At 72.7% G+C, this 56,119-nt stretch carries 52 protein-coding genes (2 of these 52 cut by a window edge); 30 read left to right on the forward strand and 22 right to left on the reverse strand.

The window, feature by feature from the left end:
• The 3 genes in view from NK718_RS11750 to mutL are tightly spaced (at most 40 nt apart) and all read left to right on the forward strand, a layout consistent with a single transcriptional unit that may run on beyond the window.
• Positions 1-943 carry the 3' portion of a M16 family metallopeptidase gene (locus NK718_RS11750; RefSeq protein ID WP_254742209.1) on the forward strand. The gene continues 404 nt to the left of window position 1, outside the view, so the window shows 943 of its 1,347 coding nt (coding positions 405-1,347); the start codon falls outside the window, past its left edge; its stop codon occupies positions 941-943.
• Positions 944-983: 40 nt separating this feature from the next.
• Positions 984-2,258, forward strand: a complete 1,275-nt coding sequence (locus NK718_RS11755) for a M16 family metallopeptidase (protein ID WP_254742212.1) — start codon at positions 984-986, stop codon at positions 2,256-2,258.
• Between the two features lie 22 nt (positions 2,259-2,280).
• Positions 2,281-4,104, forward strand: a complete 1,824-nt coding sequence (mutL, locus tag NK718_RS11760; RefSeq protein ID WP_254742215.1) for a DNA mismatch repair endonuclease MutL — start codon at positions 2,281-2,283, stop codon at positions 4,102-4,104.
• Between the two features lie 63 nt (positions 4,105-4,167).
• Here the strand turns inward: mutL and rsmD are convergent, their stop codons facing one another.
• Positions 4,168-4,728: a 16S rRNA (guanine(966)-N(2))-methyltransferase RsmD gene (rsmD, locus tag NK718_RS11765; protein ID WP_254742218.1), complete on the reverse strand. Its 561-nt coding sequence runs from the start codon at positions 4,726-4,728 to the stop codon at positions 4,168-4,170.
• 9 nt (positions 4,729-4,737) lie between these two features.
• Positions 4,738-7,251, reverse strand: coding sequence for a pseudouridine synthase (locus NK718_RS11770; RefSeq protein WP_254742221.1), 2,514 nt, complete (start codon positions 7,249-7,251; stop codon positions 4,738-4,740).
• 54 nt (positions 7,252-7,305) lie between these two features.
• Here NK718_RS11770 and NK718_RS11775 point away from each other — a divergent pair, with 54 nt between their 5' ends.
• Positions 7,306-7,734, forward strand: coding sequence for a nucleoside deaminase (locus NK718_RS11775; RefSeq protein ID WP_371877274.1), 429 nt, complete (start codon positions 7,306-7,308; stop codon positions 7,732-7,734).
• Here the strand turns inward: NK718_RS11775 and NK718_RS11780 are convergent.
• Positions 7,706-8,602 carry a patatin-like phospholipase family protein gene (locus NK718_RS11780; protein WP_254742227.1) on the reverse strand — a complete coding sequence of 299 codons (897 nt, stop codon included), beginning with the start codon at positions 8,600-8,602 and terminating at the stop codon, positions 7,706-7,708. The two genes, NK718_RS11775 and NK718_RS11780, sit on opposite strands and share 29 nt — an antisense overlap.
• A 156-nt stretch (positions 8,603-8,758) precedes the next feature.
• Between NK718_RS11780 and NK718_RS11785 the strand changes: the two genes are divergently transcribed.
• The 12 genes from NK718_RS11785 to NK718_RS11840 all read left to right on the forward strand — a co-directional run bounded on the left by NK718_RS11785 (position 8,759) and on the right by NK718_RS11840 (position 25,847).
• Positions 8,759-10,639 (forward strand): monovalent cation:proton antiporter-2 (CPA2) family protein, encoded by a 1,881-nt coding sequence (locus NK718_RS11785; RefSeq protein WP_254742230.1) that lies wholly within the window; start codon positions 8,759-8,761, stop codon positions 10,637-10,639.
• Complete coding sequence (locus NK718_RS11790) at positions 10,636-12,024, forward strand: MATE family efflux transporter (RefSeq protein ID WP_254742233.1); 1,389 nt, start codon at positions 10,636-10,638, stop codon at positions 12,022-12,024. The genes NK718_RS11785 and NK718_RS11790 overlap by 4 nt, the downstream gene beginning before the upstream one ends.
• Positions 12,025-12,080: 56 nt before the next feature.
• Positions 12,081-12,914 carry a DUF937 domain-containing protein gene (locus NK718_RS11795; RefSeq protein ID WP_254742237.1) on the forward strand — a complete coding sequence of 278 codons (834 nt, stop codon included), beginning with the start codon at positions 12,081-12,083 and terminating at the stop codon, positions 12,912-12,914.
• Positions 12,915-12,990: 76 nt separating this feature from the next.
• On the forward strand, positions 12,991-13,779 hold the full coding sequence (locus tag NK718_RS11800) for an FkbM family methyltransferase (RefSeq protein ID WP_254742240.1): 789 nt from the start codon (positions 12,991-12,993) through the stop codon (positions 13,777-13,779).
• A gap of 216 nt (positions 13,780-13,995) precedes the next feature.
• Positions 13,996-15,279, forward strand: coding sequence for a glycosyltransferase family protein (locus NK718_RS11805; protein WP_254742243.1), 1,284 nt, complete (start codon positions 13,996-13,998; stop codon positions 15,277-15,279).
• Positions 15,276-16,592, forward strand: a complete 1,317-nt coding sequence (locus tag NK718_RS11810) for a glycosyltransferase family 4 protein (RefSeq protein ID WP_254742246.1) — start codon at positions 15,276-15,278, stop codon at positions 16,590-16,592. The genes NK718_RS11805 and NK718_RS11810 overlap by 4 nt, the downstream gene beginning before the upstream one ends.
• A complete protein-coding gene (locus NK718_RS11815; protein WP_254742249.1) occupies positions 16,589-17,740 on the forward strand; it encodes a glycosyltransferase family 4 protein in 1,152 nt (383 codons plus the stop codon). Before NK718_RS11810 ends, NK718_RS11815 begins: the two co-directional genes overlap by 4 nt.
• Positions 17,737-19,695 carry a glycosyltransferase gene (locus NK718_RS11820; protein WP_254742252.1) on the forward strand — a complete coding sequence of 653 codons (1,959 nt, stop codon included), beginning with the start codon at positions 17,737-17,739 and terminating at the stop codon, positions 19,693-19,695. The genes NK718_RS11815 and NK718_RS11820 overlap by 4 nt, the downstream gene beginning before the upstream one ends.
• A 123-nt stretch (positions 19,696-19,818) precedes the next feature.
• On the forward strand, positions 19,819-21,702 hold the full coding sequence (locus NK718_RS11825; protein ID WP_254742255.1) for an ABC transporter ATP-binding protein: 1,884 nt from the start codon (positions 19,819-19,821) through the stop codon (positions 21,700-21,702).
• The gene (locus tag NK718_RS11830; protein WP_254742258.1) at positions 21,699-23,642 is read left to right on the forward strand and encodes an ABC transporter substrate-binding protein; all 1,944 of its coding nucleotides are present in this window, start codon (positions 21,699-21,701) and stop codon (positions 23,640-23,642) included. Before NK718_RS11825 ends, NK718_RS11830 begins: the two co-directional genes overlap by 4 nt.
• A complete protein-coding gene (locus NK718_RS11835; protein ID WP_254742261.1) occupies positions 23,639-24,658 on the forward strand; it encodes an ABC transporter permease in 1,020 nt (339 codons plus the stop codon). Before NK718_RS11830 ends, NK718_RS11835 begins: the two co-directional genes overlap by 4 nt.
• A 97-nt stretch (positions 24,659-24,755) precedes the next feature.
• Complete coding sequence (locus NK718_RS11840; RefSeq protein WP_254742512.1) at positions 24,756-25,847, forward strand: ABC transporter permease; 1,092 nt, start codon at positions 24,756-24,758, stop codon at positions 25,845-25,847.
• A 42-nt stretch (positions 25,848-25,889) separates the two neighbouring features.
• Here the strand turns inward: NK718_RS11840 and NK718_RS11845 are convergent, their stop codons facing one another.
• Both NK718_RS11845 and NK718_RS11850 read right to left on the reverse strand, forming a co-directional pair.
• Positions 25,890-27,260, reverse strand: coding sequence for a glutamate--cysteine ligase (locus tag NK718_RS11845; protein ID WP_254742264.1), 1,371 nt, complete (start codon positions 27,258-27,260; stop codon positions 25,890-25,892).
• Positions 27,261-27,378: 118 nt separating this feature from the next.
• A complete protein-coding gene (locus NK718_RS11850) occupies positions 27,379-28,128 on the reverse strand; it encodes a 16S rRNA (uracil(1498)-N(3))-methyltransferase (RefSeq protein ID WP_254742267.1) in 750 nt (249 codons plus the stop codon).
• Positions 28,129-28,296: 168 nt separating this feature from the next.
• On the opposite strand from NK718_RS11850, the gene NK718_RS11855 reads away from it, so the two are divergent.
• Both NK718_RS11855 and ubiA read left to right on the forward strand, forming a co-directional pair.
• Positions 28,297-28,776: a hypothetical protein gene (locus NK718_RS11855; RefSeq protein ID WP_254742270.1), complete on the forward strand. Its 480-nt coding sequence runs from the start codon at positions 28,297-28,299 to the stop codon at positions 28,774-28,776.
• A complete protein-coding gene (ubiA, locus tag NK718_RS11860; RefSeq protein WP_254742273.1) occupies positions 28,773-29,726 on the forward strand; it encodes a 4-hydroxybenzoate octaprenyltransferase in 954 nt (317 codons plus the stop codon). The genes NK718_RS11855 and ubiA overlap by 4 nt, the downstream gene beginning before the upstream one ends.
• A 3-nt stretch (positions 29,727-29,729) precedes the next feature.
• Here ubiA and NK718_RS11865 read toward each other — a convergent pair whose 3' ends face one another.
• Positions 29,730-30,242, reverse strand: a complete 513-nt coding sequence (locus tag NK718_RS11865; RefSeq protein WP_254742276.1) for a DUF6101 family protein — start codon at positions 30,240-30,242, stop codon at positions 29,730-29,732.
• A gap of 291 nt (positions 30,243-30,533) precedes the next feature.
• On the opposite strand from NK718_RS11865, the gene NK718_RS11870 reads away from it, so the two are divergent.
• Genes NK718_RS11870 through lpxK form a run of 5 tightly spaced genes read left to right on the forward strand, consistent with a single transcriptional unit; the run spans position 30,534 to position 34,668 of the window.
• The gene (locus tag NK718_RS11870; RefSeq protein WP_254742279.1) at positions 30,534-31,355 is read left to right on the forward strand and encodes a 3'(2'),5'-bisphosphate nucleotidase CysQ; all 822 of its coding nucleotides are present in this window, start codon (positions 30,534-30,536) and stop codon (positions 31,353-31,355) included.
• A 44-nt stretch (positions 31,356-31,399) separates the two neighbouring features.
• Positions 31,400-31,660, forward strand: a complete 261-nt coding sequence (locus tag NK718_RS11875; RefSeq protein WP_254742282.1) for a DUF4170 domain-containing protein — start codon at positions 31,400-31,402, stop codon at positions 31,658-31,660.
• Between the two features lie 25 nt (positions 31,661-31,685).
• Positions 31,686-32,390 carry a lysophospholipid acyltransferase family protein gene (locus NK718_RS11880; RefSeq protein ID WP_254742285.1) on the forward strand — a complete coding sequence of 235 codons (705 nt, stop codon included), beginning with the start codon at positions 31,686-31,688 and terminating at the stop codon, positions 32,388-32,390.
• The gene (locus tag NK718_RS11885; RefSeq protein WP_254742288.1) at positions 32,387-33,679 is read left to right on the forward strand and encodes a 3-deoxy-D-manno-octulosonic acid transferase; all 1,293 of its coding nucleotides are present in this window, start codon (positions 32,387-32,389) and stop codon (positions 33,677-33,679) included. Before NK718_RS11880 ends, NK718_RS11885 begins: the two co-directional genes overlap by 4 nt.
• Positions 33,679-34,668, forward strand: a complete 990-nt coding sequence (gene lpxK / locus NK718_RS11890; RefSeq protein WP_254742291.1) for a tetraacyldisaccharide 4'-kinase — start codon at positions 33,679-33,681, stop codon at positions 34,666-34,668. Before NK718_RS11885 ends, lpxK begins: the two co-directional genes overlap by 1 nt.
• On the opposite strand, the gene NK718_RS11895 is transcribed toward lpxK, so the two are convergent.
• Together NK718_RS11895 and xseA are read right to left on the reverse strand one after the other, a co-directional pair.
• The gene (locus NK718_RS11895; protein WP_254742514.1) at positions 34,652-34,873 is read right to left on the reverse strand and encodes a DUF2093 domain-containing protein; all 222 of its coding nucleotides are present in this window, start codon (positions 34,871-34,873) and stop codon (positions 34,652-34,654) included. The two genes, lpxK and NK718_RS11895, sit on opposite strands and share 17 nt — an antisense overlap.
• Before the next feature lie 92 nt (positions 34,874-34,965).
• A complete protein-coding gene (gene xseA, locus NK718_RS11900) occupies positions 34,966-36,474 on the reverse strand; it encodes an exodeoxyribonuclease VII large subunit (protein ID WP_254742294.1) in 1,509 nt (502 codons plus the stop codon).
• A 112-nt stretch (positions 36,475-36,586) separates the two neighbouring features.
• Here xseA and purD point away from each other — a divergent pair, with 112 nt between their 5' ends.
• From purD to rnhA, 6 genes are all read left to right on the forward strand, one after another.
• Complete coding sequence (purD, locus tag NK718_RS11905) at positions 36,587-37,861, forward strand: phosphoribosylamine--glycine ligase (protein ID WP_254742297.1); 1,275 nt, start codon at positions 36,587-36,589, stop codon at positions 37,859-37,861.
• A gap of 66 nt (positions 37,862-37,927) precedes the next feature.
• Complete coding sequence (locus NK718_RS11910) at positions 37,928-38,833, forward strand: alpha/beta hydrolase (RefSeq protein ID WP_254742300.1); 906 nt, start codon at positions 37,928-37,930, stop codon at positions 38,831-38,833.
• A 20-nt stretch (positions 38,834-38,853) separates the two neighbouring features.
• Positions 38,854-40,017: a benzoate/H(+) symporter BenE family transporter gene (locus tag NK718_RS11915; protein WP_254742303.1), complete on the forward strand. Its 1,164-nt coding sequence runs from the start codon at positions 38,854-38,856 to the stop codon at positions 40,015-40,017.
• A gap of 91 nt (positions 40,018-40,108) precedes the next feature.
• A complete protein-coding gene (gene ispH, locus NK718_RS11920; RefSeq protein WP_254742306.1) occupies positions 40,109-41,089 on the forward strand; it encodes a 4-hydroxy-3-methylbut-2-enyl diphosphate reductase in 981 nt (326 codons plus the stop codon).
• Positions 41,090-41,092: 3 nt separating this feature from the next.
• Complete coding sequence (locus NK718_RS11925) at positions 41,093-42,058, forward strand: homoserine kinase (RefSeq protein WP_254742309.1); 966 nt, start codon at positions 41,093-41,095, stop codon at positions 42,056-42,058.
• A complete protein-coding gene (rnhA, locus tag NK718_RS11930) occupies positions 42,055-42,525 on the forward strand; it encodes a ribonuclease HI (protein ID WP_254742312.1) in 471 nt (156 codons plus the stop codon). Before NK718_RS11925 ends, rnhA begins: the two co-directional genes overlap by 4 nt.
• Before the next feature lie 6 nt (positions 42,526-42,531).
• Here rnhA and NK718_RS11935 read toward each other — a convergent pair whose 3' ends face one another.
• Both NK718_RS11935 and NK718_RS11940 read right to left on the reverse strand, forming a co-directional pair.
• Positions 42,532-43,038, reverse strand: a complete 507-nt coding sequence (locus NK718_RS11935) for a peroxiredoxin (RefSeq protein ID WP_254742315.1) — start codon at positions 43,036-43,038, stop codon at positions 42,532-42,534.
• A gap of 108 nt (positions 43,039-43,146) precedes the next feature.
• Positions 43,147-44,034: a protein-disulfide reductase DsbD domain-containing protein gene (locus NK718_RS11940; protein ID WP_254742318.1), complete on the reverse strand. Its 888-nt coding sequence runs from the start codon at positions 44,032-44,034 to the stop codon at positions 43,147-43,149.
• A gap of 200 nt (positions 44,035-44,234) precedes the next feature.
• Between NK718_RS11940 and NK718_RS11945 the strand changes: the two genes are divergently transcribed.
• Positions 44,235-44,852: a YqgE/AlgH family protein gene (locus NK718_RS11945; RefSeq protein ID WP_254742321.1), complete on the forward strand. Its 618-nt coding sequence runs from the start codon at positions 44,235-44,237 to the stop codon at positions 44,850-44,852.
• Between the two features lie 3 nt (positions 44,853-44,855).
• Here the strand turns inward: NK718_RS11945 and NK718_RS11950 are convergent, their stop codons facing one another.
• The 12 genes from NK718_RS11950 to ctaD form a co-directional block, all read right to left on the reverse strand.
• Positions 44,856-45,350, reverse strand: coding sequence for a class I SAM-dependent methyltransferase (locus NK718_RS11950; protein ID WP_254742324.1), 495 nt, complete (start codon positions 45,348-45,350; stop codon positions 44,856-44,858).
• On the reverse strand, positions 45,347-48,232 hold the full coding sequence (locus tag NK718_RS11955) for an EAL domain-containing protein (protein WP_254742326.1): 2,886 nt from the start codon (positions 48,230-48,232) through the stop codon (positions 45,347-45,349). Before NK718_RS11955 ends, NK718_RS11950 begins: the two co-directional genes overlap by 4 nt.
• A 139-nt stretch (positions 48,233-48,371) precedes the next feature.
• Positions 48,372-48,974: a GNAT family N-acetyltransferase gene (locus NK718_RS11960; protein WP_254742328.1), complete on the reverse strand. Its 603-nt coding sequence runs from the start codon at positions 48,972-48,974 to the stop codon at positions 48,372-48,374.
• A gap of 7 nt (positions 48,975-48,981) precedes the next feature.
• On the reverse strand, positions 48,982-50,331 hold the full coding sequence (locus NK718_RS11965; protein ID WP_254742330.1) for a M16 family metallopeptidase: 1,350 nt from the start codon (positions 50,329-50,331) through the stop codon (positions 48,982-48,984).
• Entirely contained in the window at positions 50,328-51,743 is a 1,416-nt protein-coding gene (gene thrC / locus NK718_RS11970) for a threonine synthase (protein WP_254742332.1), read from the reverse strand. The genes NK718_RS11965 and thrC overlap by 4 nt, the downstream gene beginning before the upstream one ends.
• Before the next feature lie 88 nt (positions 51,744-51,831).
• Positions 51,832-52,623, reverse strand: a complete 792-nt coding sequence (locus tag NK718_RS11975; RefSeq protein ID WP_254742334.1) for an SURF1 family protein — start codon at positions 52,621-52,623, stop codon at positions 51,832-51,834.
• Positions 52,624-52,625: 2 nt separating this feature from the next.
• A complete protein-coding gene (locus tag NK718_RS11980) occupies positions 52,626-53,009 on the reverse strand; it encodes a DUF983 domain-containing protein (RefSeq protein ID WP_254742336.1) in 384 nt (127 codons plus the stop codon).
• A 60-nt stretch (positions 53,010-53,069) separates the two neighbouring features.
• Entirely contained in the window at positions 53,070-53,945 is an 876-nt protein-coding gene (locus NK718_RS11985) for a cytochrome c oxidase subunit 3 (protein WP_254742339.1), read from the reverse strand.
• A gap of 50 nt (positions 53,946-53,995) precedes the next feature.
• Positions 53,996-54,604 (reverse strand): cytochrome c oxidase assembly protein, encoded by a 609-nt coding sequence (locus tag NK718_RS11990; protein ID WP_254742340.1) that lies wholly within the window; start codon positions 54,602-54,604, stop codon positions 53,996-53,998.
• Between the two features lie 5 nt (positions 54,605-54,609).
• Positions 54,610-54,786: a cytochrome c oxidase system small membrane protein gene (locus NK718_RS11995; protein WP_254742342.1), complete on the reverse strand. Its 177-nt coding sequence runs from the start codon at positions 54,784-54,786 to the stop codon at positions 54,610-54,612.
• Positions 54,786-55,757 (reverse strand): heme o synthase, encoded by a 972-nt coding sequence (locus tag NK718_RS12000; RefSeq protein WP_254742345.1) that lies wholly within the window; start codon positions 55,755-55,757, stop codon positions 54,786-54,788. Before NK718_RS12000 ends, NK718_RS11995 begins: the two co-directional genes overlap by 1 nt.
• A 128-nt stretch (positions 55,758-55,885) precedes the next feature.
• Positions 55,886-56,119, reverse strand: partial view of a cytochrome c oxidase subunit I gene (gene ctaD / locus NK718_RS12005; RefSeq protein WP_254742347.1) — the end only. Its footprint extends 1,380 nt past the window's final position; 234 of the gene's 1,614 nt are visible here — the last part of the coding sequence; its start codon lies off the right edge, out of view; the stop codon is at positions 55,886-55,888.

Below are 56,119 nucleotides of genomic sequence, written 5' to 3' on the forward strand. Positions count from 1 at the left end.
CTCGGACGAGGTGGTCGGGCCGGAGCGCGACGTGGTGATCGAGGAGCGCCGGATGCGCACCGACACCGACCCTGGCTCGCAGCTCGGCGAGGCCGTGGCCGCGACGCTGTTCACGCACCACCCCTACGGCAAGCCGATCATCGGCTGGATGCACGAGATCGAGGGCCTGAACCGCGAGGACGCGCTCGCCTACTATCGCCGCTTCTACACGCCGGCCAACGCCATCCTGGTCGTCGCCGGCGACGTCACGCCCGACGAGGTGCGCGCGCTGGCCGAGAAGACCTACGGGCAGGTCGCGGCCGCCGCGGAGCCGCCCCGGCGCAACCGTCCGCAGGAGCCGGACCCGCGCGCGGCCCGCCGCGTCAGCCTGGCCGACCCCAAGGTCGAGCAGCCGTCGCTGCAGCGCGCCTGGCTGGCGCCGTCCTACACGACGGGCGCGCCGGGCGAGGCCGAGGCGCTCGAAGTGCTCGTACAGGTGCTCGGCGCGCAATCCACGGGCCGCCTGCATCGCCGGCTCGTCATGGAGAAGCGCGTCGCAGTCGCGGCCGGCGGCTGGTACCAGGGCACCGCCGTCGACCGCACGCGGCTGATGCTCTACGCCGTGCCCCGCCCGGGCGTGACGCTCGAGGATCTCGAAAAGGACCTCGAGGCGGTGATCGCCGAGCTCGTCGAGAAGGGCGTGGAGCCGAGCGAACTCGCGCGCGCCAAGACGCGGCTGATCGCCGACACGGTCTACGCGCAGGACAGCCAGGCCACGCTGGCGCGCATCTACGGCTCGACGCTCGCGACCGGCGGCGCCGTCGCAGACGTCGCGCGCTGGCCGCGCGACATCGAGGCGGTGACGGCGCAGGACGTGCAGAACGCCGCGGCCCGCTGGCTCGACCGTCGCCATTGCGTGACGGGCTATCTGCTCAAGGACGAGGACGGGGCGCGGGCCGCCTGAGCGGCCCGCCCCGCGACACCGCCAAACGAAAGACGATCCTATGAACGCTCCCACCCGGCCCCAGGCCCATGCCTCGCGCATCCAGCGCGTCGTGACGCCCGGCGGCGTCGAAGCCTGGCTGGTCGAGGACTACACCGTGCCGCTGGTGGCGCTGGAGTTCTCGATCCGCGGCGGCTCGTCGCAGGATCCCGAAGGAAAGCCGGGCACGGCCTATTTCCTCTCCGCCGTCCTCGACGAGGGCGCGGGGCCTTACAGCGCCGACGCCTTCCACGAGCGTCTCGACGAGTTCGCCATCGAGATGCGCTTCAACGCCGACCGCGACGGCCTTTCCGGCCATATGCGCACGCTGGTGAAGCACCGCGCCGAGGCGTTCGACATGCTGCGCCTCGCCCTGCGCGAGCCGCGCTTCGACGCGGAGGCGCTCGAACGGGTGCGCGCGCAGATCGAAGCGGGCATCCGCCACGAGATGAACGACCCGGATTCGATGGTCGGGCGGGCCTTCTTCGAGGTCGCCTACCCCGGCCATCCCTACGGACGCCCGGGCCACGGCACGCTGGAGAGCCTGCCGACCATCGGTCGCGACGATCTTGACGCCATGCGGCGGCGGCTGATCGCGCGCGACACGCTGAAGATCGGCGTGGTCGGCGCCATCGACGCCGCCGCGCTGGCGGCCGAGCTGGACAGCGTCTTCGCCGGACTGCCGGCCAAGGCCGAGCTGACGCCGGTCCCGAACGTCGCGCCGCTCGGCGCGGGCACGCGCAAGGTCGTCGACCTCGCCATCCCGCAGTCCTCGGTCCGCTACGGCGCGGCCGGGATCAGCCGGCGCGACCCGGACTGGATTCCCGCCATCGTGGTCAACCACGTGCTCGGTGGCGGCGTCTTCTCCTCGCGCCTGTTCCGCGAGGTGCGCGAGAAGCGGGGCCTCGCCTATTCGGTGTGGTCGCAGCTCGCGCCGTTCGACCACTCCGCCCTGCATTTCGGCGGCACCTCGACCAAGAACGAGCGCGTCGCCGAGTCGATGGCCATCATCGAGGAGCAGATCCGCTCGCTGGCCGAGGACGGCCCCACCGAGGAGGAGCTGGACAAGGCGCGCAAGTACCTGATCGGCTCCTACGCTCTCAACTTCGATACCTCGACCAAGATCGCCAGCCAGCTCGTCAGAATCCAGGTCGACGACCTGGGAATCGACTATATGGATCGGAGGAACGGCCTCGTGGCCGCCGTCACGCTGGAGGACGCCAGGCGCGCCGCGCGGCGGGTCTACGGCGACGGCAAGGTGCTGGTGGCCGTGGTGGGACGGCCCGCCGGGCTGTAGACCGGCGTACAGAGGGGGCGGAATGGCGGTTCGCAGGCTCGACCCTGTCCTGGTGGACCGCATCGCCGCCGGCGAGGTCGTCGAGCGGCCGGCCTCCGCCGTCAAGGAGCTTGTCGAGAACGCCCTGGACGCGGGCGCGCAGCGCATCGAGATCGTGCTCGAGGGCGGCGGGCGGCGGCTGATCCGGGTCGTCGACGACGGCGCCGGGATGAGCCCGGACGACCTCGGCCTCGCGGTGGAGCGCCACGCCACGTCCAAGCTGCCCGACGGCGACCTGTTCAACATCGCCACGCTCGGCTTTCGCGGCGAGGCGCTGCCCTCGATCGGCGCGGTGGCCCGGCTCTCCATTGCCACGCGCGGCGAGGGCGCTCCGCACGGCTCCGCCATCCTCGTCGACGCTGGGCTGAAGCATCCCGTGAAGCCCTGCGCGCTCGACCGGGGCACCCGCGTCGAGGTGGCCGACCTGTTCTTCGCCACCCCGGCGCGGCTGAAATTCCTGCGTTCGGACCGCGCCGAGGCGCAGGCCGTGGCGGATGTGGTGAAGCGTCTGGCCATGGCGCACCCGCAGGTGCGCTTCGCGCTCGCAGGCGAAGGCGCGCCGTCGCTCGACTACCCGACGCCGCCCGGCGAGGGCGGCCCGCGCCTCGCGGCCCGGCTCGGCCAGGTGCTCGGGCGCGACTTCGTGGCCAATTGCATCGCCATCGACGCCGAGCGCGAGGAGGTCGGCATCGCGGGCTTCGCCGGCCTGCCGACCTTCCACCAGGCGACCGCGGGGTCGGTGCATCTCTTCGTCAACGGCCGGCCGGTGCGCGACAAGCTGCTGATCGGCGCGGTGAAGGCGGCCTATGCCGACGTCGTGCCGCATGGGCGACACCCTGCGGTGGCGCTGTTCGTTTCCTGCCCGGGGCGGGCGGTCGACGTCAACGTGCATCCGGGCAAGAGCGAGGTCCGCTTCCGCGAGCCCGGACTGGTGCGGGGGCTGGTGGTCGGCGCGCTCAAGCAGGCGCTGGCCGAGGCCGGGCATCGCGCCTCCAACACGGTGTCGGCGCGCACGCTGGACGCGCTGCGGCCGGGCGGTTCGGGGCGCTCCTTCCCGGCCTTCCAGGCGGCGCGGCCGCTGGCGTGGGACTGGCGCGCCTCGCCGAACGCGCCGGACTCGCCGCCCGGCCCGGGACTGGCCGAGATCGCCCAATCGGCCTTCGCGGCGCTGGCCGCCCCCTCCGCCGACGCCCGGGCCGACGCCGCGCCGGAACCCGACTCCGTCGCCGCCCCGCTCGGGGCCGCGCGGGCGCAACTCCATGAAACCTATATCGTTTCCCAGACGCGCGACGGCATCGTCATCGTCGACCAGCACGCCGCGCACGAGCGGCTCGTCTACGAGCGGCTGAAACGCGAGCGGGCGGCTTCGGGGGTGGCGCGGCAGATCCTGCTGATCCCGGTGGTGGTGGACCTCGACCCCGTCGAGGCCGACCGGCTGGTCGACAGGGCCGGGCTGCTGGCCGGGCTGGGGCTCGTCGTCGAGCCGTTCGGGCCGGGGGCGGTGGCGGTCTCCGAGGTGCCGGCGGCGCTGGCGGGCGGAGACGTCGCCGGGCTGGTGCGCGACCTGGCGGAGAGCTTCGCCGAGTGGGGCGGGGCGCTGTCGCTGGAAGACCGGCTGGACCATGTGCTGGCGACTTTCGCCTGCCACCATAGCGTGCGGGCGGGGCGGCGGCTCAAGCCGGAGGAGATGAACGCCCTGCTGCGCGAGATGGAGGCGACGCCGTTCTCCGGCCAGTGCAATCACGGCCGACCGACCTATGTTGAATTGAAACTCGCGGACATCGAGCGGCTTTTCGGTCGAAAATAGCGCCTTCATTGCGCCTCGATCGAAACTTCGGATGCGGCCAAGCCCGAAAAGCGAAACTTCGGCTCAGTTCCGGTCGAACTCCGCGAAGACGACCCTGGTGTCGCCCTGCGCGCGGCTCTCGATCTCGCGGAAGCCGTCGGGCAGCGTCAGCTCCGCGTCCGCCGCCTCCTCCACCACCACCAGCGCGCCGGGCGCCAGCCACCCGCCCTCGCGCGCCGAGGCGAGCGCCGCCGGGGCGAGGTCCTTGCCGTAGGGCGGGTCGCAAAAGACCAGCGAGAAGGGCTGGCTGGGATGGACCGGGCCGAGCCTCGTGGCGTCGCGGCGAAACACCTTGGTGATGCCGGCGACGCCGAGCGCGTCGATGTTGGCGCGCAGCAGCGCCCGGCCCTCGGCGGAGTCGTCGACGAACTGGGCGAAGGCCGCCCCGCGCGACAGCGCCTCCAGGCCCAGCGCGCCCGTGCCGGCGAAGAGGTCGAGCACGCGGGCGTCGCGGGCCGGGTCCCCGTAGGCATGGGCGAGGACGTTGAAGATCGTCTCGCGCAGCCGGTCGGAGGTCGGACGCACGGCCTGGCTTGTCGGGCCGGTCAGCGCCCGGCCCTTGAATCGCCCCCCGACGATCCGCATCGGCCGTCCTCAGCGCGCCCGGGGCGGGCGCGGACGCGCGCCGCCGCCGCCGCCGGGACGCGGCCCGCCGGGCCCGCGCGGCTTGCCGCCGGCCCCCTGCGGCCGGCTGCCCGGCTTGCCGTTGCGCGACGGACGGTCACCGCCCGGCCTGTCGCCGCCTTGTCGCTCACCGCCGGGGCGGTCGCCACGCGGCTTGAAGCCGCCGGGGCGATCTCCGAAGGAGCGGCCGCCGGCCGGCCGCTCGCCCCTGGGGCGCTCGCCTCTTGGGCGCTCGCTTCCTGGGCGCTCACCGCCGGGTCGCTCGCCGCGCGGCCTGGACGGGCGATCGTCGGGCCGCTCGGCGCGGGCGCGCGGGGCGGCGTCTTCGGTCCACAGATTGCGGCGGGGCGCGGCGGTTGTCTCGGCCGGCGCATCGGCGCGCGGCCGGGCGGGACGGCGCGCCGGCTCGCGGATCTCCGAGGCCGGGTCGCGCGGCACGCGCTCCACCTGCACGGCGCGGCCCCTTCGGTCGGTGACGTCGGGCCCGCGCTTGCGCGGCTTGTCGGCCCCCTCGGCGCGGGCCAGCTTCGGGTCGGCGCCGCGGCGGGGAATCTTGCCCTTGGGCGCCATCGCCTCGGTGTCCTCGGCGCGCCACACGCTGCGCAGCGGTTCGGTCGGGTGCCGGCGCGGCGGACGCGGCCGCTCCTCGGCGTGCTCGCGGCCGGCGTCGCGGCCGCGCTCGGGCCGCTCGCGGAAGCCCTCGCGCGGGGCGCGCGCCGGGCGCTCGCGCCGCTCGTCTCCGCGATCCCGGCCGCGGTCCTCGTGACGGCTCTCGCGACGCTCCTCGCGGGGCGCGGCTTGGCGGGGCGCGGCTTGGCGCGGGGCGGGCGGGCGAGTGCGGACGGCGGGGCGGTCCTCCTCGTCCTCGTCATAGACGAAGACCGGCGCCTCGAAGTCCACCTGCGCCTGCTCGGCCAGCTCGTCGCCGAGCTGGTCGGCGAGCACGCGCGTGCGCACCTCCTCGACCTCGCCTTCCGGCAGGTTGCCGAGCTGGAAGGGGCCGTAGGAGACGCGGATCAGCCGGTTCACCTGCAGCCCGAGGTGTTCGAGGATGCGCTTCACCTCGCGGTTCTTGCCCTCGCGCAGGCCGATGGTGAGCCAGACATTGTCGCCCTTCTCGCGCTCCAGCGCGGCGTCGACCGGGCCGTAGTGCATGCCGTCGATGGTCACGCCCGCGGCCAGCGCGTCGAGCCGGTCCTGGGAGATGCCGCCGAAGGCGCGCACGCGGTAGCGCCGCAGCCAGCCGGTTTCCGGCAGCTCCAGCACGCGCGACAGCCCGCCATCGTTGGTCAGCAGCAGCAGGCCCTCGGTGTTGATGTCGAGCCGGCCGACGGCGACGACGCGCGGCAGGCCGCGCGGCAGGCGCTCGAACACGGTGGTCCGGCCCTCGGGGTCGCGCGCCGTCGTCACCAGCCCGCGCGGCTTGTGGAACAGGAAGAGCCGCGTGCGCTCGCGCGAGGGCAGCTTCTGGCCGTCGACGGTGATGGCGTCGCTCGGCGTCACGTCGAGCGCCGGGCTGGAGATGGCCTGCCCGTTGACGGTGACGCGTCCCGCCTCGATCCAGGCCTCGGCGTCGCGGCGCGAGCACAGGCCGGCGCGCGCCATCACCTTGGCGATGCGCTCGGCGACCTCGCCGCGCGGCTTGGGCGCGTTGACGCGCGAGCCGCGCGCCGCGTCCTCGCGGCGGGCGCGGACCGGCGACGCCTCGCCACGAGCCGGGCGCTCGTCGCGACGGGCGCGGAACGGGCGTTCGCCGCCCTGCGCGGGACGGTCGGCGCGTCGTGCGCGGAAGGGACGTTCGCCGCCCTGCGCGGGACGGTCGTCGCGGCGTGCGCGGAAGGGACGTTCGCCGCCCTGCGCGGGGCGGTCGTCGCGGCGGGCGCGGAACGGGCGTTCGCCACCCTGGGCGGGACGGTCGTCGCGTCGGCCGCGTGGGGCGTCGCCCTGCGCGGGGCGGTCGTCACGACGCGCACGGAACGGGCGCTCGCCGCCCTGGGCCGGACGGTCGTCGGGCCGGGCGCGCCGGGCGTCTCCCTCGGCGGAACGCGCGCGGAACGGGCGCTCGCCGCCCTCGCGCTCGGCGCGTCCGCCGAAGCCTCCGCGTCCGCCCGCCGGGCGGTCACCACGGGGGCCGCCGGGGCGGAAGCCCTCGCGCGGCGCGCGGCCTTCGCCGGCCGGCCGGTTGTCGCGGTTTGGCCTCTCGCGCGGCGGTCCCGCATCACGGGGCCGGTCCTCACGTGGCCGGTCCTGGCGCGGCCTGTCATCGCGTGGCGCGCGGGCTTCGCGCGGCCTGTCGCCGCGCGGGGCGCGCTCGTCCGGGCCGCGCCGGAACGGCTTGTCGCCTCGCGCGCCGGGGCCGCCCGAGGTCGGTCGCGCGCCGCGCGATGCGGGAGGCCGGCCCTTGGAGCCGCCGCCGCCTTTTTTCGTCTTGTCGCTCATGTCCGGCTGATAGCAGAGTGCGGGCCGCGTTGCGAGCAGGACCACGATGAATCCATGACAAAGCCGCCCTCCGACACACGCGACACCGCCGCCGGGCCGATGGCGCTGGCGCTGGAGCAGGCGCGCGCGGCGGCGGGGCGCGGCGAGGTGCCGGTGGGCGCGGTGGTCGTGGCGGACGGCGAGGTGCTGGCCGCCGCCGGCAACCGCACGCTGGAGCTGCGCGACCCCACCGCCCACGCCGAGATGCTGGCGCTGCGCGAGGCGGCGGCGCGCGTCGGCTCCGAGCGGCTGATCGGCTGCGATCTCTACGTGACGCTGGAGCCCTGCCCGATGTGCGCCGCCGCGATCTCCTTCGCGCGCATCCGGCGGCTCTATTTCGGAGCGGGGGACGTCAAGGGCGGCGCGGTGGAGCACGGCGTGCGGCTCTACGCCTCGCCCACCTGCCATCACGCGCCGGAGGTCTATTCCGGCATCGGCGAGACGGCGTCGGCGGCGCTGCTCAGGAGCTTCTTCGCCGCGCGTCGGTAAGGCCGCGCTCGGCCGCTCCGATGGCGGCGTCGAGCTGCCGCTTCAGCGCCTCGCGCACCGGCTCGGCCGCCTGCAAAATCGCCTTGGCCTTGAAGAAGTCGAGCCCCCGGAAGCCGTCGACGGCGGGGCGCACCAGCACGTCCGGGGCGCGCGCCTTCAGCTTCTCGGCGACGATGGCGCCTTGCATGATGAGCGACGCGCCGAACAGCGTCTCCATCGGCTCGGGCGGGAATTTCGGCGTCTCGACCGTGCCGCCCGCCACGTCGACGGCGACGATCACCTCGTTGCCGCCGTCCAGATGGTCGAAGGGCAGCGGGTTGGTCGCGCCGCCGTCGATATAGACGCGGCCGTTGGCGACCACCGGCCGCACCAGCCCCGGCACGGCCATCGAGGCGGCGACGCCGGTCACCAGCGGCCCGCTGTCGAACAGCGCGTCGCAGCGCGCGTAATAGTCCGTCGCGACGCAGGAGAAGCGGATGGACAACTCCTCGAACAGGTCGGGCACGGCCTCCGGCCAGAACAGGTCGAGGAACTTCTCGGCGTCGACCAGCACCGGGTTGCCGAAGCCGCGCTGGAACAGGTCGGTGAGCTTGCCGACGCGCGCCTGCAGCAGCAGGGCCATCACCCGGCCGCGGTCGCGCAGCCGCTCCAGCGCGTATTTGCGCAAATCCTTGCCCGACACGCCGCTGGCGTAGGCCGCGCCGACGATGGCCCCCATGGAGGTGCCGATGATGCGGGTCGGCCGCACGCCCAGCTCGTCCAGCGTCTCCAGCACGACGAGATGCGCCAGCCCGCGCGCCCCGCCGCCGCCCAGCGCGAGCGCGACGGCGTGGTCCGGCGGTTCGGCCCTGTGGAGACGGTGCGGCATGCCTCCACCATAGCCCCGCCCCGCCCGCCGGCCAACGCGGGGGCGGCGGAACGTCCGGCCGGTGCCGCTTGCAGGGCTTCGGGGCCGGGGCTGTCCTCGGCCTCCCACACCCTCTAGACTGGCGCGCCCGATTTCCCCCGATCCGCGCCGGACACCATGACAGAGCACGCCGACGGATTTCTGCTTCCCATTCTCGTCTTCTGCGCCGCGGCGGTGATCGCCGTGCCGCTGTTCAACCGCGCCGGCCTCGGCGCGGTGGTGGGCTATCTGGCGGCCGGGGTCGCCATCGGCCCCTCCGGCTTCCGGCTGGTCACCGACGCCGGCAGCGTGCGCGCCGTGGCGGAGCTCGGCGTCGTGCTGCTGCTGTTCGTGATCGGGCTCGAGCTGAAGCCGAGCCGTTTGCTGGCGATGCGGCGCGACATCTTCGGCCTCGGGGCGCTGCAATTCGCGGCGACGGCGCTCGCGGTGGGCCTGGCGGCGTGGGGGCTCGGCGTCTCGGGACGCGGCGCGGCGGTCATCGGCGTCGCCTTCGCCATGTCGGCGACCGCCATCGCGCTGCAGATCCTAGACGAGCGCGGCACGCTGCAGACCACGCACGGCCAGCGCACCTTCGCCGTGCTGCTGTTCCAGGACATGGCCATCGTGCCGATCCTGGCGCTCGTGCCGCTGCTGGCCCCCGCCGGCGGCGCGCCGGAGGGCGACTGGCGCGACGCGCTGGCGGCGACCGGGCTGGCGGTGGGCGCGCTGGCGGCCATCGTGCTGGCCGGGCGCTATCTGCTGAACCCGATGTTCCGGCTGCTCGCTTTGTTCGGCGCGCGCGAGGTGATGACGGCGGCGGCGCTGCTGGTCGTGCTCGGCGCGGCGGTGGCGATGCAGTGGGTCGGGATGTCGATGGCGCTCGGCGCGTTCCTGGCCGGGCTGCTGCTCTCCGAATCGAACTTCCGGCACCAGCTCGAAGCCGACATCGAGCCGTTCCGGGGCCTTCTGCTCGGCCTGTTCTTCATGAGCGTCGGCATGGGCATGGATGGGCGGCTGATCGCCTCGCAGGCGGTCTTCCTGCTCGCCGCGGCGGCGGCGCTGATCGCCGGCAAGATCGCGCTCGCCTACGGGCTGGAGCGGTGGCTCGGCTCGCGCCCCGCCGACGCGCTGCGCAGCGCCGCGCTGCTCGCCCCCGCCGGCGAGTTCTCCTTCGTGCTGCTGCCGCTTGCGGCCGGGCTCGGCATCCTCGCCGCCGCCCACGAGGCGACGGCGCTGGCGCTGGCGGCGATGACCATGGCTCTCGGCCCGCTGGCGGCGCGCGGCATCGAAATGGCGATCCGCCGCGCCGAGGAGCGGCGTCCGCCGCCGGAGTTCGACCCCGACAGCTTCGCCGACGCCTCTGGCTGCGTGCTGGTGATCGGCTTCGGCCGCTTCGGCCAGCTCTGCACGCAGATGCTGCTGGCGGAGGGAGTCGACGTCATCGTCATCGACCGCGACGTGACGCGCATCCAGGCGGCGGCGCGCTTCGGCTTCAAGATCTATTACGGCGACGGCACGCGACTCGACGTGCTGCGCGCCGCCGGGGCCGGCACGGCGCGCGTCGTGGCGATCTGCGTCGACGACCGCGCGGCGGCTTTGTCCATCGCCGAGCTGGTGCGCGGCTCGTTCCCGCTCGCCCGCATCCACGCGCGCGCCTATGACCGCATCCACGCGGTCGACCTGCTCAACGCCGGCGTCGACTACCAGCTGCGCGAGACCGTGCTCTCCGCGCTCGAATTCGGCCGCGAGGCTCTGGTCGGGCTCGGCGTCGCCCCCGAGCGGGCCGACGAGGTGCTGGAGGAAGTGCGCGAGCGCGACCGCCAGCGGCTCGCCGACCAGCAGGCGAGCGGCGCGGTGCTGCCGCAGAGCGTCAAGATCGGCCCGCGCCTGACGCCCGAGCCGCTGACGCCGCCCCGCTCCGCCCCGCAGCCGCTCTCCCCCGAGACGCGCGACGTGGTGGCCGAGCAGGCGGGCAGGGCGGCGGCGGGCAGGGCGGCGGCAGGCAAGGCGGCCGAATGAACCGGCCCTCGCCGCCGCCGGCGCGCCCGCGCGCCGTCTTCACCACCGGCTCGCCGATGCGCCACGTCGTGGTGATGGCGGCGACTGGAATGGTCGGGCTCGTCGCCATCTTCGTCGTCGACCTGCTGTCGCTGCTCTACATCTCCTGGCTCGGCGACGTGAACGTGACGGCGGGCGTCGGCTACGCCACCACCGCCCTGTTCTTCTCCACCTCCACCAATATCGGCATGATGATCGCCGTGTCGGCGACGGTGTCGCGGGCGCTCGGCGCGTCGGAGCCGGAGAAGGCGCGCCGGCTCGCCGCCTCGGGCTGCCTGCTCGCCACCCTGCTCGGCGCGGCGGTGGGCGCGGCGCTGATGGCGGGGCTCGGCCCGCTCCTGACCGCGCTCGGCGCGCGGGGCGAGGCGCACGACGTCGCCCACCGCTTCCTGATGATCTGCATGCCCTCCAACGCACTGATGGCGCTCGGCATGTCGCTCGGCGGAGTGCTGCGCGCGGTGGGCGACGCCCGCCGCGGCATGCTGGTGACGCTGGCCGGCGCGCTCTCGACCGCCGTCATCGACCCGCTGCTGATCTTCGGCGTCGGGCTCGGCCCGGACGGCGCGGCATGGGCGATCGTGATATCGCGCGTCGTGTTCTGCGTCGTCGGCTGGCGCGGCGCGACGCGCGTCCACCACATGCTGGCGCGCCCGACGGCGCGCGAGGCGCTGGCCGACGCGGGGCCCATCGGCCACGTCGCGGTGCCGGCCATCCTCACCAACGTCGCGACGCCGGTCGCCTTCGGCTTCATGATGGCGGTGATGTCGCGCTTCGGCGACCAGGCGGTGGCGGCGGCGGCGATCACCGCGCGCCTCGCCCCGGTGGCGTTCGGCGCGGTTTTCGCGCTGTCGGGCGCGATCGGGCCGATCCTCGGCCAGAACCTCGGCGCGCGGCTGATGGACCGCGTGCGCCAGACGCTGACGAGCGGGCTCATCTTCACCCTGGCCTGCGTGCTGACGGCGTGGCTCGTGCTGGCGCTGGCGCGCGACTTCATCGTGCTCGCCTTCGCGGCGAGCGGCGAGACGGCCGAGCTGGTGCGCTTCTACTGCCTCGTGGTGGCGGGCGCGTGGATCGCGCATGGCTCGCTCTACGTCGCCAACGCGGCGTTCAACAATCTCGGCGCGCCGCTGCTGGCGACGGGCTTCAACTGGGGCAAGGCGACGCTGGGCACCATCCCCTTCGCGCTGGCCGGCGCGTGGTTCGGCGGGGCGAAGGGCGCGATGCTGGGCGAGGCCGCCGGCGGGGCGCTGTTCGGCGTCGCGGCGATATTCACCGCCTACGGCCTCGTCGCCCGGCTGCGGCGGCGGGCGGAAGAGCACGAGACGGCGCTGCGACGCGGCGCGTGACGCGCGGCGGCCGGCTCGCCTAAGGTGGCGGGGCGCACGGGGGCGCGGAGGATGCCATGGTCAACCTGTTCGAGCTGATGCAGCGGGCCCAGGGCGGCGACGCGGTGCAGGCGATGGCGCGCCAGTTCGGCCTGTCGCCGCCGCAGGCCGAGAGCGCCGTCGACGCTTTGCTGCCGGCCTTCGCCATCGCCCTGCAGCGGGCGCTGCAGGATCCCGCCGCCGCCATGCGGCTGATGGCGACGCTGGCGCAGGCGCAGCAGCAGGCGCTGCTGGCGACCGCGGCGCAGGCCCTGTCGCCCGAGCGCAAGGAGGCGACGCCCGGGATCGACGCCATGGCGGCGTTCTTCGGCTCCGGCGAGCTCGCCCGCGCCATCGCCGCGCAGGCGGCGGCGGCTTCCGGCCTCGCGCCGCAGACGATGCAGCAGTTGATGCCGGCGATGGCGGGAATGCTGGCGGCCGGGCTCGCGCGCTCCATGGCGGAGGGCGGCTTCGCGGCGATGTTCGCGCCGATGATGGCGGGCTTCGGGGCCGGCGCGCCGCAGGCGGGGCTGGCCGGCGGCCTCGCCGCCTATCAGGAGATGATGACGCGCATGATGCAGGCGGCGATGGCGCCCGCCGAGCCCAGGCCCGAGCCCAGGCCGGAGCCTGCGGCAGCCCCATTCGATCCCGCCGCCTTCGCCGCCATGATGGGCCGGATGTTCGGCGCGCCGCAGCCCGAGGCGGCGGCCGAGCCGGAGCCCGAGCCCCCGCCGCCGCCGCCCACCTCGTCGGACCTCGGCTACGAGGCGCTGTCGCGCATGGTCGAGACCGGCCGCGCGGCGCAGGAGGAGCAGGTGAAGGCCATGCAGGGCCTGTTCAACCGGATGATGGAGTCCTCCGGCAAACCCTGAGCCAGGGTTGCATCCCGCTGCCCGGGCATGCGAAGTCGTCGCCCGCCGGCGTCGCGCCCGGCCCGGAGACCGCCACGTGTCGTCATCGCCGCAGCTTCAAGACGAGGACGCGCCCCGCCTGGTCAGGCTGCGCGGGCGCGCCTTCACCGTCGCCGACGACAAGCCGACCTTCTGGGCGAAGGCCGAGGCCGGGCTGTGGGAGCCCGAGACGCTGGAGGCTCTGGAGGCGCTGGTCGGCCCGGGCGACGCCGTGCTCGACATCGGCGCGTGGGTGGGGCCGACGGCGCTGTTCTCGGCGGCGCTGGGGGCGCGCGTCGTCGCCGTGGAGGCGGACCCGCGCGCCCAGGCGCTGCTGGCCGGCAACCTCGCCGCCAACCCCGATCTGGCCGAGCGCGTCGCGGTCGTCCCGCGCGCCGCCGCCGCCGCGCCCGGCGCCGTGCGGCTCGGCGCGCCCCGCAAGCGCGGCGACAGCATGAGCAGCGTGCTGCACGCCGGCCGCGACAATGCCTGGGAGGTCGAGGCGATCGCCCCCGCCGAGCTTGTCGCCCTGCTGCCGCCGCATCGCACGCTGCTGGTGAAAATCGACATCGAGGGCGGCGAATACGACCTTCTGCCGGCGCTCGCCCCCGCCTTGCCGCCGAGCGCTGGCGCGCTGCTGGTGGCCTTCCACCCTGGAAACCTGGCCGAGGCCGGGCTCCCGCCCGAGGCGATCCGCGAGCGGACCCGGGCGGTGTTCGCGGCGCTGGCGGGCTACGCGCCGGTCCCGCTGGGCGGCGCGGCCGAGGCCCCGGAGTCCCTCGCCGAAAGGGTCTCGCACGCCGGCGACACCGTAGTCTTCCGCCGCCATCCCGCCGCCCGCGAGTAACGCCGGGGCCGCGCGGCGATGTCCGCAATAACCCTGAGCTTTACAATTGAAGGCTGCAAATTGAGGATGCGAAATGTGCGGCGAGCGGCTATCATCCGATCTCAAGTCCACAGCCTGGGGGCGGGACGGGGCTGCGTTACGCACGGCGTTCGGTCGGGCGAGGCACTCTCACTTCCGACCGCCGCGTGAGGTCGCGGGCATGGGAGTCCGTGCGTGATGGGGTTGTATAGACTGGGCTCCGCCCCGAGCGGCCGGGCCGTGCCGGCGAAGGGGCGCAGGTCGCCCCGTGTCCTGATCTACAGCCACGATACGTTCGGACTCGGCCATCTGCGCCGATCCCGCGCGATCGCCAACGCGCTGGTGCAGGCCGAGCCGGACACGTCCGTCGTCATCATTTCCGGCTCGCCGGTGATCGGCAGCTTCGATTTCGGCAACGGCGTCGACTTCGTGCGCGTGCCGGGCGTGGTGAAGCTTCCCAACGGCGACTACAACTCGCTGAACCTCAATCTCGACCTCGACGAAGCCGTCGCCATGCGCGAGGCGATCATCCGCAGCACCGCCGCGATGCTGCAGCCGGACGTCATCATCGTCGACAAGGAGCCGACGGGCTTCCGGGGCGAGATCGTACCCACGCTGGAGGCCGCCAAAGCTCGCGGCGCGCGCCTCGTGCTCGGCATCCGCGACGTCATGGACGAGCCCGCGCTGCTGGTGCCGGAGTGGGAGCGCAAGGGCGCCGTCGACGCCATGGTGCGCTACTACGACGACATCTGGATCTACGGCCTCGAGGAGCTGTACCAGCCGCTGGCGGCGATCGACCTGCCGGAGGAGGTGCGGCGGCGCATGGTCTACACCGGCTATCTGCGCCGCGAGCTGCCCGACGAGCCCAATCTGACGCGCTACCCCAAGCTCACCCGCGGCCCCTTTGTGCTGGTCACGACGGGCGGAGGCGGCGACGGCGACGACCTGCTCGAATGGGTGCTCTCCGCCTACGAGAACGACCGCACCATCCCGCTGCCGGCGCTCGTCGTGTTCGGGCCGTTCACGCCGCGCGCCAAGCGGCGCGGCTACATGGAGCGGATCGCCCGGCTCGACAATGTCGACGCCATCAACTTCGACTCCAAGATCGAGCACCTGATGAAGCGCGCCAGCGCCATCGTGGCGATGGGCGGCTACAACACGTTCTGCGAGATCCTGTCGCTCGACAAGCCGGCGCTGATCGTGCCGCGCAAGCGGCCGCGCCTCGAACAGGCGATCCGGGCGGGATGCGCGGCGCGGCTCGGCCTCGTGCAGGAGCTCGACGGCCTCGACGAGCCCGAGGACGGCCACGATCCGCTCAGTATGGCCCGCGCCATCCACGCGCTGCAGGGCCAGAAGCGCCCGTCGCAGGCCATCATCCCTGGCCTGCTCGACGGGCTGACGCGCATCCAGGCCATCACCAAGCCGTGGCTGGAAGCCGCCCGCCAGAACGACGGCGGCCGCGTCCACGTGGCGGCGGAATGACAGCCTCGGTCCGCGCCCCGGCGCGCCCGGCGGTGGCGGTGGTGGTCAAGGGCTATCCGCGCCTCTCCGAGACGTTCATCGCGCAGGAAATCCTCGCCCTGGAGCGCCACGGCGTTCCGCTCGAGATCTGGGCCCTGCGCCACCCCACCGACAAAGCGATCCACCCGATGAACCGGGCCATCGCCGCGCCGGTGCGCTATCTGCCGGAATACCTCTACCGGGAGCCGTGGCGCGTGCTGCGCGGCGCGTGGCGCGCGCTCGCCATGCCGGGCTTCGGGCGGCTGCTGCGCGTGGCGCTGCGGGATTTCGCGCGCGACCCGACGCCCAATCGCGGCCGTCGGCTGGGCCAGGCCTTCGTGCTCGCCGCCGAGCTGGACCCCGCGCTGCGCCACCTGCACGTCCACTACCTGCACACACCGTGCTCGGTCGTACGCTACGCGGCGCTGCTGACGGGCCGCCGCTTCAGCTTCTCCGCGCACGCCAAGGACATCTGGACGACCCCGGACTGGGAAAAACGCGAGAAGATCGCCGACGCCGCCTGGGGCGTCACCTGCACGCAGGCCGGCCTCGCCGAATTGCGCCGCCTCGCGCCGCGGGGTGACGAAGAGCGCGTCGCGCTCGTCTATCACGGGCTCGACCTGTCGCGTTTTCCGCCGCCGCCGGAGCGGCCGGCGCGCGACGGGAGCGACCCCGCCGATCCGGTGCGCATCCTCTCCGTCGGGCGGGCCGTGGCGAAGAAGGGCTTCGACGACCTGCTCGCCGCGCTTTCCATGCTGCCGCCGGGGCTGCACTGGCGCTTCGAGCATATCGGCTCCGGCGAGCTGCGCGACGCGCTGAAGGCGCGCGCGGCGGCGCTCGGCCTCGCCGACCGCGTGGTCTGGCGCGGCGGCCAGGCGCAGGACGCGGTGATCGCCGCGATGCGCGAGGCCGATATCTTCGTGCTGCCGTGCAAGGAGGGCGACAAGGGCGACCGCGACGGCCTGCCCAACGTCATCATGGAGGCGGCCACGCAGGGCCTCGCCATTCTCTCCACCGATTTCGCCGGCGTGCCCGAGTTCGTCCGCGACGGGCGGGAAGGGCTGCTGACGCCGCCCGGCTCGCCGGAGGCGCTGGCCGCCGCGCTCGCGCGGCTCGTCGCCGGGCCCGGCCTGCGCCGTGCGCTGGGCGAGGCCGCGTCGCGCCGGGTGCGCGACGACTTCTCCTTCGAGGCCGGGATCGCCGCCGTTCTGTCCCGGCTGCGCGCCGTGGCCGACCTGCCCGACACGGCGGACCTGCCCGCCCCGGCGGACGCTCCGCGCGTTGCCGCCGAATGACGCGCGTCGCGTTCCTCGCGCCGCTGAAGCCGCCGGACCATCCCGAACCTTCCGGCGACCGGGAGATGGCGCGCCTGCTGCTGCGCGCGCTGCATCGCGCCGGCTGCGAACCCTCGCTGGCGTCGCGGCTGCGCATGCTCGACCGCCACGGCGACGCCGGGCTCGAGGCCGCGCTGGAGCGGGAGGCGCGGACCGAGGCCGAGGCGCTGCTGAGCCGTTATGCCGGGCTGCCGCGCCCCCAACGGCCGGACCTCGTGTTCACCTATCACGTCCACTACAAGGCGCCGGACGTCATCGGGCCGGCGCTGGCGCGCGGGCTCGGCGTGCCCTACGTCGTGGCCGAGGGCTCGCGCGCGCCCAAGCGCGCGAACGGGCCGTGGGCGCGCTTCCACGCGCTCGCCGAGGCTGCGCTGGACGCAGCCGACCTCGTGCTCGTGCTCAACGAGGGCGACCGCGAGATGCTGGAGCGCGCCCGCCCCGCGCGGCAGGCGCTGGCCGAATTCCCGCCCTTCCTCGACACCGAGGCGTGGCCGATCGCGCCGCGCCGCCCGCGCGATCCCGCCGGGCCGGCGCGGCTCATCGCCGTCGCCATGATGCGGCAGGGCGACAAGCTCGCCTCCTACGCCGCGCTGGCGCAAGCGCTGGCCGGACTGCCCGAGGCGGTGGGCTGGACGCTCGACATCGTCGGCGACGGACCGGCGCGGGGCGAGGTCGAGGCGCTGTTCGCGCCCTTCGGCGCGCGCGCGCGGCTACACGGCCTGGTGTCCGACCGCGATGCGCTCGCCGCCCTCTACGCCGCCGCCGACCTCCTGGTCTGGCCGGCCGTCAACGAGGCCTACGGCATGGTGTTCCTGGAGGCCGCCTTGCAGGGCTGTCCGGCGCTGGCGGGCGCGTGCGGCGGCGTGCCGGGCGTGGTGGCGGACGGGCGCACCGGGGTGCTGACGCCGCCGGGCGACGTCGCCGCCTTCCGCGACACGCTGGCCGGACTCGTCGCCGAGCCGGCGCGGCTCGCACTGCTGTCGCGCCACGGCCCCGCCTTCGTGCAGGGGCGGCGCTCGCTGGCCGGCGCGGCGGAACGCCTGCGCGGCCTTCTCTCGACGACGCTGGAGGCCGCTTCGCCCCGCGCCCGCGCGGCGGGCCCGGCATGAGCGCGTTGCCGCCGCTCTCTGTGTTCATCGCCGTGACGCACCTTTTGGGCGTCGGGCATTTGTCGCGCATGGCGGCGCTCGGGCGCGCGCTCGCCGCCGCCGGCCATCGCGTCACGCTGGCGAGCGGCGGCCGGCCGTCGCCGACGCTGCGCGCCCCCGGCGTCGAAATCGTGCAGCTGCCGCCCGTCCACTGCGTCGGGACGGACTTCGCGACCCTGCTCGACGCCGACGGCGCGGTGGCGGACGCGGCCTATCGCGCCCGCCGCGTCGACGCGCTGCTCGCCGCCTTCGCGACGGCGCGGCCGGACGTGCTGGTGACCGAGCTGTTTCCGTTCGGCCGGCGGCAGCTCGCCGACGAGTTCGAGGCTCTGCTGGCGGCGGCGCGCGCCCGGCCGGACCGGCCGGCGGTGCTCGCCTCCGTGCGCGACATCCTCAACCCGCCTTCCAAGCCGTCGCGCGCCGACGAGGCGCTGGCGCGCCTCGGCGCGGCCTATGACCGCGTGCTGGTGCATGGCGACGCGCGGCTCGCGCCGCTCTCCGCCTCCTGGCCGGTCGCGCCGGAGCTGGCCCGCCGGCTCGCCTATACCGGCTACGTCGCCGAGGCCGACATGCCGCGGCGAGACGACGGGCCCGGCGCGGGAGAGATCGTGGTGTCGGGCGGCGGCAGCGCCGCCAGCCTGCCGCTCTACGACGCGGCGCTCGGCGCGGCGGCCCTGCTGGGCCCGGAGAGGCGCTGGCGCGTGCTGGTGGGCCACGGCGTGCACCAGGCGGCCTTCGACGCGCTGGCGGCGCGCGCCCCGGCGCACGTGACGGTGGAGCGCGCCCGGCCGGATTTCCGCGCCGTGCTGGCGCGCTGCGCGGTCTCGGTGAGCCAGGCCGGCTACAACACCATGGTCGAGCTGATGCAGGCCGGCGCGCGCGCCGTCGTCGCGCCGTTCGAGGCCGGCAAGGAGCAGGAGCAGGCGCTGCGCGCCGCGTGCTTCGAAAAGGCCGGGCTGGTGAGCGTGGTGCGCGAGGCGGATCTCGACGCGGTCTCGCTGGCCGGCGCGGTGCGGGCGCGGCTGGCGGGCGAGCCGCCGCGCGGCAGCGACATCGACGTCGGCGGGCTGGCGCGCTCGGTGGCGCTGATCGAACAGGAGGCGGCCGCGCGGCGGCGCGAGGCGGCGGCGTGGGCGCGGCTCGACGCCGCGCTGGCTTCGCTGGCGGCCTCCGGGCGGCGCTGGACGGTGTGGTGGCGCGACGACGACGCGGTGGAGCCGACGCCGGAGCTCGACCGGCTGCTGGCTCTGGCGCGCGCCCACGGCGTTGCGCTGGCGCTCGCCGTCATCCCGGCGCGGGCGACGCCGGCGCTGGCGGCGCGGCTCGCCGCCGAACCGCGCGTGCGGGTGATGCCGCATGGCTGGGCGCACGCCAACCTGGCCGGGGAGGGCGAAAAGAAGCGCGAGCTGACGGCCGCCGATCCGGAGCTGCCCGGCCGCCTCGCGGCGGGGCTGGCGCGGCTCGCGGACCTGTTCGGCCCGGCGCTGACGCCGGCGCTTGCGCCGCCGTGGAACCGCATCGACGCGGCGCTGACGCCGCGCCTCGCCGGGCTGGGCTTTACCGGCCTGTCGACCTTCAAGCCGCGCAAGGCGCGCCTCGCCGCGCCCGGCCTCGTGCAGGTCAATACGCACTGGGACCCGATCGCCTGGAAGCAGGGCGGCGGGCTGCGCGAGCCCGCCGAGCTGGTCGACGAGCTGGCGGCGCATGCCGAGAGAATCGCCGCCGGGACGGGCGGCGACGAGCCGTTCGGCCTGCTGACGCATCATCTCGCGCACGACGCCTGGACGTGGCGCTTCCTCGAAGCCGTGCTGGCGCGGCTGGCGCGCAGCCCGGCCGTGGCGTTCGCCGACCCCGGCGCGCTCTTCGCGCAAGACGGCGACCCAAGAGGCGCCCCTTGCGCCACGAAACAGCGTTAACGAAGAGTGACCAGGGCGGTTTCACAACCGCCAGTAAAATGCCAAGTTGAAGGCCAACCATCGACAGGCCGGCCCGGTTTTGTTGATATGATGGAAAAGAAGGACGCCGGAAGGGGAACGGCCTTGCAAGAGCCGCTGGTCAGCATTCGCGATCTGGCCGTCGAATTCGACGGCGACGCCGGCCTCGTCCACGCCGTGCGCGGCGTGTCGTTCGACGTCCACGCCGGGCGCACGCTGGCGGTGGTGGGCGAATCCGGCTCCGGCAAGTCCGTCACCGCCAACGCCATGCTGCGCCTGCTGCCCCGGCGCGGGCGCATCGGGCGCGGCTCCATCGTGTTCCGCGATCCGTCGGGCGGCGCGCCGGTCGACATCGCCACGCTCGACGCCGACGGCGACGGCATCCGCCAGCTGCGCGGCGGGCGCATCGCCATGATCTTCCAGGAGCCGATGACCTCGCTGTCGCCGCTGCACACGGTGGGCGACCAGGTGACGGAGGCGCTTGTCATCCACCGCAAGGTAGACCGCGCCGTCGCCGACAAGGAGGCGATGGCGGTGTTCGAGCGCGTCGGCTTCCGCGACCCGAAGCGGATGCTGACGACCTATCCCTTCGAGCTGTCGGGCGGCATGCGCCAGCGCGCCATGATCGCCATGGCGCTAATCTGCAAGCCGGCCCTGCTGATCGCCGACGAGCCGACCACGGCGCTCGACGTGACGACGCAGGCGCAGATCCTGGCGCTCATCAAGGAGCTGCAGCGCGAGACCGGGATGGGCGTGCTGCTGATCACCCACGACCTCGGCGTCGTCGCCAACATGGCCGACGAGATCGTGGTGATGTATCGCGGCGAGGTGATGGAGCGCGGCATGCGGGAGGAGATCTTCCGCCGCCCGCAGCACCCCTATCTCAAGGCGCTGATGCGCGCCGTGCCGCGCTTCGACATGCGGCCCGACGAGCGCCTGACGCCGATCCGCGAGATCAAGGTCGACGCCGCCGCGCTGGAGCACGGGGCCGCCAAGCCGCTGCCGGCGGGCCGCACCGTGCTCGAGGTGTCGGGCGTCACCAAGACGTTCACGCTGCGCGCCGGCGCGTTCTTCGGCAAGACGGAGCGCATCTCGGCTTTGTCCAACGTCAGCCTGTCGATCCCGTCCGGCACGACGGTGGGCCTCGTCGGCGAGTCGGGCTCCGGCAAGACGACGCTGTCGAAGATCATCATGCGCGCCATGGGCCCCGACACGGGCACCGTGCGCTTCGACGACGGCGCGGGGCTGCGCGACGTGTTCGCGCTGCGCGGGGCCGAGCTGAAGGCCTACCGGCGCGCCGTGCAGTTCGTGTTCCAGGACCCGTTCTCCAGCCTCGACCCGCGCATGACGGTGTACGACATCCTGGCCGAGCCCCTGCGCGTCCACGGCATCGGCGATTCCGACGCGCAGTTCGAGCGGGTGAAGGACCTGCTCGGCCTCGTCGGGCTCGACCAGCGCTCGATGCGGCGCTACCCGCATTCCTTCTCCGGCGGCCAGCGCCAGCGCATCGGCCTCGCCCGCGCCATGGCGCTCAACCCGTCGGTTATCCTGTGCGACGAGCCGACCTCGGCGCTCGACGTCTCGGTGCAGGCGCAGATCCTCAACCTGCTGAAGGACCTGCAGGCGGCGCTGGGGCTGTCCTATCTGTTCGTGTCGCACAACCTCGCGGTGGTCGACTACATGGCGAGCGAGATCGCGGTGATGTGCCGCGGCGTCATCGTCGAGCAGGCGCCGCGCGCCACTCTGTTCCGCGACCCGCGCCATCCCTACACGCAGGCGCTGCTCGCCGCCGTGCCGAGCCCCGACCTCGACCACCCGCTGCATTTCGAGCGCGTGGTGGAGGGCGGCTTCTCCAACCCCGCCGAATGGGCCCCGCCGTTCACGCTGATCCCGGGCGAGACCTGCCCGGCCATGGTGGAGGTGGCGCCGCGTCATTTCGTCTGCATGGCCGCGGAAGCGCCCGCGCCGCTCATGAGGGCCGCGTCATGACCGATCGCACCGTTCGCCTGACCCGTCGCTCGTTCCACCGCCTCGCCGCCGGCGCGCTCGCCGCCGCGGCCGCCCCCGCCGGCGCGCTGGCCCAAGGCTTCCGCTTCCAGGAGGCCCCGGCGCTCGCCGAACTGGTGAAGCAGGGCAAGCTGCCGCCGGTCGAGGAGCGGCTGCCGAAGTCGCCGCTGATCGCCGACTTCGACCGCTCCAAGCGCCAGGTCGGCCGCTATGGCGGCGAGGCGCGCACGCTCGCCGCCCGCGCCCGTGACCTGCGCTACATTTCGGTCAGCGAGTACACCCGCCTCGTCGGCTACAACGCCGAGCTGGAGTTCGAGGCCGACCTCGCCCAGTCCTACGAGAACGACAACAACCGCGTCTTCACCTTCACGCTGCGCGAAGGCCACAAGTGGTCGGACGGACGGCCCTTCACGACCGAGGACTTCCGCTACTACTGGGAGGAGATCGCGCTCAACAAGGAGCTGAGCCCCACCGGCCCGCCCGAGACTTTCCTGGTCGAGGGCAAGCTGCCGAAGATCGAGATCCTCGACGAGCAGCGCATCCGCTATTCGTGGGACAAGCCGAACCCGCGCTTCCTGCCGGCGCTGGCGCAGCCGCGCCCGCTGACCCTGTTCTCGCCTCACCAGTACCTGCGCCAGTTCCACCGCCGCCACCGCGACAAGGGCGAGCTGGAGCAGATGGTCGCCAAGGCCAAGGTGAAGTCCTGGGCGGCGCTGCACAACCGCATGGACGACGCCTACGAGAACGCCAACCCGGACATGCCGACGCTGAACGCCTGGCGGATCGTCACCGCGCCGCCGGCGACGCGCTTCGTGTTCGAGCGCAACCCGTATTTCCACCGCGTCGACCCGCAGGGCCAGCAGCTGCCCTACGTGGACCGCATCGTCGTCGACATCGCCGCCGCCGGCCTGTTCGCGGCCAAGGCGAACGCCGGCGAGGTCGACCTGCTGGCGCGCGGCCTGTCGATGAACGACGTGCCGGTGCTGAAGGAGGGCGAGGGCTCGAAGAAGTACAGGACGCTGCTGTGGCGCTACGGGCGCGGCTCGGCTTACGCCTTCTACCCCAACCTCAACGCCAACGATCCGGTGTGGCGCGCGCTGAACCGCGACGTGCGCTATCGCCGGGCGCTCTCCGCCGCCATCGACCGGCGCATCCTCAACAACGCGCTGCTGTTCGGCCTCGGATCCGAGGGCAACAACACCGTGCTGCCGGAGAGCCCGCTCTACACCGACGCCTACCGCACCACCAACGCCACGTTCGACCCGGCGCTGGCCGACCGGCTGCTCGACGAGATCGGCCTCAAGGAGCGCGACTCGGTGGGCATCCGCAAGCTGCCGGACGGCCGCATCATGGAGATCATCGTCGAGGTGGACGGCGAGTCGGCGGACATCATCGACGCGCTGCAGCTCGTCACCGAGATGTGGCGCGACGTCGGCATCAAGCTGTTCGTCAAGCCGCAGGAGCGCACCATCCTGCGCCAGCGCTCCTACTCCGGCGTGACGGTGATGGTGGCGGCCGGCGGGCTCGACAACGCCATGCCGACGCCGCACATGCCGCCGACCGAGCTGGCCCCGGTGCGCCAGGACAACTACTCCTGGCCGAAATGGGGGCAGTGGGCCGAGACCTCCGGCAAGAACGGCGAGGAGCCCGACATCGACGCCGCCCGCGCGCTGCTGAAGCTCTACAAGGGCTGGATGCAGAGCTCCGATCCGGAGGAGATGCACCGCATCTGGAGCGAGATGCTGACGATCCACGCCGAGCAGCAATTCTCCATCGGCACCGTCGGCGGCGAATTGCAGCCGGTCGTCATCAACACGCGCACCCGCAACATGCCGGAGAAAGCGATCTTCTCCTACGATCCCACCGCCTTGATGGGAATCTACCGCATCGAGGAACTCTGGATGGAGCCCGCGTCGTCATGATCGTCTATCTGCTGCGGCGCTTCGTGACGATGGCGATGACCCTGCTGCTGATCTCGGCGCTGGTGTTCCTCGTCATCAAGCTGCCGCCCGGCGACTACCTGTCGAACCAGATCGACGAGTTGCGCGCGCAGGGCGACGCGGCCGCCGCCGCCAAGGCGGAGTTCCTGCGCCACCAGTACGGGCTCGATCTGCCGGTCTGGCGGCAATATCTCGCCTGGATCGGCGTCATGCCCGGGCCGAGCGGCTTCAGCGGCCTGCTCCAGGGCGACTGGGGCTGGTCGTTCGAGTTCCAGAAGCCCGTCAACGAGGTGGTCGGCACGTCGCTCGGCCTCACCGTGCTGGTCAATATCGCGGTGGTGGTGTTCATCCACCTCATCGCCATTCCGATCGCCATCTACTCGGCGACGCGGCAATACTCGGTCGGCGACTACGCGGCGACGCTGGTCGGCTATATCGGCCTGGCCACGCCGAACTTCCTGCTGGCGTTGATCCTGCTGTTTTACCTCAACCGCTGGTTCGGCATCTCGATCGGCGGCATGATGGACCCGCGCTTCGCCAACGAGGGCATGTCCTGGGCCAAGGCGCAGTCGATCGCCTCGCACCTCATCGCGCCGGTGGTCGTCATCGGCCTGTCCGGCACGGCGGCGATGATCCGGCGCATGCGCGCCAACCTCCTCGACGAGTTGCAGAAGCAGTACACGGTGACGGCCCGCGCCAAGGGGCTGAAGCCGCTGCCGGCGCTGCTGAAATATCCGTTCCGCATGGCCCTCAACCCGTTCGTGGCCGACATCGGCAACCTGCTGCCGCACCTCGTCTCGGGGTCGGTGCTGGTGTCGCTGGTGCTCAGCCTGCCGACGGTCGGCCCGGTGCTGCTGCAGGCGCTCAAGCAGCAGGACCAGTACCTCGCCGGTTTCATTCTCATGTTCGTGGCGGTGCTCACCGTGGTCGGGATGCTGATCTCCGACCTGCTGCTGGCGACGCTCGATCCGCGCATCCGCTTCGGCAAGCGGGGTTGAGGTGACGCACGTGACCGACGCCGCCATCACCCACGACCCGCTGGCCCCCGGCCACTACGTCAACCCCGCGCCGTTCGACGCCTCGACGGCGGAGGCCATGACGGCGGCGGAGGAGCGCTTCTACCGCGCCTCGTCGCTGAAGCTGATCTGGTGGAAGTTCAAGCGCCACAAGGTGGCGCTCGCCTCGGCGATCTTCCTGCTGACGCTCTACGCCATGCTGCCCTTCGTCGAGGCCGTGGCCCCGTACCGGCTGGCCCAGCGCCACAGCGAGCACCTGTCGGCGCCGCCGCAGGGCGTCCACCTGTTCCACGAGGGGAGCTTCGTCGGCCCGTTCGTGTACCCCTACACGTTCCGCTTCGACATCAACACGTTCCGCCGCGAATACGTCGTCGACAGGACGCAGCCGCAGAAGCTGCGCTTCTTCTGCTCGGGCGAGCCCTACGATTTCTGGGGCATCGGCACGGCGCGCTTCCATCTCGTCTGCCCGCCGGAGAACGGCACATTCTTCCTGGTCGGCACCGACAAGCTCGGCCGCGACCTGTTCTCGCGCATCATCTACGGCGCGCGCATCTCGCTCACCGTGGGTCTGCTCGGCATCGCGGTGTCGTTCGTCATCGGGCTCACGCTGGGCGGGCTCGCCGGCTATCTCGGCGGCTGGGTGGACAGCACGGTGCAGCGCATGATCGAGGTGCTGCGATCGCTGCCGGAACTGCCGCTCTGGCTCGCCTTGTCGGCGGCGCTGCCGGCCAACTGGAGCCCGGTGCTGGTGTTCTTCGCCATCACCATCATCCTCGGCCTGCTGGACTGGCCGGGGCTGGCGCGGGCGGTGCGCTCCAAGCTGCTGTCGCTGCGCGAGGAGGATTTCGTGCGCGCGGCGGAGCTGATGGGCGCGTCGCGCACCCGCATCATCGCCCATCACCTCGTGCCGAACTTCATGAGCCACCTGATCGCCAGCGCCACGCTGTCGATCCCGTCCATGATCCTCGGCGAGACGGCGCTGTCCTTCCTCGGCCTCGGCCTGCGGCCGCCGGTGACGAGCTGGGGCGTGCTGCTCAACGAGGCGCAGAACCTCGCCGCCGTGAACCTCTACCCCTGGCTGCTGACGCCGATGATCCCGGTGATCCTCGTCGTCCTCGCCTTCAACTTCATGGGCGACGGGCTGCGCGACGCCGCGGACCCCTATAGCTGATGCGAACCGGGCCGGCGGCGGCGTCGCCGCCCGGCCCGCGCCTCACAGCGTCTGGGTGTCGAACAGCGGGTCGATCGATTCGCCCCAGCGCTCGCGGTAGAGCGCCAGCAGCGTTTCGGCGCGGGTGCGGCCGGTGGAGGCGATGATCTCGATGGGCTCGATGAAGCCCGTCTCGTCCCGGCCCTCGCCGTCGAGGCGGGCGCGGCGGCGCAGGCCCTCTTTGGCGATGTCGACCATCTGGCGCGCGATGTCGCGCACCGTGCCCTTGCGGAAGGGCGTCGCCAGCGCCGTCTTCGGCACGCCGTCGCGCAGCGCCTGGCGCTCCTCCTGCGTCCACCCGGCGACCAGCGCCTCGGCGTCGTTCAGCGCCTCGCCGTCGTAGAGCAGGCCGACCCACAGGGCGGGCAGGGCGTTCAGCATCGGGCGCGGCCCGGCGTCCGCGCCGCGCATCTCGATGTACCGCTTCAGGCGCACGTCCGGGAACAGCGTCGAGAGGTGGTTGGCCCAGTCGGAGATCGTCGCCCGCTCGCCCGGCAGCTGCGGCAGGCGGCCGGCCAGCAGGTCGCGGAACGACGCGCCCGCCACGTCATGGTACGTGTCGCCGCGCTTGACGAAGTACATCGGCACGTCGAGCGCCCAGTCGGTGTAGCGCTCGTAGCCCATGCCGGGCTCGAACACGAAGGGCAGCAGGCCGGTGCGGTCGCCGTCGGTGTCGCGCCAGATGTCGCCTCGGGTCGTGAGCAGGCCGTTCGGCCGGCCTTCGGTGAAGGGCGAGTTGGCGAACAGCGCGGTGGCGACAGGTTGCAGCGACAGGCCGACGCGCATCTTGCGCACCATGTCGGCCTCGCCGGCGAAGTCGAGGTTCACCTGCACCGTGCAGGTGCGGAACATCATGTCGAGCCCGCGCCCGCCGACCTTCGGCATGTAGCGCGCCATGATCTTGTAGCGCTGCTTGGGCATGACGGGCGTCTCGGCGCGCGTCCAGCCGGGGCTGTGGCCGAGCCCGAGGAAGCCGATGCCGAGCGGGCCGGCGACGCTGCGCGCCGCGTCGAGGTGGGCGCGCAACTCGGCGTCGGTCTCGTGCAGCGTCTCCAGCGGTGCGCCCGACAGCTCGAACTGGCCGCCCGGCTCGATCGAGATGGCGCCGCCGCCATGCGGGTCGAACAGGCCGATGATGTGCTCGCCGTCCAGGATCGGCTCCCAGCCGACGCGGGCCTGGAGGCCGGACAGCAGCGCGCCGATGCCGCGCGGCCCCTCATAGGGAACGGGGGCGTGGTCGTGCTCGTAAAACGGGAATTTCTCGTGCTCCGTGCCGATCCGGAACTCGGAGTCGGGCTTCTCCCCCTGCGCGAACCACGCGACGAGCTCGTCCCGGCTTTCGATGGGCGTCGGATCGGACTGGTCGCGGGCCATTGGAGTCCTTCGGGGAACACCCGCCAGAGTCGGCGGAGCCCTGTTACTTAGTTCGCAGAAACCGAGGTGGCAATCCGGCCAGGAGTTTGCAGTTATGCAAAGTGCGTCATGCGCGCGCTCAGGATCGCGATGCCCAGTCGCCCAGCACGCACTGCACCAGCGTCAGCGCCGCGACCGCGGCGGTGTCGGCGCGCAGGATACGCGGTCCGAGCGACAGGCGTACGACGCGGGGCAGGCGCAGCAGCCGCTCGCGCTCCTGCTCGGAAAAGCCGCCTTCCGGGCCGATGATGACGGCGAGCGGCCCTGGCCCGGCGCGGCGAAGCGCCTCCAGAGGGTCGCCCAGCTCGGCCTCCTCGTCGCAGAACACCATCAGGCGCCCGGGGTCCCACGCGTCGGCGAGCCGGTCGAAGCGCGTCTCCTCGCCGATCTCCGGCACGTTCAGCACGCCGCACTGCTCCGCCGCCTCGACGGCATTGGCGCGCATCCGCTCGAGATTGACCCGCGACACCTGCGTGTGGCGCGTCACCACAGGGCGGATCAGGCTCGCGCCCATCTCGACGGCCTTCTGGACCATGTAGTCGAGGCGGGCGTGCTTCAGCGGCGCGAACAGATAGTGCAGGTCGCCCGGCGCGGTCTGCGGACGCAGGAGCCGCTCCGGCGTGGCGCTCGCGCCCTTCTTGCCGAGCGCAGCGAGCCGCGCCAGCCACTCGCCGTCGCGCCCGTTGAACAGCACGATCGGCGCGCCCTCGGCCAGGCGCAGCACGTGCAGCGCGTAGTGGGCGGCGTCCTTGCCGAGCGGGACGGCGCGCCCCTCGGCGAGCGCGTCCTCGACGAACAGGCGCTGGGCGCGGAAGTCGTAGGCCGCCACGATGAAGCTCTCCCGGATGGACGCGTCCTGTGTAGGCCGGGGCCGAACCAATTTCAGCCGTTTTGTTCGGGCATGAGGACGAATTGCGAGCATGCCGGCCGGCCGTGGGATTGCGGTTCGGCGGGCGATGCTGGTATGCAACGCGCGGGTTTAGACGAGGCCGCTTCGATGACCGCAGACTTGACTTGCGCGCGCCGCCTGGCGCTTGGCGTCGCCCTTGGCCTGGGCCTGATGGCCGCCGGGACGGGCGCCGCGAGCGCCCAGACCGCCGAATGCGACGCCCTGAAGACCAAGTTCGAGGCCTTCGCCAACCAGATCAAGCAGGCGCAGAGCCTGGCCAAGTCCAAGGCCGGCCCCGACAAGGCGTGCGGCCTGTTCAGGCAGCTGCAGGCGACGCAGGCGTCGCTGGTGCCGATGCTGGAGAAGGACGGCGCGTGGTGCCACGTGCCGGACCAGACGCTGCAGGGCGTGAAGGCGCAGGCCGAGCCCATCGGCAAGGCCAAGGACAACGCCTGCACGGCCGCCGTGAAGTTCAAGCAGTTGGAACAGCAGGCCCGCAAGCAGCAGGAGCAGCGCGGCCCCGGCCTGATGGGCGGTGGCGACTCCGTCGTCGGCGGCCCGGTGAAGATGCCGCAAGGCGCGCTGTGACGCCCGCCGGCCGCATCGAGGCCGGCGACGCACCCGTTCCGGACGCTGCTCCCGGCAATCTCGTCGACCGGCTCGCTCCCGCTTCCTGGCGGCCCTATCTGCGTCTCGCCCGCATCGACCGGCCGACCGGCTGGTGGCTGCTGCTGCTGCCGTGCTGGTGGTCGACGGCGCTGGCCGCCGGCGCAGGCGGCTCCGGCTTCCCTTCGCCGGCGACGCTCGCTCTGTTCTGGATCGGCGCGGTGGCGATGCGCGGCGCGGGCTGCACCTACAACGACATCGTCGACCGCGACCTCGACCGGCAGGTCGAGCGCACGCGCGGCCGCCCCATCCCGGCCGGGCAGGTGACCCCGCGTCAGGCGGCGCTGTTCATGGCGGCGCAGGCGCTGGTCGGCCTCGCGGTGCTGCTCACCTTCAACCGCTTCGCCATCGGGCTCGGCTTCGCCTCGCTCGCCGTGGTGGCGGCGTACCCCTTCATGAAGCGCGTCACCTCGTGGCCGCAGGCTGTGCTCGGCCTCGCCTTCTCCTGGGGCGCGCTGATGGGGTGGGCGGCGGCGTTCGGCGCGCTGGCGTGGCCGGCCGTCGCGCTCTACGCCGGCGCGGTGTTCTGGACGATGGGCTACGACACCATCTACGCCGTGCAGGACTTCGAGGACGACGGCGTCGCCGGCATCCGCTCGACGGCGCGGCTGTTCGGCGCGCATACGCGGCTGGCGGTCGGCATTCTGTACGGGCTGGCGGCGCTGGGCGTCGCGGCGGCCTTGTGGGGCGCGGGGGTCGGGCCGGCCGGCCTCGCCGGGCTCGCCGGCTTCGTGGCGCATCTCGGCTGGCAACTGCGGACCGTGCGCGTCGACGACCCGCGCGGGGCGCTGCGTCTGTTCCGCGCCAACCGCGACGCCGGCCTGCTGCTGTTCGCCGGCCTCGCCGTCGACGCCGCGCTGCGCGCCGCGTGAACCTCAGCTGCGCGCGATGATCTCGCGCTCGCGGTGGACGGCCGGGCTCTCCGGCATCCGGCCGGGGCGGCGGCGGGTGAGGAAGCGCGGGCGGCGGCGCAGCAGCGCGCCGGGCCGGCGGCGGCTGTGCCGCTCGCCCAGCCGCACCGCGCCGATCTGCTCGTAGAACACCGTCTGCGCGCCGTCTTCCGCCTCGACGATCAGCTTCAGGCCCAGTTCGCGGGCGAAGCCCTGCCAGCGGGCGATCACCGTCTCGTCGTCGGCCGCCAGGTGAACCGGCGTCTCGGCGCGGCCGCCGCCGAAGGCGATGGCGACCTCGTAGAGCTCGCGTCCATCAGGCTCCGCGCGGCGGCGCAGCACGACGCCGGTGGGCCGGCCGCTCGCGGCGGACCTGTGGGGTGGGGCAGGGCTGGGGGCGGGGGCAGGGCCGGCCCCGGGCGCGCCGCGGGCGGGGGCGGACCCCGGCGCGGCGGCCTTCTCGGGCCGGTTGTCCTGTTCGCATGGACTGGACCACATCTGTGCCGTCTCCCTGAAGACGTGCGCGGCGACCTCTCGGTTCTTCCGCGTCGATGGCCTCATCTTGCCCCCGCCTCCTGCCCGGAACGCTTAATCGGCGTGGTTAAGCCCGGCTAACGGGCTCCTTAACGGCCGTTTTCCTTGACGGAGGGTTAGGAGGCCGCCGGGGCGGGATCGTCGCGCGCCGCCATGCGTTGGCGCTCAGCGCGCGCCTCTCCGGGCTGGCTGGAGCGTGGCTTGCCGCAATGCAGCAACGAGGGTAGAACCTCCGCAATTCAAGAGGTCGAGCGAATGGCGATCGTGCCGAGCGACATCCCCATCGGCGCGCTGACCGTGGCGCGCGAGGCGGCCGAGGCGGCCGGGCGGATGGCCATCGCCTATTTCCGCCATGGCTCGCCCACAACCGCCGGGATCGACTACAAGCACGGCGGCTCGCCGGTGACGGAGGCCGACCTGCTGGTCGACGCCTTCCTGCGCGAGCGGCTGATGAACGCCGCGCCGGATTTCGGCTGGCTCTCCGAGGAGACCGCCGACGCGCCGGCCCGGCTGAACAAGCGCCATGTCTGGGTGGTGGACCCGATCGACGGCACCAAGTCGTTCGCGCGCGGCGATCCGGACTGGACCATCGCCGTGGGGCTGGTGCGCGACGGCGCGCCGCTGGCGGGCTTCGTCTACGCCCCGGTCACGGACGAGATGTTCGAGGCGATCCCGGGCCGTCCCGCTCTGCTCAACGGCCACCCCATCGCGGTGTCGCGCCGCGCCGCGCTGGCCGGCGCGCGCATCGCCGGGCCGCGCCCGGTGCTCGACGCGTTGCACGCCTCCGGCGCCGGCATCGAGCGCGCCGCCCGCATCCACTCGCTGGCGCTGCGCATCGTGCGCGTCGCCGACGGCACGCTGGACGGCGGCGTCGCCGCCAACGGCCCGCACGACTGGGACCTCGCCGCCGCCCACGCCATCCTGATGGCGGCCGGCGGCGTCATGCTGACGGCGGAGGGTGAGACCCCGCTCTACAACCGCCGCTCGACGCGCCACGACGCCGTCGCGATGGCCGGGCCGGAGCTGGTGGAGCCGCTCGCCGCCGCGCTCGGCCGCCGCGAGCGCTCCCGATCCTGATCCCTTACCCCTTGTCGACAACCATATCCTTTCAGAGGCAGGCCATGACCCAGACCACGCTTCCGCAGCTTCCCCACCTCGTGTTCGGCGGCGAACTCGTGCGGCTGGACGGCACCGAGTTCCGCGACCTGTCCAAGCTCGACATTGTCGGCATCTTCCCGAACTATGCGACGGCGCACGCGGCGTGGAAGGCCAAGGCGCAGGCGACGGTCGACAATGCGCACATGCGCTACTTCATCGTTCATCTCCACCGCTTCCTCGATCCCGCGGCCATGCCTGGCGTGGCTCCGATCGAGCGCGGCTGATCGCGCCGGACGCGGGGGCGCGCCGATGCGGACCCCTCGCTGGGCGCTGAGGGCGCTCGGCCGCGGCTTCGCGGCCTATCTCCGGCTTGTGCGGCGCACGAGCCGGATGACGCTCGACCCGCCGGACCTGTTCGACCGCCTGGAGCCCGACTGGCCGTTCGTGTGCGCGCTGTGGCACGGCCAGCATTTCATGATCCCCCTCGGCAAGCGCCCGCAGGACCGCTACGCCGTGCTGATCTCCCGCAGCGACGACGGCGAGATCAACGCCGCCGCCTGCGAGGCGTTCGACATCCGCCCCGTCCGCGCCTCCGGCGGCGATCCGCGCAAGATGCGCAAGCGCGGCGGCGTTTATGGCCTGCGCGAGATGCTGCGCGCTTTGGAGCAGGGCGACAGCGTCACGCTCACCGCCGACATCCCGAAGCGGGCGCGCGTCGCGGGGCTGGGCATCGTCACGCTCGCCCGGCTCTCCGGCCGGCCCATCTACCCCTGCACCGTGGTGTCGAACCGGCGCGTCACGCTCGGCAACTGGGACCGCACCACCGTGGCGCTGCCGTTCGGACGCCTCGTGCTGGCGGTCGGGGAACCGGTGCGGGTGGCGCGCGACGCCGACGAGGCGGCGCTGGAGCGCGCCCGGCTCGCCGTTCAGGCCGGACTCGACGAGGTCCATGCGCGCGCCTACGGCATTTTGGGCCTGGCCGACCCCGGCGCCCGCCTCAGGGATGCCGCATGACCGCGCTTCCGCTCGGGCTGCGGGCCTATCGCGCCGCCACCGCTCTGCTCGGGCCGGCGGCCCCCGCCTTCCTCGAAGCCCGCGCCCGCAAGGGCAAGGAGGACCGCGCCCGGATCGGCGAGCGGATGGGGCGCGCCAGCCGGCCGCGTCCGCCGGGCCCGCTGGCCTGGCTGCATGGGGCCAGCGTCGGCGAGAGCCTTTCGCTGCTGCCGCTGGTCGAGCGGCTGGTGAAGCGGGGCCTCAACGTGCTGTTGACGACCGGCACGCTCGCCTCGGCGGAGCTGATGCAGCGCCGTCTGCCGCCCGGCGCGTTCCACCAGTTCGTGCCGCTCGACGTGCCCGCCTTCGTGCGCCGCTTCCTCGGCCATTGGCGGCCCGACATCGTGCTGGTGTGCGAATCCGAGCTGTGGCCCAACGTGATCCTCGAAGCCGAGCGCCGGGGCGTTCCGCTGTTCCTGGTCAACGCCCGCATGTCGGAGCGCAGCTTCCGGCGCTGGTTGCGCGCCGCCCCGGTGATCGGGGCGCTGCTGTCGCGCTTCGCCATGTGCCTCGCCCAGTCCGACGCCGACGCCGACCGGCTGCTGCGGCTCGGCGCGCCGCGCGTCGGATCGGTCGGCAACCTCAAGTTCGACATGCCGCCTCTGCCGGCCGATCCGCTGAAGGTGTCGGCCATGAGCGGCACGATCGCCAGCCGTCCCGTGTGGATCGCCGCCTCGACCCATCCCGGGGAGGACGAGCTGGTGACGGCCGTCCACCGCACCCTGGCCCCCCATTATCCCGGCCTGCTCACCATCATCGCGCCGCGCCACGTCCAGCGCGCCGGGGAAATCGCCGAGCTGGCGAAGGAGGAGGGGCTGCGCGCCGCCCTGCGCTCGCGCGGGGAGGAGCCCGGCCCCGGCGTCGACGTTTACATCGCCGACACGATGGGGGAGCTCGGCCTGTTCTTCCGCGTCGCGCCCATCGTGTTCATGGGCGGCACGCTGACGCCGGTGGGCGGCCACAACCCCATCGAGCCCGGCAAGCTCGGCGTCGCCGCCATCGTCCACGGGCCGCACGTCCACAACTTCGTCGACGTGTTCGCCGCCTTCGACCGCGACGGCGCGGCGCTGGCCGTCGCCGATGCGCAGGGCCTCGCCGAGGCGGTGGGCCGGCTGCTCTCGGACGGCGCGCGCATCCGCGCCATGACGCGGGCCGCCACGCACACCTGCGACAAGCTCGGCGGCGCGGTGGAGCGCACCATGCAGGCGCTGGAGCCGCTGCTGGCCTCCCTCGACGCGCGGACGCCCTGATGCGCGCGCCGGCCTTCTGGGCGAGGCCGGGTTCGCCGCTCGCCGTGGTGCTGGCCCCGCTCGGAGCTCTGTACGGGGCCGTGGCGGCGCGGCGCATGGCGAGGCGCGGCGCGTCCGCCCCGGTCCCGGTCGTCTGCGTGGGCAATTTCGTCGCCGGCGGGGCGGGCAAGACGCCGACCGCGCTCGCCGTTGCCGCGCTGCTCGCGCGCGACTTGCGGCGGCCAGTGTTCCTGACGCGCGGCTATGGCGGAAGCCTGCGCGCGCCGACGCTGGTCGACCTCGCCCGCCACGCCCCCTCCGAGACCGGCGACGAGGCGCGCCTGCTCGCCGCCGCGTTCCCCACCGTCGTGTCGCCGGATCGTCCGGCCGGCGCGCGCCTCGCCGGCGGCCAAGGCGACGTCATCGTCATGGACGACGGCTTGCAGAACCCCTCCCTTGCCAAGGACGCCAGCCTCGCCGTCGTCGACGCCGGGGCGGGCCTCGGCAACGGGCTGTGCCTGCCGGCCGGGCCGCTGCGCGCGCCGCTCGCGGCGCAGGCCAGGCAGGTGGACGCCGTGGTGCTGGTGGGGGAGGGCGTCGTCCCCGCCGTCGAACGGCTCGGCCTGCCCCTCCTGCGCGCGCGGCTGCGGCCCGACGAGGCGGCGGCGGCGCGCCTCAAGGGCCGCAAGGCGCTGGCCTTCGCCGGCATCGGACGGCCGGAGAAGTTCTTCGAGACGCTGCGCGAGGCCGGGGCCGAGTTGGCCGCGACGCGGTCCTTCGCCGACCACAAGCCCTATGACCTCTCCACGCTGGAGGCGCTGCGCCGCGAGGCCGGGTCGCTCGGCGCGACGCTCGTGACCACCGAGAAGGACATGGCGCGGATGCGCGGGGCGCTGCCGCCCGAGGCGCTGGAAGGGATCGACACGCTGCCGGTGACGCTGGCGTTCGACGACGAGCGGGCCCTGCTCGCGCTGCTGCGGCGCAAGCTCGGGGTCAGGCCTTCGGCGTGACGCCGAGACGCTGCAGCACGGCCTCGCGCGAGACGTAGGCCTCCTGCAAATCGACGTTCCAGTAGCGCAGATCCTCGATGGCGATGGGCTCGCGCGTCACCGCGCAGCGCACGAACGCGCCCGGCTTGACGATGCGGAAGTCGCCGTCGAGATATTCGACGACCGCTTCGCCCTGGATCGCGGGCCGGCGCTCGAACCGGTTCATCATGGCCCTCACTCACCCTTGGCGCCGGATCGTTCGGCGCGCGCGCCTTATGTAGACGATCGGCCGGCCGGCTCCAAGCGCGGCGCGCCGCCTCAGCTGCCGAACAGGCTGCCCTGGCCGCTCGGCCCGCCGCCCGCCTTCGGGCGCGCCGGCCGGGGCTTGCCGCCCTCGCCGGCGACGGCGCGGACCTTGCCGTCGTGGAACTCGATGTCGAGCACCGCGCCCGGAGCGATGGCGGCGGCGTCGCGCAGCGGCGTGCCGTCGGCGGCGTGCACCAGCGCGAAGCCGCGCGCCAGCACGCCCCTGTACGAATAGCTCTCGGCGAGCTGCCACACCGCGCCGAGCCGCGTGCGGCGGCGCTCCAGCAGGCCGGCCATCGCCATCCCGGCGCGCGCCGCGACCGAGGCCAGCCGCTCGCGGCGCTGGGCGACGCGCAGCGTCTCGGCCCGCAGCAGCGCCTCGCGCGATGCGACCAGCCGGCTGCCCAGCCCGTCGATCCGCGCCCTGAGCCCGGCGAGTCGGGCCTCCGGCGAGAGGCGGGCGAGGCGGCGCGCGGCCTCCAGCAGCCGCGCCTCGTGGCGGCGGGAATTGACCAGCAGCGCGCCGGGCAGCCGCCCGGCGGCGAGGTCGAGGCGCTGGCGCGGCGCGGCCAGCAGGTCTTCGGCGTGGGGCAGGGCGCGGACCGCCGAGCGCAGGTCGGCGCGGTTGCGGTCGAGCAGGCGCAACTCCCCGGCGACGAGCCGCGCGCCCAGGCTCTGGACGGCGGCGAGCAGGTCGCCGCGCACCGGCACGGCGATCTCGGCCGCGCCGGTCGGCGTCGGGGCCCGGCGGTCCGAGGCGTGGTCGATCAGCGTCGTGTCGGTTTCGTGGCCCACGGCCGAAATCAGCGGAATGGCGCTCTCGGCGGCGGCGCGGACGACGGCCTCCTCGTTGAAGCCCCACAAATCCTCCAGCGAGCCGCCGCCGCGCGCCACGATCAGCAGGTCCGGCCGGGGGATCGGGCCATCGGCCGGCAGCGCGTTGAAGCCGCGGATGGCGGCGGCGACCTCGGCGGCGCAAGTCTCGCCCTGGACGCGCACGGGCCACACCACGACGTGGCGGGGGAAGCGGTCGGCCAGACGGTGCAGGATGTCGCGGATCACGGCTCCGGTCGGCGAGGTGACGACGCCGATGACGCCGGGCAGGAAGGGCAGGGGCTTCTTGCGCGCGGCGTCGAACAGGCCCTCGGCGGCGAGGCGCTTGCGCCGCTCCTCCAACTGGGCCAGCAGCGCGCCGACGCCCGCCGGCTCGAGGCTCTCGACGATGAGCTGGTATTTCGACTGTCCGGGATAGGTGGTGATGCGCCCGGTGGCGATCACCTCCATGCCCATTTCGGGCCGGAAGCGCATCTTCGCCGCCGTGGTGCGCCACATCACGCCCGCCAGGCACGCCTTCTCGTCCTTGAGGTCGAGGTACACGTGGCCGGAGGAGTGGACCTTCACCGCGCCCAGCTCGGCGCGCACGCGCACGTGGCCGTAGGCGTCCTCCAGCGTGCGCCGCAGCGCGCCGGAAAGCTCGCTGACGGTCCATTCCGGGGCGTTGACGAGGGCGGTGTCGCTCATGGGCTGAGCATAATCGGCGAATCGGGGGCGAGATAGCCCGGCCGGGTCGACAGCACCGCGCCTCCCGCTCTAAACAGCGGGCGACGACGAGGCACGCACGGCGGAGGGGCGCATGAACATCCTACTCATCGGCTCGGGCGGGCGCGAGCACGCCCTGGCCTGGGCGCTCGCCCGCAGCCCGCGCTGCGCCCGCCTGTTCGTCGCGCCCGGCAATCCCGGCACCGCGACGCTGGCGACCAACGTGGCGCTGGACGTGACGGACCACGCCGCCGTCGTGGATTTCTGCCGCGTCATGGGCGTCGACTTCGTCGTGGTCGGCCCGGAAGCGCCGCTGGTCGCCGGCCTCGTCGACGACCTCGCGGCGGCCGGCGTCAAGGCCTTCGGCCCCAGTCGCGAGGCGGCGCGGCTGGAAGGCTCCAAGGCCTTCACCAAGGAATTGTGCCGCGAGGCGAACATCCCTACCGCCGCCTTCGCGCGATTCACCGAGGCCGCCCCGGCCAAGGCCTATGTGCGCGAGCGCGGCGCGCCCATCGTCGTCAAGGCCGACGGCCTGGCGGCCGGCAAGGGCGTGGTTGTCGCCGCCGATGTGGCCGAGGCGGAGGCCGCCATTGACATGATGTTCGCCGGCGGGCTCGGCGCGGCGGGCGCGGAGATCGTCGTCGAGGAATGCCTGGTGGGCGAGGAGGCCTCGTTCTTCGCCCTCGTCGACGGCGAGGAGGCGGTGGCGCTCGCCTCCGCCCAGGACCACAAGCGCGTCGGCGACGGCGATGTCGGCCCCAACACCGGCGGCATGGGCGCGTATTCGCCCGCCCCGGTGGTGACGCCGGAGGTCGCGGCGCGCGTCATGGCCGAGATCGTCCGCCCCACCGTGGCGGCGATGAAGGCGCGCGGCACGCCGTTCCGCGGCGTGCTGTTCGCGGGGCTGATGATCACCGCCGACGGCCCCAAGTTGATCGAATACAACGTGCGCTTTGGCGACCCCGAGTGCGAGGTGCTGATGCCGCGCCTCCTCGGCGACCTCGTCGACATCCTTCTCGCCACGGCGGAGGGCCGCGTCGCCTCGGTCGACATCGGCTGGCGCGAGGAGGCGGCGCTGACGGTGGTGATGGCGGCGCGCGGCTACCCCGGCAAGCCCGAGGCGGGCACGCCGATCCGCTCGCTCGACAAGGCCGAGGCGCTGCCGGACGTGCTGGTGTTCCACGCCGGCACCAAAGCGACGCCGGACGGCGGCGTCGTCGCCAGCGGCGGGCGCGTGCTCGCCGTCACCGCGCTGGGCGCGACCATCGCGCAGGCGCAGCTTCGCGCCTACGAGGCGGTGGACCGCATCGACTGGCCGGGCGGCTTCTGCCGCCGCGACATCGGCTGGCGCGCCGTCGGGCGCGACTGAAGCGGCATTGCGCCGGCGCGCGGCGCGGTCCACCCTCGCCGCCGCCCCGCGATTTCGGAGGTGATCATGTCCGACCTGGCCGACCTCTTCCCCGGCTTCGAGAGCCACTGGATCGACACGCAGGCCGGGCGGGTGTTCGCGCGCTCGGGCGGCGCCGGCCCGCCGCTGGTGCTGCTGCACGGCTTTCCGCAGACGCACGTGATGTGGCACCGCGTCGCCCCGGCGCTGGCCGAGCGGTTCAGCGTGGTCGCCATGGACCTGCGCGGCTATGGCTGGTCGAGCGCGCCGCGCGGCGACGACGAGCATCTCCTCTATTCGAAGCGCGCCATGGCGGAGGACGTCATCGCCGTCATGGAGGCGCTCGGCCATGTCCGCTTCGCGGCGGTCGGCCACGACCGCGGCGGTCGCGTCGCCTACCGGCTGGCGCTCGACCATCCCGGCCGGCTGGACCGGCTGTGCGTGATCGACATCATGCCGACGCTGTCGATGTGGGAGGGCATGACCGCGGCGCGCGCGCTGCAGGTCTATCACTGGACCTTCCTGGCGCAGCCCGCGCCCCTGCCCGAGCGGCTGATCGGCGGCGACCCGATCTTCTGGATGGAACAGAAGCTCGCCGCCTGGAGCGGCACGGGCACGCTGGAGCGGTTCGACCCGCGCGCGCTGGCGCATTACCGCGCCGCGTTCAACAACCCGGACCGCATCCACGCCATGTGCGAGGACTACCGCGCCGGCGCCACCGTCGACCTGAAATTCGATCGCGAGGACCGCGACGCCGGCAGGACGATCGCCTGCCCGACGCAGGCGATCTGGGGCGCGAGCGGCATCCCGGCCGCCAACTCCAGCCCGCTCGACACCTGGCGCGCCACCTTCGCGCCTGGGATCGTGGGCGGAGCGGTCGAGTCCGGTCATTTCGTGCCGGAGGAGAACCCCCGGGCGATGCTCGACCTGCTGCTTCCCTTCCTGCTCGCCTGAGCGCCCGCCCGGATCGTCCCTTGCGCCTCTCCATTCCAAGCTCCGCCGTCGTCGCCGCGCTGGTCGGCTTCGGCGGAACGCTCGCCCTCATCGTTGCCGCCGCCAGGGCGGCGGGGGCCGATCCCGCGCAGGTGGCCTCCTGGGTCACCGGGCTCTGCCTCGCCATGGCCTTCACCAGCGCGTGGCTGAGCTGGCGGCTGCGCATGCCCATCGTCACCGCCTGGTCGACGCCGGGCGCGGCGCTGATCGCCGCTTCCGCCGCCCCGGTCGGCATGGAGGCGGCGACCGGCGCGTTCATCCTCGTCGCCGTGCTGATCCTGCTCACCGCCGCCGTGCGGCCGCTGGGCGACGCGGTGGCGCGCATCCCGGCCGGCGTCGCCGCCGCCATGCTGGCGGGCGTGCTGCTGCGCTTCGTGCTCGCGGTGTTCGAGACGGCGCAGACATCGCCGATGCTGGCGCTGCCGCTGGTGGCGCTGTTCCTGGTGGCGCGGCTCGTCAGCCCGGCGGGCGGCATGCTGTTCGTGGTGGCGGCCGGCATCGCGCTCGCCTTCGGCCTCGGCCTCGTCGGTCCGCTGCCCGACGGCATGCTGCGGCTCTCCACCGTGACGCTGACGACGCCGCGTTTCGAACCCGCCGTGCTGGTCGGGCTCGGCCTGCCGCTCTACCTCGTGACCATGGCCTCGCAGAACCTGCCCGGCTTCGCCGTGCTCCGCGCCTGCGGCTACCAGCCGCCGGTGCGGCCGATCCTGGCCGTCACCGGGCTCGCCTCGCTGCTCACCGCGCCGCTCGGCGCGCACACCAGCAACCTCGCCGCCATCACCGCCGCCATCTGCACCGGGCCTGACACCCACCCCGACCCGGCGAAGCGATGGCCGGTGGGGCTGTTCTACGGCTTCGTCTACCTCGTCTTCGCGGCGTTCGGCGCGTCGCTCGTGGCGCTGTTCGCCGCCATGCCGGGCGATCTCGTGCGCGTGGTGGCCGGCCTGGCGTTGCTCGGGCCGCTGATGGGCGCGCTCGGGGCGGCGATGGCGCAGGAGAAGACGCGCTTCGCCGCCGTGCTGACGCTGGTGGTCACCGCCTCCGGCGTCACCGCCTTCGGCGTCGGCTCGGCCTTCTGGGGGCTGGCGGCGGGGCTCGCCGCGCTCGGCCTCGAGCGCGCCGCCACGCTCCTGCGCCGGGGATGAGCCGGCCCGCCCGGGCCTGCGCGCTTGACCTCGCGGCGACGTCGCCACACAAACGCGCTGCACCGCAACCCGCGCCGAGGCCCGAGCCGACATGAACGCCGCCGCATCCCCCGCCGCCAAGCCGCGCCTCGACGTGCGGTTGTGCGCGCCGCGCGGATTCTGCGCCGGCGTGGTGCGCGCCATCGACGCCGTCGAGCAGGCGCTGCGCGTGTTCGGCCCGCCGGTCTATGTGCGCCACGAGATCGTCCACAACAAATACGTGGTCGAGGGCCTGCGCCGGAAAGGCGCGGTGTTCGTCGACGAACTGGACGAGGTGCCGGATACGCAGGCGCCGGTGATCTTCTCCGCCCACGGCGTGCCGAAGTCGGTGCCCGGGGAGGCGGCGGGACGCGGCCTGTTCGCCATCGACGCCACGTGCCCGCTCGTCACCAAGGTGCACCGCGAGGCCGAGCTGCACTGGCGGCGCGGCCGCACGGTCGTGCTGGTCGGCCATGCCGGCCATCCGGAGGTGGTCGGAACGATGGGCCAGCTCCCGGCCGGCGCGGTGCTGCTGGTCGAGACGGTGGAGGACGTCGCCCGCCTGGCGCCGCCCGACGAGGCCGCGCTCGCCTATGTCACCCAGACGACGCTGTCGGTCGACGACACGCGCGAGATCGTCGACGCGCTGCGCGCCCGCTTCCCGGCGATCGCCGCGCCCCACAAGGAGGACATCTGCTACGCGACCACCAACCGCCAGGAGGCGGTGAAGAAGGTCGCGCCGCAGGTCGACGCCATGCTGGTCGTCGGCTCGCCGAACTCGTCCAATTCGCAGCGCCTCAAGGAAGTGGCGGAGCGCGCCGGCTGCGGGCTGTCGCGGCTGGTGCTGCGCGCCTCCGACATCGACTGGGCGCTGTTCGGCGACATTCGCTCGCTCGGCATCACCGCCGGCGCGTCGGCCCCCGAGGTGCTCGTCGAGGAGATCATCGACGCCTTCGCCGAACGCTACGACGTGCGGGTCGAGACCGTCTCGACGGCCGACGAGAGCGTGTTCTTTCCCCTCCCGCGCGACCTGCGCGACAAAGCCGCGGAGTAGCGCGTGGCCGTCTATACCGAAGTGACCGACGAGGAGCTGACGGCCTTCGTGGCGCAGTACGACGTCGGGGCCGTGCTGTCCGCCAAGGGCATCGCCGAGGGCGTCGAGAACTCCAACTACCTGATCCACACCGAGGCGGGCTTCTTCATCCTCACGCTCTACGAAAAGCGCGTGAAGGAGGACGACCTGCCCTTCTTCATCGGGCTGATGGAGCACCTGGCCGCCAAGGGCCTCACCTGCCCGCAGCCGGTGCGAATGCGCGGGGGCGGGGCGCTGGGGCGGCTCGCGGGGCGGCCGGCCGCCATCGTCACCTTCCTGGACGGCATGGGCGTCAAGCGCCCCGGCGTGCCGCATTGCGGCGCGGTGGGCGAGGCGCTGGCGCGGCTGCACCTCGCCGGCGCTGATTTCGGCATGCGCCGCGCCAACGCGCTGTCGGTGCAGGGCTGGCGGCCGCTCTACGAGGCGGCGCGCGAACGCGCCGACACGGTCACGCCCGGCCTCGCCGAGGCGACGGCGCGGGCCCTTGCGGGGCTGGAGGCGAACTGGCCGCGCGGCCTGCCGGAAGGCGTCATCCACGCCGACCTGTTCCCCGACAACGTGTTCTTCCTCGGTCCCCGCCTCTCCGGGCTCATCGACTTCTATTTCGCCTGCACGGACGCGCTCGCCTACGACCTCGCCATCTGCCTCAACGCGTGGTGTTTCGAGGTCGACGGCTCGTTCAACCTCACCAAGGGCCGCGCCATGATCGCCGGCTACGAGCGGGTGCGCCCACTGACGCCGCCGGAGGCGGAGGCGCTGCCGCTGCTGTGCCGGGGGGCCGCGCTGCGCTTCATGCTCACCCGCCTCGTCGACTGGCTGAACGTGCCGCCCGGGGCGCTGGTGAAGCCGAAGGACCCGCTGGAATATTACCGCAAGCTGCGCTTCCACGAGCGCGCGACCTGCGCCGCCGACTACGGGCGCGACGCGTGACGGACCCGGCGAAGGCGGCCGCGGACCGCGTGGTGATCCACACCGACGGCGCGTGCTCGGGGAACCCGGGCCCCGGCGGCTGGGGCGTGCTGATGACCTACGGCGAGCGGCGCAAGGAGATGAAGGGCGGCGAGGCGCTGACGACCAACAATCGCATGGAGCTGATGGCCGCCATCATGGCGCTGGAGGCGCTGAAGCGGCCCTGCGAGGTCGATCTGTGGACCGACAGCCAGTACGTGCGCCAGGGCGTCACGTCCTGGATCTACGGCTGGAAGGCGAACGGCTGGAAGACCGCCGACAAGAAGCCGGTGAAGAACGCCGAGCTGTGGCAGCGGCTCGACGAGGCGCGCCGCCGCCACACGGTGCATTTCCACTGGGTGAAGGGCCATGCCGGGCACGTCGAGAACGAGCGCGTCGACGAGCTCGCCCGCGAGGGCATGGCCCCGTTCAAGAAGCCGGGGCGCTGACGCCGGTCAGACGGCGGCGGCGCGCTCCGAAAGGTCGGCGAGCATCTTGTCCGCGCCCGACAGCTCCGCCTTGCCCGCGCCTTCCTCGACGTTCAGCGCAGTGACGACGCCGTCCTCGACCAGCATCGAGTAGCGCTGCGAGCGCGTTCCCATTCCGAAGGCCGAGCGGTCGGCTGAGAGGCCGACAGCCTTGGCGAAATCGGCGCTGCCGTCCGCGAGGAACTCGATCTTGCCGTCCGCGCCCGTGGCCTTGGCCCAGGCGTCCATCACGAACACGTCGTTGACGCTGGTGACGGCGATCGCGTCGACGCCCTTGGCGCGCAGTTCGTCGAAGCGGGCGAGATAGCCGGGCAGGTGGTTCTTGTGGCAGGTGGGGGTGAACGCGCCGGGCACGCCGAACAGAATGACCTTGCGGCCCTTGAAGACCTGCTCGGCATTCACCGCCGAGGGGCCCTCGGCGGTCATCACCCGGAAAGTGGCGTCCGGGATCCGGTCGCCCACTGCGATCGTCATCGTCACATCTCCATGGAAGGCCCGTGTCGTCGAGAAAAGCGCGGGCTCGGGGCGAGTTCTAGGGCCCGCGGCGAAAAAGGCCAGAGGCCGCGGCGCGCCGAATGCGCCTCACTTCGCCTTGGCCTTGAGGGCCGGGGGCGTCAATTTCGTCTCCACCGCGGCGTCGTCGGCCGTCAGCGTCAGCACCACCGGGATCCTGGAGACGTCTCCGTCCTTCGGCGACTCGGTGGCGGGTATCCGGTAGTTGACGAGCCGAGCGCCCGGGCCGTGCGGCAGCGCCGCCACCGGCACGGGGGCGGAGAACACCCAGCCGTCCGGCCCTTCGGCGAAGATGTCGACCACGCCGGCCGTATCGGGCACCAGCGCGGAGACGAGCAGCGCCTTGCCGCCGGACGCCTCGACCGAGCGGAACGTGGGCGGGGGGCCGTCGCCGATCGCATGCTGCGCCGGCGCGCGCTTGCGCGCCTCGGCGATGGCCGCCATGTGCGGCGTCGACAGGCCCGCCTTGGCGAGCGCCAGCTTCGCCTCTCCCTTGACCGGAATGCAGATCTGCTCGCACACCGCGTAATCGAGCTTCAAGGCCAGCACCACCGGCTTGGCCGGGTCCGCCGCCTCCACCGAGAGCGGCAGCACGACGTGCTCCTTGTAGCCGATCGAGGACCCCGCCGCGTCCTCGAACCGGTAGGGGGCGGGCCACAGCACGGTGACGCCGGCGACGTTCTGCGAGGCGCTCCAGTCGAACTCGGGCGGCAGGCCGGAATCGCCGGGCGTGCGCCAGTAGGTCTTGAATTGCGGGTCCAGCTTGATCTCGATGCCGGCCGCGTACACCCGCCCGGCGGCGTCCTGCGGCCCGCCGTCGAGCAGCCGCATCGTGGCGTGCAGGCCGCGCGACCATTCCGACGCGCCGGCGGCGGCGCGCGACGACCATTCGGCCCGCGCCGGGGCGGCGGCCAGCCCCAGCGCGAGCAGCGCCAGAAGCGGACGGAAGCTGGACATGGCGGGGCGCGGAGCTCTCATTGCCAAATGGTCATGCACGATCCGGGGGCCCTCCGACAAATGACGAGCCCGTGACGCGCCCGCGAGCCGGGGGGCGTTTTTCGGCCTCCAGCGGCCCCGGACGGCCGCCCGTCCCCGGCCTCCGGGGGGAACAAGCGGTTCCGGGCCGGCGTTTGGATCGCGAGGAGAAAGAGGCTAACATGATCAACATTGACACGTTGAACGTTGCGACAGAGATGAGCCCCAGCGGTTTTCTCGACGGTCAGCTTCTTCTCGCGATGCCCGGCATGCCGGACGAGCGGTTCAGCCGGGCCGTCATCTATGTCTGCGCGCACTCGCCCGAAGGCGCAATGGGGCTGATCATCAACCAGCCCGCTCCCAACATCGAATTTCCGGCGCTGCTCGAACAGCTCGAGATCACGCCGAAGAGCATCCGCCTGCCCGCTTCGGCCGAGCATTTCCCCGTGCTGCGCGGCGGCCCGGTGGAGACCGGGCGCGGCTTCGTGCTGCATTCCTCCGACTTCTTCATCGACCGCTCGACCCTGCCGATCGACGAGGGCATCTGCCTCACCGCGACGATCGACATCCTGCGCGCCATCGCCAACGGCGAGGGGCCGCGCCAGGCCGTGCTGGCGCTCGGCTACGCCGGATGGGGCGCGGGGCAGCTGGAAAGCGAGATGCACGAGAACGGCTGGCTGCACTGCCCGCCCGATCCCGACCTCGTGTTCGACGGCCGCTTCGACACCAAGTACGACCGCGCGCTGCGCAAGATCGGCATCGACCCGGCCATGCTGTCGACCGAGGCCGGCCACGCCTGACGCTCAGGCGCGGCGAACCCAGGCGTTGTAGCGTTTCTCCGGCACGCCGAGGCGCGGCGCGACGTCGTCGAAGCCCGGCAGGTCGAGACTCTGGTCGCACAGCACGATTCCGCCCGGCGCGATCAGCGGCGGCAGCAGCGCGGACAGGGCGGACGCCAGTTCCGCGTCGACGGCCGGGTCGCCGCTGCCGATGTCGGCATGGGCCAGCACCGCCGAGCCCGCGCCATGCCGCGCGCGGAAGGCCGGCAGCGTCTCGCGCAGATCCCCCACCACCAGGAACTCCGCCGGCGGCATGCAGTCCGGGTGCGCGGCGGGCCAGCGCTCGAAAACGTGAATGGCGCGGCCGGGCAGGCGGTCGCGCAGATGGTCGTAGGTGCGGCCGTTGCCGAGGCCCAGTTCCAGCACCAGCCCGTCGCGCCCGGCGATCTCGGCCGCCGCCCAGTCCAGCGTCCGGCGCTGCGCCTCGAGGCGGCGGATGACGCTGTCGAGGCGGCTCACGCGGCCTCCGTCGTCGCCGCGCCGACCAGCTTGCGCGCCTCCAGCGCCGTCATCGGCGGGCCGAAGGCGTAGCCCTGGGCGTACTCGCAGCCCATCTCGTAGAGCTCCACCGCGTCCGCCTCGTTCTCCGCGCCCTCGGCGACGACTTCCATGCCGAGATCGTGCGCCATGGTGACGATGGAGCGCAGGATGATCGGCCGCACGCCCTTGGCGTCGGGGCGCACGAAGGCGCGGTCGATCTTGATCGTGTCGAACGGGAAGCGCTGCAGGTAGGACAGCGACGAATAGCCGGTGCCGAAATCATCCAGCGAGAGGCCCGCGCCGAGGTCGGCGATGCGGTTGAGGATCTGCGTGGCGTATTCGGGATTGTCCATCACCACGCTCTCGGTCACTTCCAGCTTCAGCGTGCCGCGCAGCACGCCCCACCGGCTCATGACCATCTTCACGTCCTGCAGCAGGTCGTGGCGCAGCACCTGGCGGCTCGACACGTTGACGCTGGCGAAGATAGGCGGGTCGATGTCGAGCGCCGCCTGCCAGGCGGCGAGCTCCTGCGCCGTGCGCTCCAGCGCGAACAGCCCCAGCTCGACGATCAGGCCGCTCTCCTCGGCGATGCCGATGAACTCCTGCGGGCCCAGCCGGCCGTGCTTCGGGTGGTCCCAGCGCATCAGCGCCTCGAAGCCGGCGACGGTGCGGTCCTCCAGCCGGACGACGGGCTGGAACAGGATCTTGATCTCGTTGCGCTCCAGGGCGCGGCGCAAATCCATCTCCACCGCCAGCCGGTCGGTGCGCTGGGCGCGCATGGCCGGGCGGAACACCTCGATGCGGTCGCCGCCGAGCTTCTTGGCGTGCATCATCGCGATTTCGGCGTTGCGCAGGATGTCCTCGCCCCGGTTCGGGGCCTCGGGATCGGGAAGGGCGATGCCGATCGACGCGGTGAGGAAGATCTCGCGCTCGCCGAACACGACGGGGGCGGTGACGACGCGGCGCACCGTGTCGGCGAGCAGGGTGATGCGGTCCGGCTGGCGCTCGGAGAGCAGCAGCAGCGCGAACTGGTCGCCGGTGACGCGCGCCAGCGTGTCCTGCGGCTTCAGCACGCGGCCGAGCCGGCGCGACATCGCGAGCAGGATCGAGTCGCCGGTCGGCAGGCCGACCGATTCGTTGATCTGCTTGAAGCGGTCGAAATCGAGCACGATGACGGTCGGGCGCAGCGCGTCCTCGCTGCGCGCCAGCGCCAGCGCGCCGTCGAGCCGGTCGAGGAACAGGCGGCGGTTCGGCAGGCCGGTGAGGTTGTCGTGCACGGCGTCGTGCAGGATGCGCTCCTCGGCGGTCTTGAGGTCGGTGACGTCGCCGAGCGTGCCGACCACCCGCACCACCTCGCCGTCCGTGCCCACCACCGGCCGCGCCTTCAGCGCGTACCAGTAGTAGTGCCCGTCGGTGGACTTCAGCCGGAACTCCATCTGCACCCGGCCGCGCCGCTGCTCCAGCACCGCGTCGAGCGTGGCGCGGAAGCGGTCGCGGTCGAAGGGGTGCATCACCTCCAGCCAGTCGGCCGCCGGCCCCTCCAGCGCGCCGCGCTTCATGGCGAGCTGCTGCTCGATCTCCGGGCTGACATAGACCTTGTCGCCTACCACGTCCCAGTCGAACACCGTGTCACCGGAGCCCGCGAGCGCCAGCGCCTTGCGCTCGGCGTCGCTCACCAGCCCGTGCGCGATCGCCCCGCCGGCGAAGGCGTGCTGCATCACGGTGAAGCCGATCAGCATGACGATCAGCACGAGGCCGCCCAGCAGCGAGGGCGCGACGAGGTCGTTGGTGAGGCGGCCGGAGATGGCGAAACCCGCCGCCGCCACCCAGGCGAGCAGCATGAACCACGTCGGCGTCAGCATCACCGCGCGGTCGTAGCCGTGGGTCGAGAGATAGATGACGAGCAGGAAGCCGACGGCCGCGACGGCGGCGATGGAGATGCGCGCCACGCCCGCCGCCACCGTGGGGTCGAACACCGCCATGCCGATCAGCGCCGCGAGGAACACCAGCCACGCCGCCGCGATATGGACGTAGCGCACGTGCCAGCGGTTGAGATTGAGATAGGCGAACAGGAACACCAGCAGCGTCGCCGCCAGCACCGCCTCTGCCACGGCGCGGTAGACGCGCTCGCCCTCCGCCGTCATGGGCACGATCTTCTGCCAGAAGCCGAAATCGATGCAGACATAGGCCAGCACCGCCCAGGCCAGCGCCGCCGCCGCCGGGAAGATCACCGCGCCCTTCACCACGAACACGATGGTGAGGAACAGCGCCAGCAGGCCGGCGATGCCGATGACGATGCCGCGATACAGTGTCAGCCCGTTCTGCTTGTCCTTGTAGTCGTCCGGATTCCACAGATAGAGCTGCGGCAGGCGCGGGTCGGCGAGCTCGGCGATGTAGGTGACGGTCGCGCCGGGGTCCAGCACGATCTCGAAGATGTCGGCTTCCGCGTTGTCCTCGCGGTCCGGGCTCTCGCCCTGGCTGGCGGTGACGGCGGTGATGCGCCGCGCGCCGAGGTCGGGCCAGATGACGCCGGAATCGACCAGCCGGAAATGCGGCGCGACGAGCCAGCGGATGAGCTGCTCGTTGCTGTCGTTCTTGAGCGCGAAGACGATCCAGTCCGGCCGCGTGCCGGGCTCGGTCGCCTTGATGGCGATCCGGCGCACGATGCCGTCCGCGCCGGGCGCGGTCGAAATCTGGATCAGGTCGCCGTCCGATTTCGAACGCTGCACGAATCGCTGCAGGTCGATGGCGGCGCTCTCGGCCCGCACCGAAATGGGATCGAGCGCCAACGCCCGCGTCGCGCCGCCCGGATAGGCGCCGAGCAGGCCGAGCAGCAGGAGGAGAAGGCCGATGACTCGCAACGAAGAGTGACCTCGGCGGAGGCGGGGCCCGGGTGGCGCTTGGACGATCAAGGTGTGTCAGTGGTAGCTGCGACGGGAGGGAAGGGCAAGGCGCGCGGCGCGCGCCCCGACCCGGGCCGGCGGATTTCCTCGCCTGCGATCAAGGCGATCCTGTGTCGGCGCGGAAATCGTCTCGCAGCAGGGCGTAGAGCACGTGGTCCTGCCAGACGCCGTTGATGCACAGATACTGGCGCGCCAGGCCCTCGCGCCGGAAGCCGACGCGCTCGAGCAGGCGCATGGACGGCGCGTTGTGCGGGACGCAGGCAGCCTCGATCCGGCGCAACCGCAAATTGTCGAACCCGTAGCCGGCCGCCGCCCGCACGGCCCGGCCCATGTGGCCGCGCCCGGCGAAGGGCGCGCCCATCCAGTAGCCCAGCGTCGCCGCCTGGGCGACGCCGCGGCGCACCATGCCGAGCGTCAGCCCGCCCATCAGCTCGTCGTCGGGTTCTCGGAACAGGAAGAACGGGTAGGCGAGGTCTTCCTCGATCTCGCGCTGGTAGCGGCGGATGCGGCGGCGATAGGCGGCGCGCGTCAGGTCGTCGGCGGGCCAGATCGGCTCCCAGGGCTTCAGGAACTCGTAGCTCGCCTGCCGCAGGCGGGCCCACGCCACGTAGTCGTCGGGCCGGGGCGGGCGCAGATAGAAGCCCCGGCCGCGCACCAGCGGGCTCTCGTCGGCGGCCAAAGAGAGGCGGAAGAACGCCATGGCCGGCTCATTCCGCCGCCGACTTGGCGGGACTGGCTCCGGGCGTAGGCGCGCCGATCCGCCGCGCCATGCCCGCGACGTCCGGCAGGCCGCGCACCGGCCCCACCGCCGCCACCGTGGGCGCGGTCGCCAGCATGGCCCGGGCGACGCGGCTGACGTCGGCCGGCGTGATGGCGTCGATCGCCGCGACGATCTCCTCGCGCGGGATGACGCGCCCGTAGGAGAGCACGTGGCGCGCCATCTGCTCGGCGCGGCGCGCGCACGATTCCAGCCCCATCAGCAGCGATACCTTGATCTGCGCCTTGGCGCGGGCCACCTCGGCCTCGCTCGGGGCCTCGGCGGCGGCGCGCACGCAATCGAGCATCACCGGCACGAACTCGGGCAAGAGCTTCTCGCCGGTGCCGCCATAGATGGCGAAGAATCCGGTGTCGGAGAACGGCTGGTGGAACGAGTAGACCTCGTAGCACAGGCCGCGCTTCTCGCGGATCTCCTGGAACAGCCGCGAGGACATGCCGCCGCCGAGCAGGTTCGAGAATACGTGCAGGGCGTAGTGGTCCTGATCGAGGAACGACCTTCCCTCGAAGCCGACGACGAGATGGGCCTGCTCCAGCTTGCGCACGCTGCGCTCGTCGCCCCCCGTCCACGCGCCGGCGGTCGGCGGGGCGGGCGGCTCGCTGGCGAAGGCTCCGAAGCGCCGGTTCACTTCTTCCACAACCTGGTCGTGGTCGACCGCGCCGGCCGCGCCGACCACCATGTCGGGGGCGCGATATTGCCGGTCGAGGAAGGAGCGCATCGATTCGGCGGTCTGCGCGCGCACCGTCTTCGGCGTGCCGAGGATGCGCCGGCCGATCGGCGCGCCGCCATAGGCGGTCTCCATGAACATGTCGAACACGACGTCGTCGGGCGTGTCCTCGCACGCGCCGATCTCCTGCAGCACGACGCCCTTCTCGCGCTTCAGCTCGTCCTTGTCGAAGGCGGGCTCGGTGAGGATGTCGGACAGGATGTCGAGCGCCAGCGGCACGTTTTCGCCGAGCACGCGCGCGTAGTAGGCGGTGCGCTCCACCGAGGTCTCGGCGTTGAGGTCGCCGCCAACCGCCTCGATCTCCTCGACGATGGCGAGTGCCGAGCGCCGCCTCGTGCCCTTGAAGGCCATGTGCTCGAGCAGGTGCGCCAGCCCCTGCTCGCCCGGCAATTCGTGGCGCGTGCCCGCGCCGACCCACACGCCCAATGCCGCCGTGGAGAGCTGCGGCATGTGCTCGGTCACCACCCTCAGCCCGCTCGGCAGCGTCGTCACCCGGACATGTTCGGCCCGGGGGGCGGTCCGCCGACCCTTGGACGTGGGGCGGGACTGGCTCATGCGGCGCCTTTCCGCGCGGCCCGTCCGCGCTCGCTCACGAAGCGTTCGATCGCGGCCTGGTCGTTCGGGAGCACCGAGAAACGCTCCGGCCGTTCCAGAAGATCCGCCAGATGCGCGGGAAGCGCGGGCGACACGCCGGTGGCGGCACGCACGGCGTCCGGGAACTTGGCGGGATGGGCGGTGCCCAGCGCCACGACAGGCGTCGCGGGGTCCGCCGCCAGCAGGTCGCGGCCGCTGGCGACGCCCACCGCGGTGTGCGGGTCGAGCAGGTAGCCGGCCTGCGTCCAGGTGCGGCGCATCTCGGCGGCGACGGCGTCCTCGCGCACCGTGCCGGCCGAGAAGTCGGCGCGCAGCGCGGCGAGCGCGCCGGGCGCGATCTCGAAGGCGCGGCTCTGCCCCAGCGACGCCATCATGCGCCGCACGGCGGCGGCGTCGCGCCCGTGCGCCTCGAACAGCGCGCGCTCGAAGTTGGAGGAGACCTGGATATCCATCGACGGCGAGGTGGTCGGGGTTACTCCCGTCACTTCGTAGCGCCCCGTCGCCAGGGCGCGGGCGAGGATGTCGTTGGCATTGGTGGCGACGTTGAGCCGCCCCACCGGCAGGCCCATGCGCTTGGCGACCCAGCCGGCGAGCACGTCGCCGAAATTTCCGGTCGGCGTGGAGAACGACACCTCGCGGTGCGGCGCGCCGAGGCTGACGGCGGCGGTGAAGTAGTACACCACCTGCGCCACGATCCGCGCCCAGTTGATCGAGTTGACGCCCGACAGGCCCATCTCGTCGCGGAAGCGGTGGTGGTTGAACATCGCCTTGACGAGCGCCTGGCAGTCGTCGAAATCGCCCTCCACCGCGATGGCGTGGACGTTGGCGTCCCCCACCGTCGTCATCTGCCGGCGCTGCACCTCGCTGACGCGCCCGTGCGGGTAGAGGATGAAGATGTCGACCCGCTCGCGGCCGCGGAACGCCTCTATGGCGGCGCTGCCGGTGTCGCCGGACGTGGCCCCGACGATGGTCGCGCGCTGGCCGCGCTGCTCCAGCACGTGGTCCATCAGCCGGCCGAGCAGCTGCATCGCCACGTCCTTGAAGGCCAGCGTCGGCCCGTGGAACAGCTCCAGCACGAAGAGATTGTCGCCGATCTGCGTCAGCGGGCAGACGGCCGGGTGGCGGAACGTGGCGTAGGCGTCGTCGACCATGCGGGCGAACGCACCCGGCTCGACCTCGCCGCCGACGAAGGGCCCGATGACCCGGCGCGCCGCCTCGGCGTAGGACACGCCGGCGAGTCCGGCGACGGCGTCGGCGGAAAATTCCGGCCAGTCCTGCGGCCAGTAGAGCCCGCCGTCCCGGGCCAGGCCGGCCAGCAGGGCGTCGGCGAAGCCGAGGGCCGGGGCTTCCCCCCGAGTGGAAACGTGCAGCACGGTCGCGGTCCTTGTCTGGATCGGAAGGTAGCACCCGAATAAGGGCTGACAAGCCGAACGCAAAGGCCTCCGTTCGGCGCGGCGGCGATCAGGCGGACGCGCCGCCGTCCTCGTGGCCGCGCGCGGTCTGCTGGCGGGCGAAAAAGGCGAAAACGACGAGCAGCCCGGCGGCCAGCGCGAACCAGGTGATCGCGTATTGCAGGTGGTCGTTCGGGAAGGTCAGGCGCGTCTGCCCGCCCAGCGGCCAGCCGCCCTGGTTGGGCGTGGCGTCGGCGTCCAGCACGAACGGCGCGGCGCGCGTCAGCCCGGCGAGGCGGGCCATCTTGAGCGGGTCGCGCACGAACCACGAGTTCTTCGCCGGGTCGTCGTCGGGCAGGAACCAGCCGCGCGGCTCCGGCGCGCGCAGCAGGCCGGTGACGGCGACGCGCCCCTCCGGCAGCCCCTCGCGCCGCGCGGCTTGGTCGGTCTTTTCGGTGGGAACGAAGCCGCGGTTGACGTAAATGACGGCGCCGTCGTCGAGCTGCAACGGCGTCAGCACGTAGACGCCCTGCAGCACCTGGCCGCCGGGCCTCTCCGGCGACAGCAGGCCGTGGACGTGGATCTCCTTGTCGTGGAGGAAGCGGCCCTCGACGCGCACCTTGCGGTATTCGTAGCTCTTCGGCCGCAGCGTCGCCCACGCCGATTCCGGCGGCAGGACCTGCGGCGCGCCCCGGACGCTCTGCTCGACGCGGTGGATCAGGCGCTGCTTGGCGCCCATGCGCTCGATCTGCCAGAAGCCGAGCCCCATGAGCACGGCGAAGCCGGCCAGCGTGGCGAGCGCCGGCCAGAGCAGGCTGCGCGCACCCCGGCGGGCGGGCTTCACGGCGTCGTCGATGGTCATGCTCACTCCAGCCGGCCCTGTTCGGCCTTGTGATGATATTGCAGGGCGATCAGCAGGCCCTTGAGCGGCCTCAACAGGCCCAGGCTCAGCACGATCGTCAGCGGCGGCCAGATCACGGCGTGCACCCACATCGGCGGCTCGTACATCACGTCGACCAGCAGCACGCCGCCGACCATCACGACGCCGACCGCCAGCATGATGAACACCGCCGGGCCGTCGCCCGAATCGGCGAAGCCGTAGTCGAGCCCGCACGCGTCGCAGCCGGGAGCCACGGCCAGGAAGCCGCGGAACAGCTTGCCCTTGCCGCAGCGCGGGCAGCGCCCGGCGAGCCCCGCCGCGTAGGGCGAGGGGCGGGGGCCGTCATAGGCGGGGCCGGGCTCGGTCACGGCGCGTCTCCGAAACGCGAAAGGGCGGCCGAGGCCGCCCTTTGCTGAGGGGTGGGGCGCTCAGTGAGCGCCGGCGGCGGCGGCGGCGGCGCCCCAGTGGGAGCCCCAAAGGTAGATCGCCACGAACAGGAACAGCCAGACCACGTCGACGAAGTGCCAGTACCAGGCGGCGAACTCGAAGCCCAGGTGCTGGTTCGGCTTGAAATGGCCGTTCATGGCGCGGATCAGGCACACCAGCAGGAACAGCGTGCCGATCAGCACGTGGAAGCCGTGGAAGCCGGTCGCCATGAAGAAGGTCGCGCCGTAGATGTTGCCTTTGAAGGCGAAGGCGGCGTGGCTGTACTCGTAGGCCTGCACGGTCGTGAAGATCGCGCCGAGGATGACGGTGAGGATCAGGCCCCACTTCACGCCGTCGCGGTCGTTGTGCAGCAGCGCGTGGTGCGCCCACGTGACGGTGGTGCCGGAGGTCAGCAGGATCAGCGTGTTGAGCAGCGGCAGGTGGAAGGGGTCGAACACGTCGACGCCCTTCGGCGGCCAGTGCCCGCCGGTGAAGTCGAAGCGGGCGAACTGCTTGGCCTCGCCGGCGAACAGGCTGGCGTCGAAGAAGGCCCAGAACCACGCGACGAAGAACATCACCTCGGAGGCGATGAACATGATCATGCCGTAGCGGTGGCTGATCTGCACGACGCGGGTGTGGAAGCCGCCGTACTCGGCCTCCCGCGCCACGTCCATCCACCACGCGAACATGGTGTAGAGCACGCCGATGAAGCCGAGACCGAACACCACCGGGCCGGGATGCAGGCCGCCGACGGCGATCGACTTCATCCACATGATGGCGCCGACCGCCGTGACGAAGGCCGACACCGACCCGACGAACGGCCAAGGGCTCGGATCGACGAGGTGGTAATCGTGGTGCTTGGTGTGGGCGTCGGCCATCGTGGTCGTTCTCCGTTGTCCGCCGAGGCTTTCAGGCCCCGGCGTTCCCCCTACAGTTGAGGCCGGCCTGCCTCCTTCACCCCGGCGACCGGCTTCGGCGAGCCCTTCGCGGGGAAGAAGGAGTAGGACAGCGTGATCGTGTCCGTGGTCTGGAGGTCGCGGTCCTTCTCGATCGCGGGATCGATGAAGAACACGACCGGCGCCTCCATGCTTTCACCGGGCTGCAAGGTGATCTCGGTGAAGCAGAAGCACTGGAGCTTGTTGAAGTAGCCGCCCGCCAGCTCGGGCAGCACGTTGAACGAGGCGATGCCGGTGACGGGTTTGTCGCCGACATTGCGGATCCGGTAGAACACCGTCTTGGTGTCGCCGACGCGGGCCTCGACGGTCGGCGTCTCCGGCTCGAACCGCCAGCTCATGCCGGGCTGCACGTTGGCGTCGAGGCGCACGGTGACGACGCGCTGGCCGACCGTCTCGGACGCCTCCGTGGCGACGCGCGGCGTGCCGGCGAAGCCGGTGACCTTGCAGAACAGCGTGTAGAGCGGTACCGCGGCGAAGGCCGCGCCCACCATCGCCGCAGCGCCCAGGGCGCACGCCAGCGCCGTCCGACGCAGGGCGCGCGGGCGGTCGGCGGGGGCGGGACGGAGTTGGGGCTCGGTCATGGCGGTCACAGCGCGCGGTTGAAGACGTTGCCGCCCAGCTTGGCGATGGTGACGATGAAGAACAGCAGGGCCAGAGCGCCGAGCGTGAGGCCGAGCGCCAGCGAGCGCGAGCGGCGTCGGCGCAGGTCCTCCTCGCTCGGCCGCCACGGCGCGGGCGGGGTCTTCGGCTCGGGGGCGGCCATCACGCGGCTCCCGCCAGGCGCGCGGCGGCGGAGGCCGCCCAGGACAGGCGCTCCAGCCCCACCACCTGCTCGACCAGCAGCGTGGCGAACAGCAGGAAGAGGTAGAGGATGGAGACCAGGAACATCCGGATGGCGGCCTTGCGCGCGGCGTCGCCCTCGCGCACGCGGTAGACGCGCGCGGCGAGCGCCACCATCCACGCGCCCGACAGGGCGGCGACGACCGCGTAGAGAGGCCCGCCGAAGCCCATCAGCCAGGGCGCGAGCCCGGCCGGCGCGAGCACCAGAGTGTAGAGCAGGATCTGCAGCCGCGTCGCGTCGGGCCCGGCCACCACCGGCAGCATGGGGATGCCGGCGCGGCGGTAGTCGTCCGACTTCACCAGGGCCAGCGCCCAGAAGTGCGGTGGCGTCCACAGGAAGATGATCGAGAACAGCGCGAAGCTGTCGAGGTTCACCGAGCCGGTGGCGGCGGCGTAGCCGATCATCGGCGGGATGGCCCCCGCGGCGCCGCCGATCACGATGTTCTGCGCCGTCCGGCGCTTCAGCCACATCGAGTAGACGACGGCGTAGAAGAAGATCGTGAAGGCGAGCATGCTCGCCGCGACCCAGTTGGCGATCAGGCCGAGGAACGTCACCGAGCCGATGGACAGCGTCAGGCCGAAGGCGAGCGCCTCGCCGGGCAGGATGCGGCCGGCCGGGATCGGCCGCTTGGCCGTGCGGCCCATCACAGCGTCGATGTCGGCGTCGTACCACATGTTCAGGCAGCCCGACGCGCCCGCCCCGACGGCGATGGCGAGCAGCGCGGCGAAGCCGAGCACCGGGTTGAGGCCCGGCGCCAGCATCATCCCGACGAGCGCGGTGAACACGACCAGCGACATCACGCGCGGCTTGAGCAGCGCGAAATAATCCGAGGCGGCGCCGTTCGACAGGCCCACCCGGCTATCGCCGTCCATGCTGTGCGTGACGAGAGACATCGTGTCGTGGCGCTCCGGTTCGGTCGGTCCGCCGGCTGGGGCGGTCCGGTCCTTCGCGCCGCCGCCCTCGGGCGGAGGGGCGAAGGATCGGGGGGAAGGGGCCGGCCCGCCGGGCCGGCCCCGAGGTCTCAGTGCTCCGCGCCGGTGATGCGGGGCAGCGTTTCGAACTGGTGGAACGGCGGCGGCGAGGGCAGCGTCCATTCCAGCGTCGTCGCGCCGGCGCCCCACGGGTTCTCGCCGGCCTTCTCCTTGCGGGCGAAGGCGGTGAACACGCCGTAGAAGAACACCAGCAGGCCGAACGCGAAGATGTAGGAGCCGAAGGACGAGATGCGCGTCCAGCCGGCGAAGGCGTCCGGATAGTC

The organism is Alsobacter ponti (genome assembly GCF_024294805.1).
In the GTDB taxonomy this organism is placed as follows: Bacteria; Pseudomonadota; Alphaproteobacteria; order Rhizobiales; family Beijerinckiaceae; genus Alsobacter; species Alsobacter ponti.

What these genes read in the sequence shown, in the direction of transcription:
- NK718_RS11755 (WP_254742212.1), top strand. Translation starts at nt 984, where the DNA reads ATGAACGCTCCCACCCGGCCCCAGGCCCATGCCTCGCGCATCCAGCGC.
- mutL (WP_254742215.1), top strand. Translation starts at nt 2,281, where the DNA reads ATGGCGGTTCGCAGGCTCGACCCTGTCCTGGTGGACCGCATCGCCGCC.
- rsmD (WP_254742218.1), bottom strand. Translation starts at nt 4,728, where the DNA reads ATGCGGATCGTCGGGGGGCGATTCAAGGGCCGGGCGCTGACCGGCCCG.
- NK718_RS11775 (WP_371877274.1), top strand. Translation starts at nt 7,306, where the DNA reads ATGGCGCTGGCGCTGGAGCAGGCGCGCGCGGCGGCGGGGCGCGGCGAG.
- NK718_RS11780 (WP_254742227.1), bottom strand. Translation starts at nt 8,602, where the DNA reads ATGCCGCACCGTCTCCACAGGGCCGAACCGCCGGACCACGCCGTCGCG.
- NK718_RS11785 (WP_254742230.1), top strand. Translation starts at nt 8,759, where the DNA reads ATGACAGAGCACGCCGACGGATTTCTGCTTCCCATTCTCGTCTTCTGC.
- NK718_RS11790 (WP_254742233.1), top strand. Translation starts at nt 10,636, where the DNA reads ATGAACCGGCCCTCGCCGCCGCCGGCGCGCCCGCGCGCCGTCTTCACC.
- NK718_RS11795 (WP_254742237.1), top strand. Translation starts at nt 12,081, where the DNA reads ATGGTCAACCTGTTCGAGCTGATGCAGCGGGCCCAGGGCGGCGACGCG.
- NK718_RS11805 (WP_254742243.1), top strand. Translation starts at nt 13,996, where the DNA reads ATGGGGTTGTATAGACTGGGCTCCGCCCCGAGCGGCCGGGCCGTGCCG.
- NK718_RS11810 (WP_254742246.1), top strand. Translation starts at nt 15,276, where the DNA reads ATGACAGCCTCGGTCCGCGCCCCGGCGCGCCCGGCGGTGGCGGTGGTG.
- NK718_RS11815 (WP_254742249.1), top strand. Translation starts at nt 16,589, where the DNA reads ATGACGCGCGTCGCGTTCCTCGCGCCGCTGAAGCCGCCGGACCATCCC.
- NK718_RS11820 (WP_254742252.1), top strand. Translation starts at nt 17,737, where the DNA reads ATGAGCGCGTTGCCGCCGCTCTCTGTGTTCATCGCCGTGACGCACCTT.
- NK718_RS11830 (WP_254742258.1), top strand. Translation starts at nt 21,699, where the DNA reads ATGACCGATCGCACCGTTCGCCTGACCCGTCGCTCGTTCCACCGCCTC.
- NK718_RS11835 (WP_254742261.1), top strand. Translation starts at nt 23,639, where the DNA reads ATGATCGTCTATCTGCTGCGGCGCTTCGTGACGATGGCGATGACCCTG.
- NK718_RS11840 (WP_254742512.1), top strand. Translation starts at nt 24,756, where the DNA reads ATGACGGCGGCGGAGGAGCGCTTCTACCGCGCCTCGTCGCTGAAGCTG.
- NK718_RS11845 (WP_254742264.1), bottom strand. Translation starts at nt 27,260, where the DNA reads ATGGCCCGCGACCAGTCCGATCCGACGCCCATCGAAAGCCGGGACGAG.
- NK718_RS11855 (WP_254742270.1), top strand. Translation starts at nt 28,297, where the DNA reads ATGACCGCAGACTTGACTTGCGCGCGCCGCCTGGCGCTTGGCGTCGCC.
- NK718_RS11865 (WP_254742276.1), bottom strand. Translation starts at nt 30,242, where the DNA reads ATGTGGTCCAGTCCATGCGAACAGGACAACCGGCCCGAGAAGGCCGCC.
- NK718_RS11870 (WP_254742279.1), top strand. Translation starts at nt 30,534, where the DNA reads ATGGCGATCGTGCCGAGCGACATCCCCATCGGCGCGCTGACCGTGGCG.
- NK718_RS11875 (WP_254742282.1), top strand. Translation starts at nt 31,400, where the DNA reads ATGACCCAGACCACGCTTCCGCAGCTTCCCCACCTCGTGTTCGGCGGC.
- NK718_RS11880 (WP_254742285.1), top strand. Translation starts at nt 31,686, where the DNA reads ATGCGGACCCCTCGCTGGGCGCTGAGGGCGCTCGGCCGCGGCTTCGCG.
- NK718_RS11885 (WP_254742288.1), top strand. Translation starts at nt 32,387, where the DNA reads ATGACCGCGCTTCCGCTCGGGCTGCGGGCCTATCGCGCCGCCACCGCT.
- lpxK (WP_254742291.1), top strand. Translation starts at nt 33,679, where the DNA reads ATGCGCGCGCCGGCCTTCTGGGCGAGGCCGGGTTCGCCGCTCGCCGTG.
- NK718_RS11895 (WP_254742514.1), bottom strand. Translation starts at nt 34,873, where the DNA reads ATGAACCGGTTCGAGCGCCGGCCCGCGATCCAGGGCGAAGCGGTCGTC.
- xseA (WP_254742294.1), bottom strand. Translation starts at nt 36,474, where the DNA reads ATGAGCGACACCGCCCTCGTCAACGCCCCGGAATGGACCGTCAGCGAG.
- purD (WP_254742297.1), top strand. Translation starts at nt 36,587, where the DNA reads ATGAACATCCTACTCATCGGCTCGGGCGGGCGCGAGCACGCCCTGGCC.
- NK718_RS11910 (WP_254742300.1), top strand. Translation starts at nt 37,928, where the DNA reads ATGTCCGACCTGGCCGACCTCTTCCCCGGCTTCGAGAGCCACTGGATC.
- ispH (WP_254742306.1), top strand. Translation starts at nt 40,109, where the DNA reads ATGAACGCCGCCGCATCCCCCGCCGCCAAGCCGCGCCTCGACGTGCGG.
- NK718_RS11935 (WP_254742315.1), bottom strand. Translation starts at nt 43,038, where the DNA reads ATGACGATCGCAGTGGGCGACCGGATCCCGGACGCCACTTTCCGGGTG.
- NK718_RS11940 (WP_254742318.1), bottom strand. Translation starts at nt 44,034, where the DNA reads ATGTCCAGCTTCCGTCCGCTTCTGGCGCTGCTCGCGCTGGGGCTGGCC.
- NK718_RS11945 (WP_254742321.1), top strand. Translation starts at nt 44,235, where the DNA reads ATGATCAACATTGACACGTTGAACGTTGCGACAGAGATGAGCCCCAGC.
- NK718_RS11960 (WP_254742328.1), bottom strand. Translation starts at nt 48,974, where the DNA reads ATGGCGTTCTTCCGCCTCTCTTTGGCCGCCGACGAGAGCCCGCTGGTG.
- NK718_RS11965 (WP_254742330.1), bottom strand. Translation starts at nt 50,331, where the DNA reads ATGAGCCAGTCCCGCCCCACGTCCAAGGGTCGGCGGACCGCCCCCCGG.
- NK718_RS11975 (WP_254742334.1), bottom strand. Translation starts at nt 52,623, where the DNA reads ATGACCATCGACGACGCCGTGAAGCCCGCCCGCCGGGGTGCGCGCAGC.
- NK718_RS11985 (WP_254742339.1), bottom strand. Translation starts at nt 53,945, where the DNA reads ATGGCCGACGCCCACACCAAGCACCACGATTACCACCTCGTCGATCCG.
- NK718_RS11990 (WP_254742340.1), bottom strand. Translation starts at nt 54,604, where the DNA reads ATGACCGAGCCCCAACTCCGTCCCGCCCCCGCCGACCGCCCGCGCGCC.
- NK718_RS11995 (WP_254742342.1), bottom strand. Translation starts at nt 54,786, where the DNA reads ATGGCCGCCCCCGAGCCGAAGACCCCGCCCGCGCCGTGGCGGCCGAGC.
- NK718_RS12000 (WP_254742345.1), bottom strand. Translation starts at nt 55,757, where the DNA reads ATGTCTCTCGTCACGCACAGCATGGACGGCGATAGCCGGGTGGGCCTG.